Annotated in this window: 42 protein-coding genes and 1 other annotated feature (1 of these 43 running past the window's edge); of the genes, 6 read left to right on the top strand and 36 right to left on the bottom strand. The window is 38.4% G+C overall.

Translation table 11 applies throughout. From position 1 onward, the window contains the following. Window positions 1-176 precede the first annotated feature (176 nt). Window positions 177-1,010 (top strand): HAD family hydrolase, encoded by an 834-nt coding sequence (locus LG377_RS01985; protein ID WP_225743050.1) that lies wholly within the window; start codon window positions 177-179, stop codon window positions 1,008-1,010. Window positions 1,011-1,109: 99 nt separating this feature from the next. Here the strand turns inward: LG377_RS01985 and LG377_RS01980 are convergent, their stop codons facing one another. The 20 genes from LG377_RS01980 to gnd all read right to left on the bottom strand — a co-directional run bounded on the left by LG377_RS01980 (window position 1,110) and on the right by gnd (window position 28,719). Continuing rightward, entirely contained in the window at window positions 1,110-1,835 is a 726-nt protein-coding gene (locus LG377_RS01980; RefSeq protein ID WP_225743049.1) for an amino acid ABC transporter ATP-binding protein, read from the bottom strand. Next, window positions 1,828-3,291: an ABC transporter substrate-binding protein/permease gene (locus tag LG377_RS01975; protein ID WP_225743048.1), complete on the bottom strand. Its 1,464-nt coding sequence runs from the start codon at window positions 3,289-3,291 to the stop codon at window positions 1,828-1,830. Before LG377_RS01975 ends, LG377_RS01980 begins: the two co-directional genes overlap by 8 nt. Window positions 3,292-3,722: 431 nt before the next feature. Continuing rightward, entirely contained in the window at window positions 3,723-5,348 is a 1,626-nt protein-coding gene (locus LG377_RS01970) for an alpha-glucosidase (RefSeq protein ID WP_225743047.1), read from the bottom strand. 24 nt (window positions 5,349-5,372) lie between these two features. Next, window positions 5,373-6,035 carry a beta-phosphoglucomutase gene (gene pgmB, locus LG377_RS01965; RefSeq protein WP_225743046.1) on the bottom strand — a complete coding sequence of 221 codons (663 nt, stop codon included), beginning with the start codon at window positions 6,033-6,035 and terminating at the stop codon, window positions 5,373-5,375. Between the two features lie 55 nt (window positions 6,036-6,090). Continuing rightward, window positions 6,091-8,358, bottom strand: coding sequence for a glycoside hydrolase family 65 protein (locus LG377_RS01960; protein WP_225743045.1), 2,268 nt, complete (start codon window positions 8,356-8,358; stop codon window positions 6,091-6,093). Next, window positions 8,359-9,192 carry a DUF1189 family protein gene (locus tag LG377_RS01955; protein WP_225743044.1) on the bottom strand — a complete coding sequence of 278 codons (834 nt, stop codon included), beginning with the start codon at window positions 9,190-9,192 and terminating at the stop codon, window positions 8,359-8,361. A gap of 35 nt (window positions 9,193-9,227) precedes the next feature. Further along, on the bottom strand, window positions 9,228-10,085 hold the full coding sequence (locus LG377_RS01950; protein WP_225743043.1) for a sugar ABC transporter permease: 858 nt from the start codon (window positions 10,083-10,085) through the stop codon (window positions 9,228-9,230). Between the two features lies 1 nt (window position 10,086). Next, on the bottom strand, window positions 10,087-11,418 hold the full coding sequence (locus tag LG377_RS01945; protein ID WP_305067545.1) for a sugar ABC transporter permease: 1,332 nt from the start codon (window positions 11,416-11,418) through the stop codon (window positions 10,087-10,089). Window positions 11,419-11,499: 81 nt separating this feature from the next. Further along, on the bottom strand, window positions 11,500-12,783 hold the full coding sequence (locus LG377_RS01940; RefSeq protein WP_225743042.1) for an extracellular solute-binding protein: 1,284 nt from the start codon (window positions 12,781-12,783) through the stop codon (window positions 11,500-11,502). 113 nt (window positions 12,784-12,896) lie between these two features. Next, window positions 12,897-14,657, bottom strand: coding sequence for a glycoside hydrolase family 13 protein (locus LG377_RS01935; protein WP_255612727.1), 1,761 nt, complete (start codon window positions 14,655-14,657; stop codon window positions 12,897-12,899). A 25-nt stretch (window positions 14,658-14,682) separates the two neighbouring features. Next, window positions 14,683-16,572, bottom strand: coding sequence for a glycoside hydrolase family 13 protein (locus LG377_RS01930; protein WP_225743040.1), 1,890 nt, complete (start codon window positions 16,570-16,572; stop codon window positions 14,683-14,685). Window positions 16,573-16,576: 4 nt separating this feature from the next. After that, window positions 16,577-18,274, bottom strand: coding sequence for an alpha-glucosidase (locus LG377_RS01925; RefSeq protein ID WP_225743039.1), 1,698 nt, complete (start codon window positions 18,272-18,274; stop codon window positions 16,577-16,579). A 141-nt stretch (window positions 18,275-18,415) separates the two neighbouring features. Next, a complete protein-coding gene (locus LG377_RS01920; protein ID WP_225744610.1) occupies window positions 18,416-19,375 on the bottom strand; it encodes a LacI family DNA-binding transcriptional regulator in 960 nt (319 codons plus the stop codon). 255 nt (window positions 19,376-19,630) lie between these two features. After that, entirely contained in the window at window positions 19,631-20,488 is an 858-nt protein-coding gene (locus LG377_RS01915; RefSeq protein WP_225743038.1) for an endonuclease/exonuclease/phosphatase family protein, read from the bottom strand. A 21-nt stretch (window positions 20,489-20,509) separates the two neighbouring features. Then, a complete protein-coding gene (locus LG377_RS01910) occupies window positions 20,510-22,690 on the bottom strand; it encodes a PTS transporter subunit IIBC (RefSeq protein WP_225743037.1) in 2,181 nt (726 codons plus the stop codon). A gap of 43 nt (window positions 22,691-22,733) precedes the next feature. Beyond that, a complete protein-coding gene (locus LG377_RS01905; protein ID WP_225743036.1) occupies window positions 22,734-23,705 on the bottom strand; it encodes an ROK family glucokinase in 972 nt (323 codons plus the stop codon). Window positions 23,706-23,716: 11 nt separating this feature from the next. After that, on the bottom strand, window positions 23,717-25,417 hold the full coding sequence (locus LG377_RS01900) for an alpha-glucosidase (protein ID WP_225743035.1): 1,701 nt from the start codon (window positions 25,415-25,417) through the stop codon (window positions 23,717-23,719). Between the two features lie 321 nt (window positions 25,418-25,738). Continuing rightward, window positions 25,739-26,041, bottom strand: a complete 303-nt coding sequence (locus tag LG377_RS01895; protein ID WP_225743034.1) for a hypothetical protein — start codon at window positions 26,039-26,041, stop codon at window positions 25,739-25,741. A 108-nt stretch (window positions 26,042-26,149) separates the two neighbouring features. Then, on the bottom strand, window positions 26,150-27,691 hold the full coding sequence (gene gntK, locus LG377_RS01890; protein WP_225743033.1) for a gluconokinase: 1,542 nt from the start codon (window positions 27,689-27,691) through the stop codon (window positions 26,150-26,152). A gap of 110 nt (window positions 27,692-27,801) precedes the next feature. Next, a complete protein-coding gene (gene gnd / locus LG377_RS01885; protein ID WP_255612726.1) occupies window positions 27,802-28,719 on the bottom strand; it encodes a phosphogluconate dehydrogenase (NAD(+)-dependent, decarboxylating) in 918 nt (305 codons plus the stop codon). Between the two features lie 128 nt (window positions 28,720-28,847). On the opposite strand from gnd, the gene LG377_RS01880 reads away from it, so the two are divergent. The 4 genes from LG377_RS01880 (at window position 28,848) to LG377_RS01865 (ending at window position 33,610) form a co-directional block, all read left to right on the top strand. Continuing rightward, window positions 28,848-29,699: a MurR/RpiR family transcriptional regulator gene (locus LG377_RS01880; protein WP_225743031.1), complete on the top strand. Its 852-nt coding sequence runs from the start codon at window positions 28,848-28,850 to the stop codon at window positions 29,697-29,699. Between the two features lie 18 nt (window positions 29,700-29,717). Continuing rightward, the gene (locus LG377_RS01875; RefSeq protein ID WP_225743030.1) at window positions 29,718-30,473 is read left to right on the top strand and encodes a MurR/RpiR family transcriptional regulator; all 756 of its coding nucleotides are present in this window, start codon (window positions 29,718-29,720) and stop codon (window positions 30,471-30,473) included. A 165-nt stretch (window positions 30,474-30,638) separates the two neighbouring features. Beyond that, entirely contained in the window at window positions 30,639-32,252 is a 1,614-nt protein-coding gene (locus tag LG377_RS01870; protein ID WP_225743029.1) for a PTS transporter subunit EIIC, read from the top strand. A 29-nt stretch (window positions 32,253-32,281) separates the two neighbouring features. Continuing rightward, a complete protein-coding gene (locus tag LG377_RS01865; protein ID WP_225743028.1) occupies window positions 32,282-33,610 on the top strand; it encodes a 6-phospho-alpha-glucosidase in 1,329 nt (442 codons plus the stop codon). Between the two features lie 76 nt (window positions 33,611-33,686). Here LG377_RS01865 and LG377_RS01860 read toward each other — a convergent pair whose 3' ends face one another. The 12 genes from LG377_RS01860 to LG377_RS01805 form a co-directional block, all read right to left on the bottom strand. Further along, on the bottom strand, window positions 33,687-35,003 hold the full coding sequence (locus LG377_RS01860; protein ID WP_225743027.1) for an amidohydrolase: 1,317 nt from the start codon (window positions 35,001-35,003) through the stop codon (window positions 33,687-33,689). Next, window positions 35,000-36,706, bottom strand: a complete 1,707-nt coding sequence (locus tag LG377_RS01855) for an adenine deaminase C-terminal domain-containing protein (protein WP_370632529.1) — start codon at window positions 36,704-36,706, stop codon at window positions 35,000-35,002. Before LG377_RS01855 ends, LG377_RS01860 begins: the two co-directional genes overlap by 4 nt. Before the next feature lie 91 nt (window positions 36,707-36,797). Continuing rightward, a complete protein-coding gene (locus tag LG377_RS01850) occupies window positions 36,798-37,847 on the bottom strand; it encodes an ABC transporter substrate-binding protein (RefSeq protein WP_225743026.1) in 1,050 nt (349 codons plus the stop codon). 33 nt (window positions 37,848-37,880) lie between these two features. Beyond that, window positions 37,881-38,921: an ABC transporter ATP-binding protein gene (locus LG377_RS01845; RefSeq protein WP_225743025.1), complete on the bottom strand. Its 1,041-nt coding sequence runs from the start codon at window positions 38,919-38,921 to the stop codon at window positions 37,881-37,883. A 60-nt stretch (window positions 38,922-38,981) separates the two neighbouring features. Next, the gene (locus tag LG377_RS01840; protein ID WP_225743024.1) at window positions 38,982-39,761 is read right to left on the bottom strand and encodes an ABC transporter permease; all 780 of its coding nucleotides are present in this window, start codon (window positions 39,759-39,761) and stop codon (window positions 38,982-38,984) included. Further along, window positions 39,754-40,587: an ABC transporter permease gene (locus LG377_RS01835; protein WP_225743023.1), complete on the bottom strand. Its 834-nt coding sequence runs from the start codon at window positions 40,585-40,587 to the stop codon at window positions 39,754-39,756. Before LG377_RS01835 ends, LG377_RS01840 begins: the two co-directional genes overlap by 8 nt. A gap of 913 nt (window positions 40,588-41,500) precedes the next feature. Then, window positions 41,501-42,244 carry an amino acid ABC transporter ATP-binding protein gene (locus LG377_RS01830; protein WP_225743022.1) on the bottom strand — a complete coding sequence of 248 codons (744 nt, stop codon included), beginning with the start codon at window positions 42,242-42,244 and terminating at the stop codon, window positions 41,501-41,503. Window positions 42,245-42,259: 15 nt separating this feature from the next. Beyond that, window positions 42,260-42,961, bottom strand: a complete 702-nt coding sequence (locus LG377_RS01825; RefSeq protein ID WP_225743021.1) for an amino acid ABC transporter permease — start codon at window positions 42,959-42,961, stop codon at window positions 42,260-42,262. Between the two features lie 90 nt (window positions 42,962-43,051). Beyond that, window positions 43,052-43,924 (bottom strand): transporter substrate-binding domain-containing protein, encoded by an 873-nt coding sequence (locus LG377_RS01820; RefSeq protein ID WP_225743020.1) that lies wholly within the window; start codon window positions 43,922-43,924, stop codon window positions 43,052-43,054. Between the two features lie 268 nt (window positions 43,925-44,192). Then, a complete protein-coding gene (locus LG377_RS01815) occupies window positions 44,193-46,013 on the bottom strand; it encodes an ABC transporter substrate-binding protein (RefSeq protein ID WP_225743019.1) in 1,821 nt (606 codons plus the stop codon). Between the two features lie 68 nt (window positions 46,014-46,081). Continuing rightward, a complete protein-coding gene (locus LG377_RS01810; protein WP_225743018.1) occupies window positions 46,082-47,539 on the bottom strand; it encodes an ABC transporter permease in 1,458 nt (485 codons plus the stop codon). 18 nt (window positions 47,540-47,557) lie between these two features. After that, on the bottom strand, window positions 47,558-49,024 hold the full coding sequence (locus LG377_RS01805) for an ABC transporter permease (RefSeq protein WP_225743017.1): 1,467 nt from the start codon (window positions 49,022-49,024) through the stop codon (window positions 47,558-47,560). 63 nt (window positions 49,025-49,087) lie between these two features. Further along, window positions 49,088-49,376 (bottom strand) — a binding site (T-box leader). Window positions 49,377-49,520: 144 nt separating this feature from the next. Here LG377_RS01805 and LG377_RS01800 point away from each other — a divergent pair. Continuing rightward, complete coding sequence (locus LG377_RS01800; RefSeq protein ID WP_225743016.1) at window positions 49,521-51,245, top strand: ABC transporter ATP-binding protein; 1,725 nt, start codon at window positions 49,521-49,523, stop codon at window positions 51,243-51,245. A gap of 89 nt (window positions 51,246-51,334) precedes the next feature. On the opposite strand, the gene LG377_RS12485 is transcribed toward LG377_RS01800, so the two are convergent. From LG377_RS12485 to LG377_RS01775, 4 genes are all read right to left on the bottom strand, one after another. After that, complete coding sequence (locus tag LG377_RS12485) at window positions 51,335-53,854, bottom strand: glycosyl hydrolase 53 family protein (RefSeq protein WP_305067544.1); 2,520 nt, start codon at window positions 53,852-53,854, stop codon at window positions 51,335-51,337. A 97-nt stretch (window positions 53,855-53,951) separates the two neighbouring features. Further along, complete coding sequence (locus tag LG377_RS01785; protein ID WP_225743015.1) at window positions 53,952-56,009, bottom strand: beta-galactosidase; 2,058 nt, start codon at window positions 56,007-56,009, stop codon at window positions 53,952-53,954. Window positions 56,010-56,062: 53 nt separating this feature from the next. After that, the gene (locus LG377_RS01780) at window positions 56,063-56,917 is read right to left on the bottom strand and encodes a sugar ABC transporter permease (RefSeq protein ID WP_305067558.1); all 855 of its coding nucleotides are present in this window, start codon (window positions 56,915-56,917) and stop codon (window positions 56,063-56,065) included. Beyond that, window positions 56,913-57,671 carry the 3' portion of a sugar ABC transporter permease gene (locus tag LG377_RS01775; RefSeq protein WP_225743013.1) on the bottom strand. Its footprint extends 498 nt past the window's final position, so the window shows 759 of its 1,257 coding nt (coding positions 499-1,257); the start codon falls outside the window, past its right edge; the stop codon is at window positions 56,913-56,915. Before LG377_RS01775 ends, LG377_RS01780 begins: the two co-directional genes overlap by 5 nt.

Raw genomic sequence — 57,671 nt, 5'->3', positions numbered from 1 at the left:
TTGAACACGACTTTTTATAATTTTTATAGATTCAAAAACGTTTATCTTACATAAAAATTTTGATTCAGTTGAACTCTTATCGAGAATAGCTTACGATTATGTAGTAAGTATCTACGGATTCGAAAAACATTTTCTGTTCAATACTTAAATGAAGCATATGACGAAGAGGTGAACGTATGGAAAAGCAATTCATATTTCTAGATGTAGATGGGACACTTTGCACTTCAGATGGGACCGTTTCTACACGCACCAAAGAAGCAATTCAAAAAGCACATGTAAATGGCCACCGCTTTTTTATCTGCACAGGTAGATCGAAAGCAGAGTTAACCGACGAAGTTTTATCTTTACCGATTGATGGTATTATTGGAGCGGGCGGAGGATACTGCGAAGTCGATGGTAAAGTCGTATTTCATAAAGTTCTCGAAAAAGACGGATTACTCGATTTAGTTTCCTATTTAAAAGAACATAAAGTAGAGTATTATCTAGAATCTAACGATGGTCTATTCGCGAGTACAAATTTGAAAAACTTACTCAACGAAATGACGTTAAGAGACAACCCTGACAAAGGTCCGGAAGCACTTAAAGCAATCACATGGTTCACAGATTTATTGATTGAAGACGAGAGTCAGATTGACTATGATCACATTAATAAATTAAGTTTTGTAAATCAGACGATTCCTTTCCAAAAAATCTATGACCGTTACAGTAAAGATTTCCAGGTTATTCCGACAACTGTTTCTGCTTTTGGTAAAGAAAGTGGCGAAGTTGGCGTTAAAAATATTCATAAACAAACTGCTATAGAATATGTACTGCATTACATGAATGAAGATAAAGCCCACACGATGGCCTTTGGTGATGGTCATAATGATGTTGAGATGTTTGCGGCTGTCCGTTACGGTATTGCAATGGAAAATGCTAGTGAACAATTGTTAGCTGTTGCAGATGAAGTGACTACATCAAATAATTCTGACGGTATCGCCATTGCTTTAGAGCGTCATGGATTGATTTAAGCTATGACGCTGGAAACACTAAAAAACACTCCAGAAACTTTATCAGTTAAAGTTTCTGGAGTGTTTTTGGTGCCCTTCGTTCTAGTTAAGAACTAGCTTTTAAAGAATTTTCGCTAAGAAATCTTTTGTTCTTGGATGTTGAGGATTTTGGAATATTTCGTCCGGTGTGCCTTGTTCAACAATATAGCCGTCATCCATGAATAGTACGCGATCGGCTACTTCTCTCGCAAATCCCATTTCATGCGTTACAACCACCATGGTCATCCCAGATGTAGCCAATTGGTTCATAACGTTTAAAACTTCTCCAACCATCTCAGGATCTAGAGCCGAAGTTGGTTCATCAAATAGCATGACGTCTGGATCCATTGCTAAAGCACGTGCAATTGCCACACGCTGCTTCTGCCCACCAGACAAACTAGATGGATACGCATCTAACTTGTCGCCTAGCCCTACTTGTTTGAGTAATTGACCAGCTTTTTCCTCTGCCTTAGATTGATCTATCCCTTTACTTTGTACCGGTGAAATCATTAGATTTTTCTGTACAGTCATATGCGGGAATAAATTGAATTGTTGGAAAACCATACCCATTTTTTGACGCAATTGATTCAGATCCTGCTCTTTTAGTCCAGTCAACGGTGTGCCTTCAAATACTATTTCCCCATCAGTAGGTTCTTCCAATAGATTCAAGCAACGCAAGAATGTTGACTTCCCGGAACCAGAAGGACCGATAACAACAACGACTTCCCCTTGGTTAATTTCTTCATTGATATCTTTTAATACTTCATTTTTTCCAAACGATTTTTTTAAATGTTTCACACTAATCATGATTCATTCTCCCTTCAAAGTGGTTCAAGATTTTCGTTAACGTAAATGTCAGGAAGAAATAAATCAGCATCGTTATGAATAATGGCAAGATTCCTCGGAAAGACGCGGAACGAACGATTCTCGTTTGGAAAATCAGTTCGCTAACACCGATAACCGATACGATTGAAGATTCCTTGATGATTGTAATAAATTCATTCCCAAGCGCTGGCCAGATGTTCTTTAATGCTTGCGGGAATAAGATATACCGCATTGTTTGGTTTTTACTCATTCCTAAACTACGAGCCGCTTCAGATTGACCTGAGTCGACCGAGTTCAACCCACCACGGATAATCTCACAGATATATGCCCCACTGTTTAGTGAAACAGCAATAATCCCTGCTGTTAGTGCTGGAAGATCAAAGAACACACCTGCACCAAAATAGATAAACATAACTTGAATCAATAGCGGTGTTCCTCTGACAAATTCTACATATGAAGATGCGAGAAAGCGAATCACAAAATTTTTCGTCAGTCTCATGAGAGATAAGAAGAAACCAAGCACCATCCCTACTAACACACTAATCACTGAAATGAGGATCGTGACATACATCCCATCAGCGAAATATGACCAATAAGTGCCTAGAAAGTTGTCAGATACGTCTTCTTCCGATGTACCAGCCATATATTCTCCAGCTGTTCCAAGATATTCCTCAATCAGATTTTGATCTAAGATTTCTCCCAAACTTTCATTAACGGCTGCCGCCAGCGAGTCTTCGCCTTTACGCATAGCAATCGCTGAACCTTGGTCTTCTTCATCTAATTCAAAGTCTCCTTCGAATGTATAAAGCGTGCTGTCATTTTCAGCGTGAGCTACTGCATTCGGTCCTTGCATCACGATGGCTTCAATACGATTTGTCTGTAGAGCTAAAATCAAGTCATTAATATTTCCTAGCTGCATTAATTCTACATCTGGAATTTGTTCTGCCAACTGCTCTTGCAATGAAGCAGTCTGAACGCCGACTTTTTGACCTCTTAAAGATTCTACGGAATCATAAATCCCTTCATCTTCCGCTTGAACCATGATGTTCTGGAATGTCTGGTAATAGATATCAGAGAAGTTTACACTTTGCCGACGTTCTGCCGTAGGTGTCATTCCTGCTACGATCATGTCAATATTATTGGCTTCAAGAGCAGGAATCAGACTATCGAATTCCATATCTCTGATGACAAGTTCGACACCCATATCGTCCGCAATTTTTCGAGCGATCGACATATCCATACCAACGAGTTGCTGTTCACCATCAACTTCTGCATAGAATTCAAACGGCGGAAAATCTCCACTTGTACCAATAACAAGTTGCCCCTTCTCTTGTACACGGTCTATTGAACCATCTTCCGCGTAAACCGACTGTGTCGGGACTAGAAGTGTTACTGCCAAAATAAAAAAGGCTATAAATGCTTTAAACGATTTCTTCATCTGTTTGTCTCCCCTGATACTAAGATCAATGTATTTGTATACTTTTCGTATAATCCAACCTCCTATTTATAAGGGGTGTTGAAAAGAATCATATCATTATATAAATAATTATGCAACAAAATAAATATAAAAGTGTATTTGAATATGATTTATCATAATAATATACATTTAAAATGTATATTCAAATTTTTAAATATTCATATGATTCTGAATAACTTATATCTATATACTTTTCTATGTATACCTATACAAAACGTAAAGTAAGGGGTTTTTCCATTCTCCCTAATCACTTATCCATCTATTTATGATGTATAAATAACTATTATTATTCATCTTATTTCAGATATTCATTTAAACATATACTTCATATTTCAGACAAAAAAACCATCTAGATCTGAATTAGATCTAAATGGTTTCTATTTAGATAACTGTTACTGGGTGACATTTTCTATCACAAAACACTCATACGGTTTTAACGTCCATTCAGTTGAGTCAACTTGTTTTCTATTATAATTACTAAATCGTATACTGGCTTTTTCCGAAGTCTCTGGCAATTCAATCGATACGGATTCTTTTGAGAGATTCGCGACAACGATGATTTTATTGCCTTTATGCGTTCTTTCATAAGCAAATACTTGTTGATGATTTGGAAGTAATAAGTTATACGCTCCTAAAACAATAGTCTCATTTTCTTTTCTATATTGAATCAACTCTTTGTATGTGTAAAAAGTTGATTCTTGATCCGCTAGTGCTTGCTCAACATTGATTTGATTGTGGTTTGAATTGACTGCAATCCACGGTGTTCCTTTTGAAAAGCCAGCATTCATTTCGTCATTCCATTGCATAGGTGTTCGAGCATTGTCTCGGCCTTTATGGTTAATGGCGTTTAAAAGCTCTTCTGACTGTTTCCCGTTTTCAAGTTCCTCTTTGTACATATTGATACTTTCAATATCTTTGACTTCTGAGATATCTTTTACCAGACGATTCGTCATTCCAATCTCTTCGCCTTGATAAATGTAAGGCGTCCCTTTCATCAAATGCAGTAGAACTGCAAAACATTTTGCGCTTTCCACACGGTATTCTTGATCATTTCCCCATCTTGAAACGACTCTAGGTGTGTCATGATTATTCCAGAACAGACTGTTCCAAGCCAAATCACTTAACGCTGTCTGCCATTTTGATAATACTGTTTTCAGCTCTACTAAGTCCAACTCTTTAAGTGCCCACTTACTTTCAGGTTCTTGATCTAAAGTTATATGTTCAAACTGGAAAACCATAGATAGTTCATCCCGATCCGCACCAGAAAATAGTTCTGCGTTTTCAGGCGTAGCGCTCCAAGTCTCACCGACTGTCATGACGTCGTACTGACCAAATGTCTCGCGATTCATTTCTTGTAAGAACTCATGTAACCTCGGACCCTTATCTGTAATTTTTTCATCTGGTACTTTCCCAATTAGATCAATGACATCCATTCGGAAACCGCCAATACCTTTCTCGAGCCAGAAATTCATCATTTTGTAGATATCCTGACGCATTTTGGGGTTTTCCCAATTTAAGTCTGGTTGTTTTTTACTGAATAAATGTAGATAATATTGCTGACTATTCTCATCAAAGGTCCACGCTGATCCACTAAAAGTGGATTTTAAATCGTTGGGCTCCTTACCATCAATAGGATCTCTCCAGATGTAATAGTCTCTATATTTAGCATTTACGCCACTCTTAGCATCTTTGAACCATTCGTGTTCATCACTTGTATGATTAACCACTAAATCCATTACGATACGAATAGACCTCTTTTTTGCTTCTTCAATCAATTCGTCCATATCATCCATCGTTCCGAACTCTGGATGAATTGCCTGATAGTCACTGATATCATAGCCATTGTCATCATTTGGAGACTGATAGACCGGGCTCAACCATATTGCATCGATACCTAGCTCCTCTAGGTAGTCTAAACGTTGAATGATGCCTCTGATGTCACCTATGCCATCTCCATTTGAATCTTGAAAGCTTCTAGGGTAAATTTGATAGACTACTGCATTCTGCCACCACTTCACATCTTCACTTCCTTCATGATTGTTTTAATGAGCTTCCGCTTTTTCAACTAAAGTCTTTAAATCAAGTTCATCTGTCTGTTCAACAAAATAATCAGCTGCTTTCATTGACTCTTTTGAGCCAACGCCTACAGAAAACATCCCTGCACGATTGATTGCTTCGATTCCCGCTTCTGCATCTTCAATACCAATACATTCAGCAGGTGTCAGTCCTAGCAAATCAGCACCCTTATGGAAAATTTCTGGAGAAGGTTTTCCTTGTTTCAAGCTAGCAGGATCAACAATCCCAACGAACTGATCTTTCACCTGTAAGTGTTCAAGAATCGTTGGTGCATTTTTGCTAGCCGAAGCTACCGATAACTTAATATCCATCTTCCTTGCATCCAGTAGGAGTTGTTCCATTCCTGGACAAAGATCTGCTGGCGTGATGTTCTCAATAGAACTTTTGTATTCTTCGTTTTTTCTCGTTGCCAGCTCCTGCTTTTCTTCTTCTGTATAGTCTTTTTCCTTTTCTCCATGTTTTAAAATTAATTCTAGTGACTCCATACGGCTGATGCCTTTTAACTGCTCGTTAAACTTTCGGTCAATTTCAATTCCAATTTTTTCTGCTAGCGATTTCCAAGCTAGATAGTGGTATTCAGCTGTGTCCGTGATCACACCGTCCAGATCCAAAACAAGACCTTTAATCATTTCAATCTCCTCAATCTTTGACTTTTCGTTTTAGATTATTTCAACTTATTCTAATTTATTGAATTTCTATCTTTACCGAGTCTTCCAGTGTGACCGGCTTACCAAACACTTCAAAATTCAGTGCTTCTCCCGTTTCTAAGCGGAAAGTCACAACTGTTTTTTCAACTGTTACACTGAGTAATCTTTCTTGATAATTTAATTTAAAGGCATATTCATTCCATTGTTCTGGACAATACGGAGCAAACGATAAGCTTCCTGTTTGAGTTCGCATACCCGCAAATCCTTGAACGATTGATAACCAGCCTCCACTCATTGAAGTGATATGAAGTCCATCTTCTGTATCATTGTTGTAGTTATCAAGATCCAGTCTGGCTGTTCTTTCATACATTTCAAAAGCTTTTTCTTTTTTGCCGAGCTCAGAAGCAAGGATAGAATGAACCAATGGAGATAAAGAAGATTCATGAACCGTTAGCGGCTCATAGAAATTAAAGTTCTGTTCTTTTTCAGCTTGACTATAGTTATGATTCAAGAAATAGAGTCCTTGTAAGACATCTGCTTGTTTGATAAACGGTGATCTTAAAATCTTGTCCCATGACCAATTCTGATTGATTGGACGTTCTGATGGGTCAAGCGTGTCAACGGGTCTCAAATCTTTGTCTAGGAATGAGTCATGTTGGACAAAGATATCGAGTGCTTCATCTTTAGGCAAGTACATCTTTTCAGCAATTTCTTTCCATTGTTTTTGTTCTGTTTCATTAATACTTAACTCTTGAAGCTTCTCACTGCTCACTTTGGTTAACGTTTCTAATGTATAATTCAGACACCATTTCGCCATCGTGTTGGTATACCAGTTGTTGCTGACGTTATTTTCATATTCATTTGGCCCCGTTACACCATGAATCATGTATTGCTCGTTTCTAGCAGAATAGTGAACACGATCAGCCCAGAATCTAGAAATACCTACAAGTACATCCACACCTTGGTTTAAGAGATAGTCTTCATTACCTGTATACGTCGTATAGTTGAAAATCCCGTGTGCAATCGCACCGTTACGGTGAATTTCTTCAAATGTGATCTCCCATTCATTGTGACACTCAATTCCAGTGAAGGTTACCATAGGATACAGAGCACCTTTGAGCCCTTGCTTCGCTGCATTCTCGTAAGCTTGTTCTAATTGATTATGGCGGTAAACAAGTAACTGTCTAAAGGTCTCTTCATTTGTAACGGATAAGTACATCGGCAGGATACAAGCTTCTGTATCCCAATAAGTAGCGCCGCCGTATTTTTCACCTGTGAAACCTTTTGGCCCCACGTTTAGTCTTGGATCTTCTCCGTAATAGGTTGAAAATAACTGGAAGATATTGAACCGAATACCTTGCTGGCTTGCATCATCTCCGTCAATTTGAACATCTGCATTATTCCAGCGCGTGCTCCACTCCGTTAAATGTTCTTCTAGTACTTTTTGGAAACCCTTATCTGAAGCCCGCTCTAAGATTTGTTCAGCTTGTTGAACTTGCTTCTCAGCTTCTACATCACGGCTTGTTACGACCGCTATAAATTTGGTCAATTCTAACTGATGACCGGTTTCAAGCTTGTAGAAAAAACGCTCGCCAACATACATGGACTGTTCTTTTTCAGGATCTTTCGATTCTGCTTCTGACTCGTTACTCATCATTGTCGTAACGGTAAATCGCTCCGTACCGAAGGGATTTTCTTTTGTTTTCGTTTTTAAGAACGGGAGTGGTTGATGTCCTTTTTCAAGTTCGATCCAAAATTGTTCTTCGTAATTACTATCTTCATTCGTCACGTTACCATCTAAATGTGGAATCAACGTGATTTCTGCTGCTCCCGAAAGCATTTCCGCTTCTACTTTAACAACGGCAAGTTCTTTGGTGTGTGCACTAACGAACCGTGTGAAGTGAAATAAGATTTCTAATTGCTCTTTTTTCCAGACAAAAGAACGTCTCAGGACCCCTTCTTTCATATCTAGTTCAACTTTGAACTGCTGAGCGGTATCAACAGCAAGATCTACTTTATGTTCATCCACATAAATGTCGACTGGAATAAAGTTCGTTGCGTTGATCACTTTGCCAAAATAGTCTGGATAGCCGATTTTCCACCAGCCAACCTTTGTTTTGTCTGGGAACCAAACACCCGCAATATAGGTTCCGATATGTGAATCCCCAGAATAGCCTTCTTCATAATTTCCTCTTAAACCCATATACCCGTTACCAATAGAAGTTAGGCTCTCCTGTAGCCTTTTGTTCTCTCCCACTGTATCTGAAGTCAGTTTCCATGGGTCAATTCCAAATAGTCTCTCCATTTAATCTGTCCACTCCTGTACTCTAGATTGATCTTTTTTATCGTTGAACTGTGTTTTAAAGTAAATCAGAACCAGCATAATCAGTAGTCCTGTTGTTTGGATCGTCATCATCCAGATAATATCAAACTGGATCAATCCATATAGTAAAGCTAAAATTGTTGGTAGTCCTAATCCATAAAGAATAATGGCAACAGACTCTTTATATGTCGTTATTGAAGTTAAGTGACTCTTTTTCGTGAAATAAAGAAATAACGCTGAACCTAAGGTTAATACGACTAACATGGTAAAGGTCATAAATGAAATTAAAAAAGTCAGTGCAGCTACGATATAGATACGATTATTCACTCTCCATTGTCGATTTAGTTCTGTTTTCACTTCTTCTACTGAAGCAGATTCCACCGAAAAGTCTTTTGTATAGCGCACTTTTAGTTCAGGTTGTGCATGTTCCCTGATCGTAAACTCCGTTGGACCAAATGCTACAGCGACATCACTGTCGATCAACGGATTATCTGACTGATCAATGAGTACTAGCCCGTCTGTTTTTGTCTGAAGAGTAGACTGCTCAACGATTAATCTGCCTTCTTCTACAGGAACTTTAGAGAGTGCCTCTGCAGCTTCACCGTCAATTAGGTTAAAAGCTTCTGGATAAAACTGCTCAACACCAATTGTGTCTGTCTGCGCAAAGTTCAATGAAACTGGAATCGTGATCAGTGCATTCAAAAAGATCAAGACGATTACAATGGTCGGCCATCCAATCGCATGGCGATTAAAAAAAGCACGTTTAGGTGTGAAAATATTTGTGAAATAATTTAATGGAAAGCTGTCTGTTCTCATATTCATTCCTACTTTTTAAAATCATTTTTTGTACATTAACCTTTTGTTCCACCTGCTGTTAATCCAGATACAAAGTGTTTTTGTAGATAGAAGAACAAAATACAGATTGGTAAAGCAATTAAGATGGCTCCCGCAGCGAATAACGTGACACGTTGGTCTCTAGGATTACTGATAAACGTTTGTAGGCCAATCGCTACTGTATAGAGTTCAGGTGTTCTGAGCAAGAACCTTGCTAACATATATTCTCCAAAAGGACCCATAAACGCCCAAAGCGCTTGAACAGCGATCATCGGTTTAACGAGTGGAAGAATAATTTGCCAGAAAGATCTCAAGTGTCCGGCACCATCTAATTTAGCTGATTCGTCTAACTCCAGTGGAACAGTATCGAAATACCCCTTCATGAGCCAGGTGTTCATAGGTATCCCCCCACCGATATAAATAACCGTTAAGAACCAGTGTGAGTTCAGCCCACCAACAAGGAGTGCCATAACGTAGAAAGCAGTCAAAGCCGCTGTTGTTGGAACCATTTGAATAATTAAGAAGAACTTAATACTTTGTTTTCTTCCAATGAAACGATAACGACTATATGCGTAACCCGCTAATGTAATCGCAGCTACCTGAATAATCATGGTAGTTCCGGCAACTTTTAAGGTATTCAAGTACCAAGTACCATAAAGCGTATTATTAAATAATCTTGAAAAATTTGCCAGAGACCAAGGTCCTGAGAAATTCAAATCGAAAGCCATAATATTCCCTGTTCTGAACGCGGAAGTAACAGTGATCAAAAGAGGGTAAATAATCACGATCGACATCCCGATTAGATACGCATAAGAAAAGAATTTATTCCAGAAACGAGAATTTTTCTGTGTTTTAATTCGTTTTGCTTTTTTCATGTTAATCCTCCATTTCAAAAGCACGTGTCCGACTGAAAATAACCATTGAAATCGTAATAACAATTGCAGAAATGATTAATGTCACGGCTGCTGATATGTTATATTGTGGAGACGTTCCGGTCGTTAACTTGTAGATCCACGAAATCAAAATATCTGTCGATCCTGCTCCGCTTCCTACACTTCCGGGGCCACCCTCGTTAAACAGGTAAATCAAGTTAAAGTTGTTGAAGTTTCCTGTATATTGTGTGATAAAGATGGGTGCAGCCACTGCGAAAATATGTGGCATTGTGATATGTCTGAATTTTTGTAAAGCTGTTGCGCCATCAATAACAGATGCTTCATACCAGTCATTTGGTATAGACTGTAAAATGCCTGATGTCAAAACATAGATATAAGGATAGCCGACCCAGCCTTGAATCATAATGATTGCGATCTTTGTCCAGAATGGATCTGTTTTCCAAGATATTGCAGGAATTTCAAGGAACGGAATGATCTGGTTAAAGAACGGGATAACTTGCGTATTGATTGCTCCAACACTTGGGTTGAAGATATTTGAAAAAGTCAAAATAGTAATAAACGCTGGAACTGCCCAAGGTAACAGCATAATGACACCAAAGAATCGGTTAAACCGAATGTGGGGTTGATTCAAAACCAGTGCTGTAAATACACCAATAACGAGCTGTAAAGTGGTTGCTGCTAGTGTCCAGATAATCGTCCACGAGAAAACTGCAAAGAACGTATCTCGATAAGTCGTTAGTGTGAAGATACTACTGAATGTCTCGAATCCAACCCAGTCGACGATATTCGCCGGTGGTACATTTTGAAAGTTGTAATTTGTAAAGGCAATAAATATGGTTACCAAAACCGGGAACACAATGGCAAAAATCATGACCAAGTAAGCGGGTATGGTTAGTAAGTAAGGGAAACCATTCTCAAATACACTAATTGCTGTATCTTTGACGGTATAGTTCACCGTGTTCGGACTAATGACTCTTTTTTTAGCAACACGATGCGCATCCATCATGACAGCTGCTGTAAAAATTAAATAGATAACGGTAAGGAGAATTTGAATGGTTCCTTCAATTAGAAGAAATAGCGAGTGGTCTTCTCTAGGAATCGTTCCTAAAGTAATAAGACCTTCTATAGCTCCTGCTCCAAATATGAGGAGTTCAATGACAGCTCCCATAAATACTGCCAAGAACACGATTCCTTTAAACAATTGTTTATTATAAATCTGGCCAAGCCCCGGAATAATGGATAGCCATGTCGCAGTGTGTATCTTTTTTTGATCTTGATCAGAAAGTACGATCTTATCTTTCTTTTTATTCTTCAACTGTTACACGCCCTTTCAATGATAAAAATGGCAGAGATCATCCTACTATCTCTGCCGAATCATCTAGTCTTCTATTAAAGATTAATATTTCTGTTCAATGTTGTCTTGGATAATTTGTACTGCATCGTTTGCTGACTCTTCAGCTGTTTTGTTTCCTGACCCTGCATCGAACATCATTGATTCAGCGCCTGTCCAAACTTCAGCCATTTCTGGGATGTTTGGCATGGGTACTGCATTATTATATTGCTCGATTACCGCTACTGCTAATTCATCTTCTCCAGCTTCATTGATTGTATTACGCGCATTCTGGTTAGCAGGAATTTCGTTTGTGTACTCTTCATAAAGCATCATCATATTTTCTTCATTTGTCACGAAGTCTACGAACGCTGCTGCAGTTTCATAATTTTCAGTGTAAGAAGGAACGACCCATCCTTTACCACCTGCAAATGGTGCATATTCATTTCCACTAGGTAATGTTGGAATGGCTGATACGCCAAGGTTTACGCCACTATCTCTATAGTTCGCCGCGCCCCATGGTCCGTTAATAACGGCTGCTGCATTGCCTTGGATAAATTGATCATCGATGAAATCGCCGGCACTTGTTACATCAAGCATACCTTCTGGCCATACATCGTTGAACCATTGCTGTGCATATTCAATTCCTTCGATTGCTTCCGGTGAATTTAACCCGATATCGGCAGTATCTTCGCCATCTTCTCCAAATACATATCCACCAAACCCAGAAATCAATCCGTAAGAATTATAGAAGTCTACCCAATTCGCAAGGAATGCTGTGCTTGTATCAGCTTGTCCTGAGAAGGCATATTGTTCGTCTTCTGTAAGAGCTTCCAATTCGTCGAATGTCGCTGGTGCTGTATCCATCAAATCCTTATTGTAAAAAAGGACGAGTGATTCAATAACGAACGGTGTACCGTATACAGTACCATCAACTGTTACTTGCTGTTGATCCGTCTCATCATATCGACCATCATCGACAAGTGTCATTTCAGATAAATGACCTTGTTGGCCCATTCCACCGATTCGGTCATAAGGAGATAGAAGAACATCTGGAGATAATCCAGCTGGACCATCTAGAGGTACAGCTTCTAGTGTATCGAACATATCTCGTTCAGATACGGTCACTTCAACACCATACTCTTCTTCAAATGCTGGAGCAATTGCTTCAACGAATTCTACGTAATCTTCTCCAACCCCAACTTCGATTGAACCCCCGATTTCGCCAGTTGCTGCACCTTCACCTTCTGTTTCGCCTTGTGAACCTGAACCACTGTCTGATCCATTTCCACATGCTGCAAGTAATAGTGCTGCTGAACCTGCCATTGCTATTTTATAAAATTTTATCATCTAATTTTTCCTCCTCTTACTTTCTGTACCTGTCTACATTTTCAATTATATTTCATTATAGAACCATTGCAACCGTTTTCTCGTTGTTACCGGTATCAGATTTTTATGATCGTTTAAGAGCTGATCTTTTCAAACTTGTAAAGAACATGCGACTCTGGTTTTAACGGTACAAGGCTGTCTACAATAACGGAATGTTGAGCTAGCAGATTTTCCACTTTTTTGTCTTTCAGTTCGCTCAATTCAATCCACTTTTGCTCGCTAGATTTGTTGATTAAAAGATAGAGCGCATGCGTTTCAGTTTCTTTTTTTAAAACCAATACATCGTTTTGGACTTCAAGAAAGGTAAATCGGTTTCTAGCAAGTAGTTCTTGATCTGATCGTCTCAACCTAGATAAAAGCTGGATATGTTCTTTGAAATCCACCGCTTGACTCTTAGTCCACTGCATCGGTTTTCTGTTTTCTGGATCTTCATACCCACTCATACCCATTTCCGTTCCATAGTACAGACAAATAGATCCTGGGAGCAGAAATAGCATAGTGAGACACAGTTCTGTTTTGTTTCGGTCAAAACCAGTGTATTCATATAATCTCGGTGCATCGTGACTATCCAACAACGTTAGCATCCCTTGTTGAATATTCTCTGAGTATTGCAATAGAGCCTGTACAAATTGTTCTTGAAAATCAGCTGTAGAGATTCTTCCTGCTGCAGCCCACTCAAGAATCGGTTTCCCCAATGGATAATTCATCACACCATCTAATTGGTCGCCCAAAAGCCAAGAATCTGCGTTATGCCAAATCTCTCCAACAATATAACAATCTGGATACGCACTTTTTAAACGTGATCTCAACAATCTTAAAAAAGCATGGTCAATTTCATTGACTACATCAAGACGCCAACCATCTATGCCAAAGGTTTCCACCCAATACAGCGCAACATCTATTAAATATTTTTGCACCTCTTTATTCAGTGTATTCAACTTAGGCATATTCGGTGTGAAGTGACGGTAATGCGTGTCTAAACGAATTCCCTCAGCGCTTTCCAGTGGAAATTGTTCAATATAGAACCAGTCCTTATAGGCTGATTGTTCGCCATTTTTTAAAACGTCTTGAAAGTACACAGACTGGTCTCCAATATGATTAAATACACCATCCAGTAAAATTCGTATCCCTAACGTATGCGCGTCGTCAACGAGTGATTTGAATATCTCTTTGCTTCCTAGTCTTGGATCGATTTCAAAATAGTTTTCTGTATCATATCTATGTGCAGTCGGACTTTGAAAAATCGGCGTTAAGTAAATCCCTGAGATTCCAAGATTTTTTAAATACGGCAGTTTTTTTCGTATACCTTCTAGTGTTCCATTGTGAAAATCGTACTGGCCCAGTTGTTCTTTGCTTCCCCAAGAAATATTTTCAGGATTATAAAAACGGTCTGGCATAACTTGATACCAGACTATTTCTTTAACCCACTTTGGTGCTTGAAATACTTCAGATTCATGTAAATAAGGAAACGCGAAATAACTATTGATATCATTTCCTATAAATACATCATCTGGAGAAAACCAGCCGCGTTCAATATATAGAGCCCTTTCTTCATGAGTTTCTAGTATAAATCCATAGCGCATTTGATGATTATACGGACGGTGTTCGATTTGCCAATAATCATAAAGGGTTGTTTGAAAGAGTAATTGCATTTTCGTTTTTTCTTTTTTCCAATAGTAACCTTCTGATCCTTTTACCCAGCCATCTGGATGATCTGTCAGCAAATAAACGCACTCAATATCTCGCGCAGTTCGAATGGTTAGACACATCGTTTGAACATCTTTCATGTAAGCATACGAACTATTCGCTTTATGATAGATCGCTTGTTTATTCAACATTTCTCCTCCTTTACCCTAGTAATTAATTTCTGACCAAGTGTGAAGGTAACACTTTTAATTGTTTCATTCTTTCTTTTGTACGTTGGCGTTTTTGCTCTATACGCTCGCGCTTTTCAGCTTCTGTGTCTAAATGATAATAGACAACAAAGCCATTTTCATGAAGGACTGTTTGATTATCATAATGAACTGTGCCTGTTTCTAAAGATAATTCTGCCTCTACTGGAACCGAGTCTAGAAAAGCATCGTCTCTGTCTTGATTGAAGTAGAATATTAATGACTCATTCCCTAAAGTGCGTTTAAATCCGATCAACTGCTCATCATCTCTAACATCGTGCCAATTCGTTGCGCCATAAGTTAGAATGTTTTGATAATTTTTACGGAAGGAAATCAATTTTTTGGTAAACTCTAGCATATCTTGATCCTGAAGTGAGCCATCCCAAACCATGCATTTTCTACAATCAGGATCCATATCCCCATAAAGCCCAATTTCTGTTCCGTAATAAATACAAGGTGTCCCTGACTGTGCAAACATAAAAGATAGAGCCGATTTGACTAGCTCCTTATCTCCTTTTGCTTTTGTCAGCAACCTAGGGGTATCATGTGAATCCAACAAATTGAACATCACTTCAGAAGTTTGTTGTCTATATAACATCATCTGTGCATTCAATCCAGATACCATACGTGAAGGTGAAATGATTTTCTTCAAAAAATAATTTTCGATATTATCATTGAAGGCATAATTCATCACTGCGTGGAACTCATCTCCATTCAACCAGTTTTGAGAAGAATGCCAGATTTCACCTAAAATATAAATATCTTCTTTGATCGCTGTTGTTTCTTTGAAAAATTTCTTCCAGAAGAAATGATCTACTTCATTCGCCACGTCTAATCTCCAAGCATCAATATCGAACTCTTCTATCCAATATTTTGCAATATCTAATAAATAGTCCTGAACTTCTTGATTCGCTGTATTCAGCTTCGGCATATGTCCTGTAAAAGCGAAGGTTTCATAATTCACTCGTCCAACATTTTCCATTTCATCCGTCGTCAATTCTCCAAGATTTTGTACTGGATAACTATGGATATAGAACCAGTCTGTGTATTTTGAATTCTCTTGATATTTCAGCACATCTTGCCACTGCGGAGAATGCCATCCCATATGGTTGAACACTGCATCTAGCATAATTTTGATACCTTTTTCGTGAGCTTTACTGATTAATTCTCTAAACGTTTCTTTATCTCCAAACGCAGGATCAATTTCGTAATAGTCTATTGTGTCGTATTTATGATTAGAAGAAGCTTTGAAAATTGGGCATAAATAAATCCCATTGATCCCAAGATCTTCTAGATAATCTAATTGGTTAATGATGCCTCTTAAATCTCCACCATAAAAGTCGTCTCTAGACGGATTTTCTTTATCCCCCCATGGCAATGTTCCTACGGGATTAATCGACGCATCTCCGTTTTCAAAACGATCTGGAAAAATCTGGTACCAAACTGTTTCCTTTACCCATTCTGGAGCTTTAAAGGCATCAATTTCATGGATATAAGGAATTCTAAAGTAAAAGCTCGCTTCTTGTAAAAAAGCTTCTTCATATGGATAAACACCTTGATCAGAATAGAATACTTCAATCCCGTCTTGACCGGTCACATGAAATCCATAAGACATTCGATTAGTTTGTTCGTGGGTATCAATTAGCCAATAGTCGTGTAAGTTAGTACTGGCTATTTTTTTCATCTCCTTACCTGTTTCGTACCATTTATCCGCGTCAATCGTGTAAGGATCTCCACTCAATAGTTCGACATGAGCGACATCTCCAGCTTGTGTTCTCAAGCGGATGTGGAAATGATCTTTTTCGTATAGGTAGGCATATTCGCTTTCAGTTCGGTGGTACAATGCTGCTGTGTTCATTTAATTAACTCCCTTTATAGTCTGATTTAATAACAAGTGAAGCATAAGGTGATAAGACAATTTTTCCATTGTTATATTGGTAATTTCCGACACTCAACGTACTGTCTTGCTCCATGAAATCGGTTAGGTCTAGCAAACTCTCTTGTGGCTCGTCACTTAAATTCGAGATGACAATCGCTTGTTCTTTTTCAAGTTGTCGTCGGTACGCCATGATTGGACTCTTAGAAACAAGCATCTCGTAAGATCCGTGCGTGAATAAAGCTGTTTTTTTCAGTTGAATGAGCTGTTTATAAAAGGTTAAAATACTCGCTGTGTCCGTTTCTTGAGCAGCCACATTGTATGCTGCTTCTCGATTAACTCCACTCCAAGGCTCTACAGTAGAAAAGCCCGCATAAATCTGGTCTGACCACTGCATAGCTCCTCTACTCGCATTGATACTGATAGATCCCAAATGGGTTTGCGCTTCTTCTTTAGTGACTCCTCTATCCAAAAGCGTTGCGTAAACTTCATGGATTCGTTCAATCCGTGTATTCTCCCAACGCTTTAATTCTAAATTCTTCATCCCGATTTCTTCACCGTTTAAAAGAACGGGTAAACCTCTTTGTAAGTACATTGTCGTCGCAAGTGTTTTAGCACTTTCTTCCCTGAATTCAGTGGGATCTCCTAATCTGGATACCACTCTTTGCATATCGTGATTGTTTAAGTAAAGGGTCATCTCACTGACTTCTCCAACTTTTCTCTGCCATTCATCCATAACTTGTTTGAAGGCTATGATATCTAACTTCCCTTCTTGATTCTCCAAAGGAAATCGGTCGTCTTTTTTTGTTGTATCCATTGGGAAATATTTAAAAGAGACAATCGAATCACAGGCTTCTCCTTTTGGAAAGGTGTACTTGACCGCTCTTTCTGGATCAGCGGATGCTGCCTCACCTAGCAAATAAGCATCTGGATAATCTTCTCTAATACTTGCAGAAAATTCTCTCAGATAGTCATCTACTTGAGGTAAATTAGCAAAAAATTCTTCTGCACTAACCAGTTGACCAGGATCTGCATAACGAGCATCAGGATATCCAGGCTCTTTCTCCATGTGAATAAATGCATCAAGCCTATACCCGTCAATGCCTTTTTCTAGCCAGAACTTCGCTATTTGGATCATTTCCTTACGAACCAATTCGTTTTGCCAGTTCAAGTCTGGCATTTCTTTATCAAATAGATGAAAATAGTAATCACCTGTCTCAGATTCTTTCTCCCAAACAGATCCACCAAAAAAAGATTTCCAGTTGTTTGGTAGCTTTCCCTTTTGCTCTTCTTCCTTCCATATGTAGTAGTCTCGGTAAGGATTGTCCGGTCCTTTCAATGCTTCCTGAAACCATTTATGTTTGGAAGATGTGTGATTCAATACAAGATCAAATAAAATTTTGAGTCCTCTTTTATGAGCCTCCTCAATTAACAACTCTACTAATTCCATACTGCCGTATTGTGGATCAATGGTGTAATAATCAGAGACATCATAACCATTATCCACATGTGGAGAACTAAAAATTGGATTCAACCATATCGTCGTTACTCCTAACTCTTGAATGTAATCAAGCTTTTGGATAATACCTTTTAAGTCCCCAATACCATCCTGATTCGTATCCAAAAAACTTTTTGGATACACCTGGTAAATGACTTCTCCACTATTTATTTGATTGTTCGTCATTTAAATCCCTCCTTGTGAAGCGGTTTCATTATCATTCTAGCATCTGTCTTAAAAGAAACAAGGTAATCTTCAATGTTACCGATAACAGAAAAAACCAGAGCTCATGTGCTCTGGTCCTGAATCCATCATATTTTGAATCATCTAAACGGACGTTTCCCGTGTGGTGCCTCCTAGTTTTAATTCAGTCTCAAAAATCGCATTTTCTTGAGGAAGTCCACCAGCATTGATTTTATTTAATACTAATTGTACTGCAGCCGCACCCATTTCGTCGAGTGACTGTTTCAAGGTCGTCAAAAATGGATAAGCAATCTGATCCAAAAACACACCGTCGTGTCCGATAATCCCATATTCTTCTGGAATATTACCGCCTTGTTCTTGCAATTCTCTACTGATTCCTAAAGCTAATCGATCTGTTGCACAAATGAATAAGGTATTCGAGTTGAATTTTTGCCAATTTTCTCTAATAAAAGTCGCTGAAAACCGTGATCGATTCTCTAATTTAACGACTTGCTGCTTTAAACCATATATTTCCATAGCGTTCCGGTAGCCTTTTTCTCTAGATAACGCAAACGGTTCGTTGACATCCATACTAATGAATACGATGGTTTCATAATTTAAAAGCACTCCATATTCTACTGCTTTTTCAATACTCTTTTGATTATCGCTATCGACAAAATCATATCCGTGGGTATTTTCGCCAAACAATACCATTGGTTTATCGAGAGTGTTGAGCCATTTGTAGTCCGTTTCTCTCATCCCACATACAATGTATCCATCTGAATCCCCAATTTGAGTATTGCGCTTTGTTACTAGTTGAAGTCCATAAGAATGCTTTTCTAATTCATTCGCAATGCCCACAAGCAGTTGCATATAATAAGGTTCTACATAGTCCATTTCTTCCAGTATCAATAGTTTTATAATTTGTGTACGGTTATTAGCTAATGCTTTTGCCATGACATTCGGTTTATAGTTCAGTTCTTTCATTGCAGCATGAACCATGATTTTCAATTCTTCTGTTACCCTTTCAGGGTGATTGATGACTCGAGAAACGGTCATTTTAGAAACATTGGCTTTTTTTGCCACATCACTTAACGTTGGCAATAGAATCATCTCATTTCTACTAGTTCGGGAAAAGTTTTACCCGTAATGAAATACTCTTTAATCAGTTTTCAACTATAGCGTTCAGCTAATTCTAGCATATTTTATAATTAGCTGCTATATCTTACAACAGACCTCCTATATCAAATGGACAACCAAATAACACATACTATAATATTTTAAATACCTGGTTAGCACACAAAAGCACTGGATGTTTAGCAAGTCCAGTGCTAAGTGTAACGTTTGTTTAGAATCATATCATGTGCTTCTAAGATCTTTGACTATCAAAGCTTCAACACCAAAGTGGTCGCTGACAACTGGTTCCTGATAACCATCAAATACCACTCGGTAGCGATCTACCGAAATATTTTTTCCAGTAAAAATATAATCTATACGCTTCTGATCTGGCTGATCTTGCCATCCATCAATTGCACTTTGCACAGTCATCTCTCCTATCTTAGTGTTAGCTACCTTAAATGTATCCACTAAGAATGGAGCAGTTTCTTCTATAAGCGTATATCCTTCATTAGCAACTTTAGGATCGTTGTTGAAGTCACCCATCACAATCAGATTTTCTTTTTCGTCAAAATCGAGCAAGGCTAGTGTCTTATCCCATTCATATTTAAATAAATGTTCGCCAGTATCACTAAGCCACCATGAATAGTGACCTGATATTACAGTCCACTTTATATTATCTTGTTCAATCTGCGCTTTTAAAACTTTCCGAGTAAGATAACTAGTATAGTTTTTAGCTTTCGATATTAGATGCCCTTTTACTTCAAATGATCTTTTAGATAGAATCGCCACTCCTTCATCATACTTATCGTACCCAATGTGATTAGCTGTCCAACTCCAATAATAAGTCATTCCTCTTTGCCGCAGCTTCTGAACAAGTAAATAAGCGAAATTGTTATCTTTGATAGGAACTGAAAATTGTTCTTCCAATGGTCTAATAAAGAGGTCATCCTGAATTTCTTCTGCATTGATAGGCTGATTAACTTCCTGAAGTGCGATAATATCATAATCTACTTCCAGTAAACTTTCAACTAAACTGTTCAATTTCTCGTAAGGCTGTTTTTCAATCCATGAATGTGTATTTAAAGTTAATACCTTCATTATGATACTCCTTTAAACTCCTTAGTGAATCATTCCAATACGATCTGAATGATTAGTTTCTCCATTTGACTCTAAGACAAAAGTTTGGTCTTCTTTTAAATTAGTAAATACAGTGAGGATTGCTGTTTCTTTCCCTGCGCTTTTCACTTGTTCAAGATCCATTTCAGCTAGAAGATTTCCCGTATTAATTTTTTGCCCTTCTTTAACTTTTATATCAAAGAATTTCCCTTTTAACTCCACGGTATCAATACCCATATGAATCAGTACATCGATTCCTTCTACTGTTTTGATCCCAATCGCATGCTTGGTTGGAAAGATACTTTCTACTGTTCCTGAAACAGGAGCTACAATTAACCCTGAAGCAGGCTCAACTACATATCCGTCTCCCATCATTTTTTGAGAAAAAACCTCATCCGGTGCTTGTGTAATTGCCTTCACTATACCAGAAGTTACGCTATAAATTACTGTATCTATAGCGTATTGTTCGCTAAAAGGTTTTTCAGCTTGCTCCTCAATTATCATTTCTGTTTTATTTTGGTCAATAGAAGAAGTTGGAATAGCTACATTTGACTCTAATACATCGTTGATATCTGATTTCAAAACATCAGCTTTAGGTCCATAAATCGCCTGAACTCCTGTATCTTTGTGCACCAATCCCATAGCTCCAGCTTTTTTCCACTGCGTTTCTGTGCCTACTTTATTTGTGTCTTTAACGGTTACACGTAGACGTGTCATACATGCATCAACATCTTTAATATTTTCTTTACCGCCTAAGAGGTGTATAACATCATATACTTGTTGAGAAGCATCTACTGTTTGACTATCCTCAGATTCTGCTACGTCATTATCATAATTACCATTACGTCCTGGTGTTGAAAAATTGAATTTCTTGATTAAAAAATTAGTAAGGAAATACGTTCCAACAGCAAAAAGAATCGTTACCCATATATAATTAATTAAGTCGAGTCCAAGTCCTGCTTTCAAAGCTAACGGTGTACGCGTCAATAATTCAATACTACCAAATGAATGGACTCTCAAATTTACAATATCTGCCATAGCAAATGCAGCACCTTGAATGATCGCATAAATTCCATATAATGGCATAGCTGCGAACATGAACATAAACTCCAGTGGTTCTGTTACACCCGTTAAGAATACTGCCAGTCCAGCTGATACAAACATCGATTTATACCCTTTACGCTTGTCTTTATCGACATTTTTATACATTGCATAAGTTAAACCCATAAGTATACCCGAGGATCCAATCATCTGCCCTACTTTAAATCGAGCTGGAATGAATGTTTCCATGGCATATTGATAAGTGCTAGTATCGCCAGCAGCTTCTAGATTTACTAAATCACGCGCCCATGCTAGCCATAGAGGATCTTGACCAAAGACAAGTGACCCTTCTTGAGCACCGCTCAATACCTGATATGTTCCGCCAAGAGGCGTATAGTTTATTGGAATGGTCAGCATGTGATGCAGACCAAATGGTAATAATAAACGCTCAAGTGTCCCAAATAGGAATGGTGCTAAAATCGGTGCAGTATCTTGTGATTCCGCAATCCATATCCCAAAACTATTGATTCCTCCCTGAATCACTGGCCATAAAACTGACAGTATCAATGCTGCCACAAGTGACCATAAAATCACAACAAATGGTACAAAGCGCTTTCCGTTAAAGAATGAAAGAGCATCGGGTAATTTTCTATAATTGTAATATTTGTTGAATGCCATTGCGCCTATAAACCCAGCAATAATTCCAACAAATACACCCATATTCAAAGCGGGCGCTTCCAATACTGAGGTAAAATATCCGTCCACTTGAATTTCTGTTCCGAAAAGGGTTTGAGTAACCGCAGACTCATCAGCAAGCATATTACTTGTTACCCCAAAAACTGCTCCCGTGATACGGTTGATCAAAACGAAACTGATCCCTGCAGCAAAAGCTCCTCCGGCTTTATCCTTTGCCCAACTTCCACCGATAGCTAAAGCAAATAAAATGTGTAAGTTTCCAATTATAGCCCAACCGATACTTTCAATAACACTTCCTAATGCAACTAACGCTTCCAGATCCTGATTGATTAGCGGAATCGATCCACCAATACTAATCATTAGTCCAGCAGCTGGCATAACAGCAATGACACCCATTAATGCCTTTCCAAACTTCTGCCAGAACTCAAAATTCATCATTTTTTTCATTATCGTTACTCCTGTCTATACTAATTGGTTGTCAATTTTTCTCTTATGTTTTATCCGCTGATTCAAAGGCCAATGAGGCTGCACCTAGAACACCTGCATCATTTTCTAGCGTCGCGATTTTAATAGCCGTCCGCTTAGCTATCGTTGGAAAAGCATTGCGTTCAAAATTCGGTACCACATAGCTTAGTAGAAGATTCCCCGCTTTTGATACTCCGCCACCTAATATAATTGTTGAAGGATTTAAAACGTTTGCAATATTAGCACAGGCGACGCCTAAATATCTCCCGACTATACTCAGTACATGTTCAGCAAATGGATCCTTCAACTTAGCTGATTCAAAAATTGACTTGGACGTGATAACACGTCCATCCAAAATAGTCTTAGCCAAAACAGAAGAGTCCATATAACCCCTTGCTTCTTTTTTTGCGACAGCTACAATACCTGTTGCACTGGCGACCGTTTCCAAGCATCCGACTTGCCCACATGTGCAAGTGAAACCCTCATTTTCTACTTTTAAATGTCCAATTTCTCCTGCAGTATCAAGAAACCCATGGACCAGTTCACCTTTTACTATTACACCGCCACCAACACCGGTCCCTAAGGTTAAGAAGACAACGTTAGGATCGTTTTGGCCTGCACCTAGCCATTGCTCTCCAAGTGCTGCAACATTTGCATCATTGTCTAAAATAAATGGAATTTGAAATGCCTCTTCCATCTGCTCTTTAACATAAACTGTTTTAATCCAATTCAAATTAAAGGCCCCGATTACTGTTCCTTTCTCACGATTAACTGATCCCGGTGATCCCATTCCAATAGCTACTATTTGTGCTGGTAACAAAGTAGACTCCTCTATGTTCTCTTTAATTGACCTAATGATAAATGGAATGATAAGCCTTCCGTCGCTATCTACCGGAGTCGGGATAGCCCACTGTTTAATAATCTCTCCTTCTCTAGTTAGAAATGCAAACTTAATTGATGTTCCTCCTAAATCAATACCAATCGCTATTTCCCTCATTTTCTTCTCCTTTACGAAAGAATATAATAGTTTGGATCATGCCAAACTTTTTGTTTCGACACTTTATAAACTCTAGCCTCAAATGGACGTAATATCATAACTGCGTTCAGCTCGTCTACTACGCTATAATTACTTAACCTTAATTCTCCTAGTTCCAGTTCTTCACTTAAATCAAGCTTTGTAGACTCATTAAATAAATTAACTATGATCACAAACTCTATTCCCTCATAAACACGCAAATAGGCGTATACTTTTTCGTGGTCTTTCGCAATCAATTCGTAATGCCCAAATATCAATGTAGGGGTGTTCTTCCGCATCTTAATCATTTTCTTATAGTAGTGATATATCGAATCAGGATCGTTCAAAGTTTGTTTTACATTAATATCTGGGTAATTTGGATTCGTACCAATCCAAGGTTTTCCTGAAGTAAATCCGGCTTCTGGTGCATTAGACCACTGCATTGGGGTACGTGAATTATCTCGTCCGTTCTTCCAAATATATGCCATGATTTCTTCGTGAGACGCTCCGTTCTTAGTTTCAATTTCATATAAGTTGATCATGCCAACATCGTTGTACTCTTCAATTGAGTCAAACTGCACATTCGTCATACCAATTTCCTGACCCTGATAAATAAAAGGTGTTCCTTGCATAAAAAAGTAAAAGGTTGCCAAGGCTTTTGCAGATGTTTTTCTTAAATCCGCGTCATTTCCCCAAGTAGATACACTTCTCGCTAGATCATGATTTTCTATAAACAAAGCATTCCATCCACGTCCGTCAAGTCCTTTTTGCCATCTAGTCATGACTTCTTTTAATTCTTTAAGGTTTAGTCCTTCACCACTTGCTCCCCAAAGACCGAGATGTTCAAACTGGAAAATCATATCAAAATAGCCTTTTTCTTCTCCTACCCAGCGGTCCGCGTCTTCAACTGTTACGCCATTGGCTTCGCCAACCGTCATGACATTATAATTTTTAATAGTCTTTTCTGCAAACTCAGACAAAAATAGATCAATACCTGGCTGGTTCATATGTCCGTCAAAAGAGGGTACATAATCCTTATTTAAAGGATTCGGCATATTAGGATAACCCTTTCTTTTTTTGATGTGTGAAATAGCATCCACTCTGAAGCCATCTATTCCTTTGTCTAACCACCAGTTAACCATCGCGTAGAGATGCTCTCTTACTTTAGAGTTCTCCCAGTTTAAATCCGGTTGTTTCTTGGAAAACACATGCATGTAGTACTCATTAGTATGTTCGTCTAATTCCCAGACTGATCCTCCGAAAATCGACTCCCAATTATTGATTTCTGTACCATCGGGCTTGGCCGGATGCCAGATATAAAAATCACGATATGGGTTCTTCTTCGATGAACGCGATTCGATAAACCACTCATGTTCATCTGACGTATGATTGATAACTAAATCCATAATAATTTTCATTCCACGCTTATGTACTTCATCCAGCAATTCATCAAAGTCAGACATTGTCCCAAATTCCGACATAATACTGTGATAGTTACTGATGTCATACCCATTATCATCATTAGGTGATTCATACACTGGGCTTACCCATATCACATCAATTCCCAACTCTTTGATGTAATCCAGTTTTTCCAGTATACCTCTCAAATCTCCTATGCCATCTCCGTTTGAATCATAAAAACTTCGCGGATAAATTTGATACGCTACCGCTTTTTTCCACCATTGTTTCTTCATTAATTTAGCCACTCCATAATCTAATCACTCTTTCTATTTCAATCACAATAGCTCTAATCTTAATCTGTGTTTAGTATTCGTTCAATACTTTTCCTCATGTTACCGGTATCATATTTTTAAAATAAAAGAAAACAATACTTAAGATTCCTTTGTGAAATTTGATAAGTACAAAGAAGAACTCTCGCCATTAGCGAAAGCTCTTACCCCCGATTTAGTTATTCAAACTATAGAATATCTATCTACAGGCAATTTCCAATCTTAATGAGGACTAAAAGAGCCCTTCGATGAAATAATTCTCTCGAAAGGCTCTCTATGTAATGCTTATTCTTCTGTTTGTTTCATCTTGTAGTAGTTGTAGCCTAATTGTGCTAACTGCGTAATGATGAGTAAAGCGACGAGAAGTATGCTGATTGTCTGCGGCCATACATTATTATAACTGATAAACCAGACTATCAGTGCTAGAACAGGCGTAATCCACAATGTTCGAATAAATTTTCTTCTGTATGATAATCCAAAATAGGTAAACCGAAACCCTTTATCTGTCTTTTCACGGTCACGATAAACCACAGATAATACAACCGTCAAAATTAAAGATACAGTTAATGGTAAAATCATCCAAAGCATTCAATTCCCTCCTTTAAACTACTTTAAACATAGCATAAAGAAATCCCTCAATAAAGGTATTTACCCAATCTATACAGTTGTTTTACATGACTCGGACTATAACTAAACTCATTCCGTTTTTGTATATTTATTCTGAAACGCTACAACTGACTGATACTCTTGCTCGTATAATCGACTTAGTCGGATGAATATGGGTAATAACTCTTTATAGACGAGTCCTTTTTCTTTATCCGGGTGATTGATTGATTTTGTCTTCACCATTTTCTTCACTTCAGAAAGATCATCGATTTCTCCAATCGCAAATAATCCTAAAATGGCTGCACCTAAGCAGGCACTTTCTACTGTTTCTGGAACATGCACTTCATGCCCAAAGATATCTGCGACCATTTGTCTCCAAACTTTTGAATGGGCGAATCCCCCGGTAGCACGAACTTCTTTTGGTGTTCCAATCAATTCTTCTAGCGCCAGCAAGACCATATACATATTCATATTGATCCCTTCAAGGACCGCACGCATCATGTGGTCACGCTTATGGTGCATCGCCAGTCCGAAAAAAGATCCTCTAGCATTTGCATTCCAAGAAGGGGCTCTTTCTCCTGATAAGTAAGGGTGAAACAATAAGCCTTCAGACCCTGCAGTTACTTGGTCAATTTGGTCTGTAATCAGGTCATACGGGTTTTGATTCAGCGCTTTTGCCTGTTGTACTTCTTCAGCGCAAAACTCATCTCTTAACCATCTCAATACCATTCCACCATTATTAACGGGACCGCCGATGACCCAGTGGTTTTCTGTCAGCGCATAACAGAAGGTCCTCCCTTTTTCATCTGTAATCGGCTTGTCTGTAACGGTTCTGATTGCCCCACTTGTCCCAATCGTAATCGCAACTTCTCCTGGCATAACGGCATCTACCCCTAAGTTTGCTAGGCAGCCATCATTTGCTCCAATGACAAAAGGCACTTCAAGATCAATCCCCATTTCGTCCGCAAGATCTGAATTGAGCCCCTTAAACTGTGTCGTTGTCGAAACGAGTCGAGATAAATAATCCGAATCGATCCCTGCAATTTCTAAAGCTTCTTTGTCCCAATCGAGCGTATAAATATTGAGTAATCCTGTTGCGGAAGCAATGGAGTGATCAACAACATATTCCTTAAAAAATACATTGAAGACATATTCTTTTATCCCGATAAATTTAGCTGTCCGTTTAAAAATCTCTGGTTGATCTTTTCTGATCCACAAAATATTCGTTAATGGAGACATCGGGTGAATTGGTGTACCGGTTTTTTTATAGAGTTCTAATCCAGTTTGACTTTTGATTTCTTCTGCGTAAGGTTCACTTCTTTGATCCGCCCAAGTGATTGAAGGGGTCAAAGGTAATCCTTTATCATCGATCGCAATCAAGCTATGCATGGCAGCACTAAACGAAATGAGCTTCAATGACTTTTTGGAAATCCTGCTTCTATCCATGACTTCTTTGATGGAACGTTTTACAGCTTCTAGTATTTCTGTTGGATCTTGAACAGCCGCTCCCGGTTCTGGTACGTTTAAAGGGTACTCTACCGTAGACTGACTTCTGACTTTACCTTTTTGATCGAATAGGACAGCTTTTGTACTTGTTGTCCCCAAATCGACACCCATCATATATGTGTCCACACTGACTTTCCTTTCCAAATGCAATTCAATATGACTACTGATTACTTGATTTCATGTATAACTATACCCCTGATTCTAAGTGAACACAAATCAAGATTAATCCGTTTTCATTAATCTTGTTGTTTTTCTACCGCATGTCCACCAAACTGATTCCTTAAAGAAGCGACCACTTTCCCACTAAACGAATCCGTTTCTAAAGAGCGGTTTCGCATCATGAGTGACAATGCAATGACTGGTGCTGCCGTTTCTAGTTCCATCGCTGTTTCCACTGTCCATTTACCTTCTCCTGATGCCTGAACAACACCTTTGATTTGATCTAATTTAGGATCTTCAGAGAAAGCTGATTCCATCAATTCCATTAGCCAAGAGCGAATAACAGAACCATGATTCCATACGCGAGCTACTTTTTCATGGTCAAAATCATAAGGACTTTTTTCTAAAATATCGAATCCCTCACTAATTGATTGCATCATTCCATATTCAATTCCATTGTGAATCATTTTAAGAAAGTGCCCACTACCAGATTCTCCCGTATAGAGGTAACCATTTTCTACGGATAGATTTTTAAATAGCGGTTCTAGTTTTTCGAAAACAAGTCGGTCTCCGCCAATCATCATGCAGGCGCCCTCTAAAGCACCTTCCATTCCTCCGCTTGTACCGACATCGATATAGGAAATACCTTTTTCAGCGAGCTTGGAGTATCTTCTAACCGTATCTTTGTAGTGACTATTTCCACCATCAATTAATATATCTCCTTCACTCAAATGAGGGGTTAATTCAGTGATCAAGTTTTCTGTAATGTCACCTGAAGGAACCATCATCCAGATGATTTTCTGCTCATCCAAATGTCTGATCATCTCTTCTATTGTTTCTGCTCCGTAGGCTCCTTTTTCTTCCGCCTGTTTCACTTGATCTAAATGGATATCATAAGCTACAACTTCGTGGTTTTGTTTGATCGCATTTTGCATTAAATTGAATCCCATTTTTCCTAATCCCATAATTGCTAATTTCATATCTTCACCCTCCAAGGAAATATATTTCACACCGTTAGTATATAAAAGAATATTATTTTATTCAAGTTTAATATAAAAATATTTTCTTTCTTGTTGTTTCTATTTATAATAGAACTACAATCCATAAAGGAGTTAACGAATTCATGACACCTACTCAGAGCTGTAAAATTAGAATCCGGTCACTTTATGCCTCATTCAGTGAAAAGGAAAAACGATTGGCTAATTATATTTTAAATCATCCTGAAAAAATTATTCACGGAACGATTACTCAAATTGCCGCGGACACTCATTTAGCGGATTCGACGGTCTTCCGATTTTGTAAAAGAATCCAGTATAATGGCTTTCAAGATATGAAAATCGCCTTAGCTTCTGAACAAACAGAGACACTTCAAGATATTCACGAGCATTTGTCTGTCGATGATGATTCTCGTACCATTATTAGAAAAGTGTTTGAATCCAACATAAAAACACTTGAAGACACGTTGACCGTTCTAGACGAAGCCCAATTCAAACAAGCAATTGATGTGCTCCTTCATGCAAACAGAATAGAACTGTTCGGTTTCGGGGGATCCAACGTCATTGCACTTGATGGGTACCATAAATTGATTCGTACCGGTCTATCCGTTTCTGCGCAAATTGATGCACACATGCAATTGATGTCTGCCTCACAACTGACTTCTTCAGATGCGGCCATTCTGATTTCTCACACCGGTCACTCAAAAGATATTCTGGAATTGGTAGATATTTTCAAGCAGAATAATGTTCCAACCATTGGGATAACAAGCTTTACGCAATCCCCTTTAAATGATCAAGTCGATTATGCTTTACACACATTGTCCGAAGAAACAGACTATCGCTCTGAAGCGCTCTCCTCAAGAATTGCGCAACTCAGTCTTTTAGATGCGCTTTACGTCAGCATTATGATGCAAATAGAAGAAAAAGGAAAAGCCTCAATCACTAAAGTCCGTAAAGCCATACAGAATCGTAGAATATAACAGTAGAGGAGTCTACCCATGATGGATTTAAATAAATTAACGTCTGAAAAGCATTTAACTTCTCTTGAAGAAGAAATTTTCAAGTACTTTATTGAACATATCGATACTGTCCAAGACATGGGTGTCCGAGCTTTGGCAAAAGCTACTTTCACCTCACCTGCCTCCGTTATTCGTTTATCTAAAAAATTAGGGTATACAGGTTTTACAGATATGTATTATTCTTTGTTACCAATTATAAAAAAAGTAGAGTATAGTTCTGTTGATTCAGAAGAAACGATTTTAAGCACCGATTTGAAATCGATTATCCGAAACTGCTCAACCGAGACGACGCAACAATTTATCGATAACGTACTACTCTTGAAGAATCAATACATTTTTATCTATGCCACTGGATTTTCACAGATCACAGCGGAATATATTTACAAAAAATTACTCGTACTCGGTAGAAAAGCCATATTAGCTAGCGGTTCTGACTCCATTGGGGTCTTTGAGAACAATTTAGAGGATATTGGAGCCATGATCGTTGTGTCTAAATCTGGTGAAACAAAACAAGTTTACCAGAAGCTACAAACTGCAAAAGAAGCCAATATTTACACAGTTTCTTTTACTCGAGAAATCGAGAACCGAATTGGTCTATTGTCAGATTTGAATATACAAGTTTACGATTTCCATAAATTAGATGACCGCAATATGTTACCGAACTTGTTTTTCCCCGGTGTGCTCTTGTCCTTTGAATCCATTGTAGAACAGTATCTGAATCAATCAAATACTTGATCATTTTATGAAACGTGTTTCCCAATCAGGAAACACGTTTCTTTTGTGTGTAAAACGCTAACACTATAACCGCTTACACGTTATACTACTCGTAACAAAGGTCATTCTTATTCATTTTCGTACTGAACTGAAAAAGAATGAACAAAATCGTATTGGAGGAAAACAATGAAAGACAAATTGATGAACGGGATGCAGCGCTTTGCAAAAGCGATGTTTATCCCCGTATTGATCTTACCAATTGCCGGTTTACTGATTGCGATTGGGAATCTCTTCACCAACGCACAGTTGATTGAAACTTTTCCGTTTCTAGATAATCCGATCACAATGGGATTTGGAACTGTCTTATCAGGATCTTTGGTCTCTATCTTGACAAACCTTGGACTAATTTTCTGTGTGGGGATTGCAACAGGTCTAGCAGATAAGAAAAAAGCAGAAGCTGGTTTTACAGCACTACTCGGCTTCTTGGTTTTCATCTATGCGATGAATAACTTTTTACTCTTCAATGAGCTGCTTGTCGATCCTGAAGCATTAAGAGGTTCTGGACAAGCGATGGTATTAGGTGTTCAAGTACTGGATATGGGCGTCTTTTTAGGTATTATTCTCGGTGTTGTGACGGCTATTATTCACAATATGTTCGCTGATAAAGAATTTGACAATGCCTTTCAAATTTATGGTGGATCAAGATTCGTATTTATTGTTCTCATTCCTATTGTAGTCATATCTGCTATTTTAATGAGTTACGTTTGGCCAGTTATTCAATCAGGTATTGACTCTACTGGTACATTTATCAATCAAACCGGAAACTTTGGTTTGTTCTTATACGGTACACTTGAACGATTACTCATTCCAACTGGATTGCACCACTTGATTTACACACCTTTCTTATATACATCACTTGGTGGTGTCGCTGAAATTGGTGGCGAAGTTTTTGAAGGTGCCCGCAATATTTACTTTGCTGAGATGGCTGATCCATCTATCCGTGTTCTATCTGAAAGTGTCATCTGGGATGCTCGTGGGATCTCAAAAATGTTTGGTCTAGTCGGTGCTTGCTTGGCTATGTACCAAACAGCTAAACCTGAAAACAAAGCGAAAGCAAAAGCGATTTTAATTCCAGCAGTCTTTACTTCATTTATTGCTGGTGTAACAGAACCGATTGAATTCTCCTTTATGTTTATCGCGCCTGCCCTATTCGTTATTCACTCTGTTTTGAGTGGTTTGAGTATGGTAACACTGAATTTATTAAATGTTAGAGCCATCGGACCAAACGGCTTTATCGATTTCCTTTTATACAATTTACCACTCGGAATTGAACGTACGAGATGGCCGGTATTTATTTTAGTTGGTGTCATCTACTTTGTTATTTACTACTTGCTCTTCCGATTCTTGATTACGAAATTCAATTTCCGGACGATTGGACGAGAAGAAGCTACTCAAGAAACCAAACTCTATTCCAAAAAAGATTATCACGCAGCTAAGTCTGGTCAGATGGTCAATTCAGTTGTTGGCGATCAAGAGACCGAAAAAGAATCTGGTTCAGCTCCGTTGATTGTTCAAGCACTTGGTGGACCAGATAATATTGATACCATCACAAACTGCTATACCCGACTAAGACTGACTCTGAAAGATCCAGGACTAGTAGATGAACAAACGCTACGTGCCGATACAGGTGCAAGTGGTGTCATTGTAAAAGATCATAATGTACAAGTCGTATACGGCTTACAAGTGAATAGCGTCCGCAGGTCTGTTGAACAGTATCTTGGTCGTGACCCAGAAGAATAAAAATGAAACTCATGGAGGAGAAAATTAAAATGGATAAAAAGTTTTCAGTCGTTATTGCCGGTGGAGGAAGCACGTTTACACCAGGAATCGTTCGAATGTTATTAGAAAATCTGGACCGTTTCCCCTTACGCACATTGAAGTTATACGATAATGATGAAGAAAGACAAGCAACCTTAGGAAAAGCTCTTGCTATTTTGATGAAAGAACAAGCACCAGATATAGATTTTTCTTTCACAACGGATCCAGAAGAAGCGTTCACAGATGTTGATTTCTGTATGGCACACATTCGGGTCGGGAAATACGCAATGCGTGAACAAGATGAAAAAATCCCTTTAAATCACGGCGTTATTGGACAAGAGACTTGTGGTCCTGGTGGCATTGCTTACGGGTTGAGAAGTATCGGTGGAATGATTGAATTAATTGATCTGATGGAAAAATATTCTCCCGACTGCTGGATGCTGAACTACTCAAACCCTGCAGCGATCGTTGCAGAAGCGTGTCGTGTGATGCGCCCTGACTCAAAAGTCTTGAATATTTGTGATATGCCCGTTGGAACACTGAGAAGAATGTCCCAAATCGTCGGTAAAACACCAGACGAACTAGAAGTGCGTTACTTTGGATTAAATCACTTTGGTTGGTGGACAAGTATCAAAGATAAAAGTGGTCATGAATATCTTGATCAAATCCGCGAGTACGTGGCTGAGAATGGCTATCTAACATCTGTAGAAGTAGAAACACAACATACAGACCCAAGTTGGCAACAAACGCATAAAAAAGCAAAAGATCTGCTCGCTGTTAATCCAAGATATTTACCGAATACCTATCTGAAATACTATCTGTATCCAGATGATGAAGTGCGTCACTCTGACTGTTCTTATACACGTGCTAATGAAGTCATGAATGGCCGTGAAAAAGAAGTGTTTGATGCAGCGCGCACGATCACCGAAAAAGGAACAGCTGCTGGTGATGAGTTCCATATCGATAGCCACGCCTCTTTTATCGTTGACCTTGCACGAGCAATTGCATTCAACACACATGAAAGAATGTTGATGATTGTTGAAAATAACGGCGCTATCGCTAACTTCCCAGATGATACAATGGTAGAAGTTCCTTGTCTTGTCGGCGTCGATGGACCTGAGCCACTTGCACAAGGTAAGATTCCAGAGTTTGAAAAAACGTTAATGTATCAACAAGTTACCGTAGAAAAAATGGTTGTTGAAGCTTATATAGAAGGCAGCTATTTAAAACTATGGCAAGCTCTGACTTTATCTAAAACCGTTCCAAGTGCAGGCGTTGCAAAAGCCTTACTCGATGACTTGATTGAAGCAAATAAAGGCTTCTGGCCAGAATTAACTTAATTTATCTGCAGCAAACAAATAGACCCTGTACTTACTAAGCAACGAAGCTTAGTGAGCTACAGGGTCTTTCTATCTTTTAAAGACGATCTTTAGCGCTAGCAGTAAAATCCTCCATATGTTCAAAAAGATTTTGACGTAATGTATTCAGATTGTTTTCGTTCAATTGTTTATCTTTGATTTTTCTTTTTCCATGGATAAAGACGTCCTGAACATTGCTTGCATTCGCTGAGTAAACTAATGCCGCATAGGGATCGAATATCGGAAACATATTAACGGATTGTGTTTCCACTAATACGATATCTGCTTTTTTACCAGTTTCCAGTGACCCAACCTTGTTTTGTAACCCTAATACTTTCGCCCCCCCCATCGTAGCGAGTTCTACGATCTCAGATGCTGGAAAGGCACTCCTATCTTTCAGATTCGTTTTATGAAAATTCGCAAACAGCTTCATTTGAGTAAACAAGTCAAGGGTATTTCCACTGCTTGGACCATCTGTCCCTAAACCAACGGGTATCCCTTGTTCCAGTAAATCTTTTACTCTCGCTACACCTTTTGCTGATTTCGTATTTGCCCCGATGCAATGCGCAACACTTACTTTATGATCCTTCAGTAACTCAATGTCTTTATCACTCAAATGAATACAATGAGCCGCTACGAATCGGTTAGTTAATGCACCAATACTAGAAAGAAACTCAACAGGGGTCTGACCAAAAGTATTCTGGAAGTACTCCTGCTCATAGTCCATTTCTGAAACATGCATCGTAATCGGTACTTGATACATTTCAGACAGTTTAACCGCTTCTTGCAAGGCTTCTGGACTATTCGTATTTGGTGCATGTGGTGCAATGGCTGGTGTGATCAATTCATGGTTTAACCATTTTGGAATGAACGAGCGTGCGTAATCAAGCCCTCCATGTGCAGTCGTTGTATCACAGGTCGGAAAATCAATCACAGTCTCTCCTAAAATAGCCCGCGAGCCCATCTCCTCGGTTGCTTGCGCTATCGCGTCTTCGAAGTAGTACATATCCATAAAAGTTGTAACCCCGGCCAATTGCATTTCTGCAATTGCATACTTCCCACTATGATAGGCTAATTCTGCGGTCATACAATCCTTTTCTAAAGGGAAAAGGAAACGGCGTAGACGGTCTGGATAATCATCTCCTAATGACCGAAAAGGAATCATCCCGACATGTGTATGGGTATTGATCATTCCTGGCATAGCGATGGCCTGATGACCATCAATGACTTCTGTACCCTCCATTTCTTCGGGAAGATGCTCCATACTCCCAACAGAAGAAATGTTACTATCTTCTATTAAAATATAGCCTTTGGGGTACTCTCTTTTTTCTATATCCATCGTTAACACATGCACATTTTTAATGAGTGTTTTCATTTAATCTCCTCAATCAATGGAATTTGGACCTGCGTACGAACATCAAACATGCCCTGGTCCGTTATTTTTAAAACTGGTGAAACCGGTAAAGACAACGTGGAAAAAGACATAATTTCATTTGTATTGATATATCCTAAATCTTTCATCGCTTGGCGCACTTCCTTGAGTTGTTTACCTGTCTTTTCAATCGGGGCATCTGTAATGATCCCTCCAATAGGAAGCGGACAACATCCAGTCAACTTTCCTTCTCTAGTGACGACGTACCCTCCCTGCATCTCCAGTACTTTGTGTTGAGCCTTTAAGATATCCATTGCGGACGTGCCCATCACCATTAAGTTATGATGATCATGGGCCCACGTTGTTGCGATAGCACCTTTTTCAGTTAAGGCATTTTCTACTAAGCCAAAAGCAATCGCTCCGTTTTTACCGTAACGTTCCATAACTAGAATCAACGCTAATCCACTCGATTCCCAATCCAATACTCCATCTCGAATCGGCACCATTCGCTGAACGTGTTCTGTAAAAGTGCCTTTTTCTTGAATGCGAATCACATTACAAAGTGCTTTTTCGCCCTCAACTTTAATGATTAAATCTTTAGCCCCTAGCTTTTTACAATCAATGGATTGATAGAAATGAGCTGGAAAAACTGGTTTCGTTTCTGGATAATCAAAAGTATCCTCTTTTTGATACTTCAGCTGCCCGTCTTTGTATACTTCTGAAATGATGAGTTTGTTTAAGTCATCCAGTAAGATAAAATCAGCCTTTAACCCAGCTGCGATAGCGCCTCTGTCTTGAAACCTCATTCGTCTAGCCGGTGTATACGTACTGATATAAATCGCTTGTTCAACTGACATTCCGCAGTCTATTGCTAGTTGAACATTTGCATTTAAATGTCCTTTTAATAAATCATCCACGATAATATCGTCTGTTACCAACGCAATATATTCATAAAATTCATATTGTTTGATCATATCTATGTTTTCTTTATTAATCGATTTTTTCTGCAACTCAATGAACATGCCGCTACTGATCTTTTCATAAATCGATTCTGGCGTTTGCTGAGTATGATCCGCTGTAATACCCGCAAATTGAAATTTAGCTAAATCTATCCCTGTCACCCGTGGGACGTGTCCTTCAATCGGTATGAAAGGATCCACTTGCTGCGTTTCTTTTAAAATTTGGCGAATGAGGGAATCTGGTTCACTGACTATGCCTTTAAAATTCATTGCTTCTCCTAATGCAATGATTTGTGGAGAAGCTAGTAGCTCCCGAACTTCATTCAAACCGATTGTTCCACCCGTTGTTTCCATTACATTCGTTGTGGACGGTACTGATGAGGGAACGGCATAAAAGATATCCATCTCCGTTTTTTCATCCATAAAGGATTGGATGCCTTCCATACCAAAGACGTTTGCGATCTCATGCGCATCCGCTACAATTGTTGTAACGCCATGTGCCAAGCCCGCTTTCGAAAAGATAGAAGGTGGCATCATAGAACTTTCAATATGCATATGAATGTCTATCAGCCCTGGAATCATGTATTTCCCCTTAGCGTCTATAACTTGCTTGGCTGTTAGACCTTCTAAATCCTTTTGACCGATATAGAAGAACTTTCCCTCTAAAATAGCGACAGTTTTCTGTTCAAATGTTTTCAAAAAAGTATTATAAACTTGTGCATGTTTAACGATCAGATCGATTTCCATTTCATCGGTCACTCCTATATACGTATTCTAACGACTATCCGTAAAACAAAAAAGGATGGAACAAATGTCCCAGCCTTTTTTGAAGTCAAATTTATTGATTGATGGTTCTATTCCATTGATTGATCCAGTCTTCTAGGTGAGCATTTACAAACGTATAATCAATCGGCTGAGTACGTTCTGCAATGTCTCCGTATGTTTTGTCGGCAGCTACTTCTTCGCTTAGCTCAACGTTTGCATTCGTTGGTGCTTCATTCAGAGATTCCGCTGTCACTTGTTGCAATTCTTCACTGATTCTCCAGTTGATAAATTCATACGCTAAATCTTTGTTTTCAGAATTTACATTTACATTGACGGTATTGAAGTTCCCATAAGTTCCTGATTCTGGAACGACATACTGAACATCTGAATTTGCTCCTGAAATGATCGGTACAGCGAAATCACCAATTACAGCAGCCACAACTTCACCAGATTGGAACATGTTCACTAAGTCAGATGATTTACTATACGTTTTAACGATATTAGGAGATAATTCTTCTATTCCTTCAAGTGCCGCTTCACCATCATCTTCTTGTATATCCACACCTTTAAAGTCACTCGCTACATGAAGCATAGCTGGGCCAAAAGTTGTTGCCACATCTGGAACAGATATTTTACCTTCTAAAAATGGATCCCATAAGTCTGACCATTCTTCAATCTTCATTCCTGCAGCTTCTTCGTTATAAATGATTCCGATACTGTTCACTGTATAAGCCGGACCCGAACCATTTTCTGAAAGTTCTTTTGCGCTAGTGATCAAATTATCGATATTGGGTACTTTTGTCGCATCCAACTCTTCAAATAGACCTTCTTCAAATCCTTTTGCAGCATTGGATTGAGAAATATCTAGGATATCAACCGTAGTGTTGCCATTGCTCGCAAATTTTGTATAGCGCTCTGAACTTGTTCCTGTTTCCGTCACGATGTCGACGTTATGCTCTTCTTCAAATGGTGCGAAAATATCTTCTTCCATGACGTCTTCACTCAATCCGAACGTCGAAATCACTAGTTCTTGCTTGTTTTCACCTGTTGCATTATTACCACAAGCAGCCAAAACCGCTGTACTCATCAATGATAATCCTAATAATTGAATTTTCTTATTCATTTAAATATCCCCTTTTATCGTTTAATAGTATGGTCAAACTAAAATCAGTTTTTCTTCTGGTATATAAAGGCATACCTGATCTCCAGGTGCATAAGCAGTTGAATGACTATCTTGTACGAGTATTTTTCCAAGCGGTGTTTCGACTTCATATTGGTAACTTTTTCCTAAAAACGTGCGTACTTTCACTTCGCCGGGGAGTGTGTTTACCGTTTGTTCTGACCGTTCTTCAAGAAGTGTAATATCTTCCGGTCGAATCGTGCCCACTTTTTTCGTAGATTCCCAAGCACGCTTAGTCTTGAAAAGACTCCCATCTGGTGCCGCATAGGTCTGATCATCAACAAGCGTCAGATCAAAAAAGTTTTCAAACCCGATAAAGCGTGCTACAAATTCTGTTTTAGGGTAATTGTAAATCACTTCAGGTGAGTCAAATTGTTCGATAACACCTTGATTCATGACCGCTACTTTATCAGAGATAGAAAAACATTCTTCCTGATCATGGGTGACAAATACAGACGTGATCCCTAGGCGTTGCTGAATTTTTTTGATTTCTAAGCGCATGTTGATTCTTAATTTTGCATCCAGATTACTAAGTGGTTCATCCAGTAAAAGCAATTTTGGTTCAATGACCAATGCTCGGGCTAAGGCAACTCGCTGTCTTTGACCACCTGAAAGTTGTTTAGGATAACGATCCGCGAAGTCCGCAAGCCCAGTTACTTCTAACATTTCCATAACCTTTTTATGGATGGTATCTTTCGATTCTTTCCGTAATTTCAAACCAAACCCAACATTTTCTTTGATCGTTAAATGAGGAAATAGCGCGTAACTTTGAAACACCATTCCAAAATTTCTTTTATGCACGGGTACTTTTGTAAGATTCGTCCCTTCTACTTTAAATGCTCCATCATTTGGTTCAATCAAGCCTGCTATGACACGCAACGTTGTTGTCTTTCCACACCCTGATGGTCCTAATAATGAAACTAACTGTCCTTCTTCAATAGATAAATTCAAGTCTTTCAATATATTATTTTTCCCGTCGTAAGAAACGCGAATATCTTCTAGGTCAACGAATGACATACCTTTCTACTTCCTCCTTCAACTTCTAAAAAAAACAATCATAAATCCAGGCGTTTAACTTTAAGCTACACTCGCTAGCCCTAGTGTTTTCTCAATTAAATACATCAGTACAATCGTTCCCAGCATCAAAAGAACAGACAATGCAGAAACCGTCGGGTCGTAATTGTATTCGATATAATTCATTAATGTCGTTGGTAAGGTTGATACACCTGGTCCAGATAAAAATTGAGAAACAGGAATGTTATTAAATGAATTGATAAATGCGAGCATAAAGGAAGCAAAGATCCCTGATGTAATGTTCGGTAGTACGATGCGTATAAAAGCTTTAACTTTCGTGCAGCCTAGCGTCCAGGCAACTTCTTCAATAGAAAAATCCAATTGCTCCAGACTAGACCCGACAACTCGTATGACGTACGGTAAGCTGATCAGGAAGTGCCCCAGTAGTAATCCTTGATAGATCGGAAGATTCAGTTGAACTACAATAAATTGAAACAAGGCATATCCGACGACAACTCCCGGAATGACAGTAGGCGATAGGAAGAAACTTTTTAACCACGCTGTTTTTGGTGTTCGGTAACGCGCTAACGCGTAAGCCGCAGGAACTCCAACTGCTAGCGCCAATATTGTCGCAAGAAATGAAATTTGTAGACTCAAGAAAAAGCTGTCGATAAACGAACTAATTTCAAACACTTTTTTGAACCATTCAAAAGTGAAGCCTTCTATCGGAAATTGTATACTTGGATTTTCGCCAAAAGCTGTCACCGTAACAATGATTAAGGGCAAACAGAGAAATACAAAAACGAGTAAGACAAAAATCGATAATCCTCTTTGTTTACGCATATTCCTCACCTCGCTTATCCAATCTTGAAGCTAAAAAGTTGAATCCTTTCATAACTAACATCGTGGTCACAATCATGATTAAAGCAATCACACTAGCACTTTGCCAGTCGCCAAGTGCCATGGCATTTTGATAAAGGAAGGTCGACATCATCATATTTCGGTTACCACCAAGTAACTGAGGCGTTGTATAAGCCGTTAGCGTACCAGTGAAAACGAGAATACTTCCGACGATGATTCCCGGAATACTTAAGGGTAGAATCACTTTTATAAATGCCGTCAAACGATTAGCACCCAGCGTTTCCGCAGCTTCCATAATTTCAGTATCGATATTTTCAAAAGTACCTACAAGCGAGATAATCATTACAGGTAAAAACAGATAGAAAGACCCGATAATAATCGCAAATTCTGTATATAGTAACGTAATGGGCTCAGAAATCATTCCAGTTGCAAGCAGTAAACTGTTAATAATACCGTTTCTTCCTAAAATATTGATCCAAGCAAAGCTTCGAACAACAGAATTGGTCAGTAGCGGAAATAATGTTAAAGACATCAGCAAACCGCGCCATTTTCTTGGGCTATTAGCGATAAAATACGCTGTAGGCACCCCAAAAATAATACTGACAAAGGTAACCATTAGAGAGATTTTGATTGTTCGATATAAAATATTCACGTTATACGAATCTTGGAAAAATAATAGATACGCATCAAATGTAATACCACCTTCATAGAAAGTCGGCCATATGATAGTAATCAGGGGAAGAATCAAAAAGAAAAGTAACAGCACCAAGCCAGGTGCTAATATTAAATAGGAGGTTTTTTTAGACATTCTGATAAATCATCCTTTTCATGAGTTAAAACTGTCATTTTTTCAGTAAATCCATATATTTGATCTACTATGTATATCAATTGTTAAGTTATCGTAAGCATACAATGAATTATAGGTAAATAGAAATAACATTTCAACATAAAAACGAATGTAAGATGAAATTCTAATAATTAATGTTCGTGTTTAACTTTAATAACGGTTTCATTAAATCCTCTATTTTTTAGTCAAACTACTATATCTCGAATACTGGCGCAAACTAAGACAAGTCGTACGGTTTTGCGCACTTTTTTTAAACATCTTGAATCATATGAGAATATTATGGCAGTTTTCCTCATAATAATTATTGTGGCTTCTACAAGATTACTTGATTGTTTACCCCATTGACCCAGCTCATTCTTTTCTTTAAAGTGAATTTAGTAAGACGTACTAGTTCCAATGGAAACACTTTGCTAACATAGTATACGACTCACATCTCTTGGCATAGAAAGGTAGATTATGAATGGACAAAAAATCTTTATTTTTAACTGAGCTTGTATTTTTATTCGCTGTTCTTTTGTTTTTATATTTTTACTGGAGTACTGGGATTACTAGTCATGTTATAACCGCATTAATCCTATCCCCTGCACTATTGCATATACATAAAAGACGCGTCAAACAAAAAAATGAATAAGGATACTTACTTAACACATCATAGCTAGGGCTTCGTATAGTATAGAATGGCTCTAGTATTGATATGTTTAAAGAAACTAAATCTGATTTAGATCGTCAACTTAAAAATAGAACCAAAAAAATAACCACTCTCGGTTTCGACGAGTGGTTATTTTTTGCTGCTTTCGTTATTCTCTTCATTCTTTATACACTGACATAATGTGTCTAAAAAGTTTGACTTACGTTACTTCTCTTACTTTGTTTTTTACTCGTCTTCTAAAAGTGCCAAAAACTCTCTTGTACGGGCTTCTTTAGGATTAGTCAGTACTTCTTCAGCTGGACCTTCTTCTAAAATATACCCTTCGTCCATGAATAAGGCACGGTTCGCGATGCGTCTAGCGAAGTGCATTTCATGGGTAACGATGACCATCGTCTGTCCTTCTTTTGCCAGATTTTCTATGACTTTGAGTACTTCTCTAACTAATTGAGGGTCTAGAGCAGAAGTAGGTTCATCAAACAATAATACCTCTGGGTGCATCATCAAAGAGCGCGCAATCGCAGCACGCTGTTGCTGACCACCTGATAAAGCGTCTGGATATTTATCTTTATGTTCCACTAAGCCTACTTTTCGAAGGATCTCATTCGCTTCTTCCATCACTTCTTTTTTATCCCTTTTTTTCACTGTGAGCGGTGCTTCAATAATATTTTCCATCAATGTCATATGAGGAAACAAGTGAAATCCTTGAAAGACCATCCCTGAGTACTGCCTAATTTCTTCTATATCCTTTTTACTTAATTTCGTTTTCCCGAACTCAACTTGCTTTGAACCGATTTTCAATTTCCCTTCGTTCGGTTTTTCCAGTAAATTCAAGCATCTTAACAAAGTTGTCTTGCCAGAACCAGAAGCGCCTACCAGACAAACAACTTCTCCTTTATTTACATTGAAATTGATAGATTCTAAAACGGTTTGATCTCCAAATGTCTTTTTCAAATTTTCTACTGTAATCATTTCAAAGTTGCCCCCTTATCCTTTAGCTAAATAACGATTAAATCGTACTTCTAATTTGCTCTGAATCGTTCCAATCACTACACTGACTAACCAATAAATGATTGCAACGGTTATATACATGGTCATACTATCGTACGTTCTTCCTGCTATCAAGCGTCCGCTATAAAGTAGTTCCTGAACTGTGATAACCGATGCAAGGGAAGTCCCTTTTAACACATCCATAAAGATATTGAAAATAGGGGGTACCGCAATTCTAGTTGCTTGAGGAATCACAATTCTTCTCAAGGTTTGAAAATAGTTCATTTGTAGTGTTTCAGCTGCTTCCCATTGCCCTTTAGGTACAGAAGATATTGAAGATCTCACAACTTCAGCCAAATAAGCTGCAAAATTTAAACTCACCCCAACGATAGCGGCTACAATCGCACTTGAAAATTCTATTCCAATAACTGGTAGGCCATAATACAAAATAAAGACAAACACTAAAAGCGGTGTCCCTCTCATAAATGAAATATAAAACTTAGCTGGCAATCTAAATATGGCTAATTTCGACATTCTCGCAACTCCAACAACGATTCCAATCAAGAGTGCAAAAACCATACTAAATCCGGCAATAATCATCGTGATACGCAATCCTTGAAGTAAAAAAGGAATCGAATCGATTGCTAAATCAAAATCGTAGAGATATTCCCATTTGATTTCTGAGAAAAATTCAAACATGTTGTGCTCCTTTCAATATCCAAACCAATAGAAAAGAAGATACGAGAAGCTCCCATAGAGCTCCTCGTATGTCATTGACTGAATGTGAGCTTACTCGCCTTCTAGACTAACCACTTCTGATTGATCAATTGGTTGTGTAGAATCTGCTCCTAAAAATTCTTCAGACAATTCTGCAAGTCTTCCACTTTCTCTAACGCTTTGTAGACCTTCTGACAGTTTATCTCTTAAAGCTAGATTACCTTTTAATACAGCTAAAGCACTTTCAGTTGGGTGATATTTGACATCTTCGGCAACAACTAAGCTGTCATCACCAAATGACTCAACGTTTTCTTGAAGAACTAAGCGGTCATTCAAGTATGCATCTTGGTTGCCATTAACGATATCTCTTAAGATTGTATCTGTTCCACCGTCATAAGCCGTTCCGTTAGCTCCAATGTTATCAGCAAAAACTGCGTAATTACTTGTTAATGATCCTAATCCAATGTTACGTCCTTCTAAATCATAAGCAGAAGTGAACTCATCCAAGTCATCTGCACGAACGATTGCTGATCCATAAGAATATTTATGTGAGTCAACAAAATCAAAAATTTCCAAACGCTCTTCTGTGATGGCGAAATCGTTCGCTGCTACATTGATTTGCTCGTTACGTAATGCTGGTAGTAATCCATCAAATTGCATCGTCTCGAATCGAATATCTATGCCTAATTCATCTGTAATATCACGAAGCAATTCTACTTCAAAACCTGTTAACTCATTATTATCATCCAAGTAAGTGATGGGTGAATATGTTCCTGAAGTTCCAACGACTAGTTCTCCTGCTTCTTCAACATCTGTCCAAGAAGTATCTTCTTCCGTTGTTGCTTCTTCTGATTCGTTTGTTGCCGTGTCTTCTGTAGAATTGCAAGCTGCTAGCAATAGTCCTACCGTTAGTAATGAAGTGATTCCTAATTTTTTATTGAACATGATTTTTTTCTCCTCATCTTCTTGATTCAGTTAAATTTGTTTATTTTGAACACCGGTACGCTAATATAGCATTAATGCGTCTTAGTGTCACGCTTCTGAGCTTACTTTTTATTAGTCTTAAATCAATTTTAAAAATTTGTTCACTTATTGGACTACTCTTGAATATTTTATAAATAGGTAGAAAGATAGCCTGGTCAATAACAGTTAGTTTAATGTTGATTGGCCAGGCTTTTATCTTTTCAGTTCTATCTAACATGATTTTCTACTATTATTCTGCTTGCTCCAAGTATTTAGACAAGTGATCTTGAACGAGATCTGCATTTGCTTCTAATTCATTTCCTGTGTCTACTAAAGGTGATACTGGAGAGAACGCTTTTTTCTTTTGTCCATCATAAGACTGAATAAAGTCTTCTTGATTGATTGAGTGAACGATTGCTTTACGCAAATCAACACTGCCAGCAGTTTTGCGATCTTCGTTCATTGTATTGATGATCAAATAACTTACGGCGTTACTATCTCCCGTTTGTAATTCAAGATTTTCTTCGCCTTCAACCACTTCATATTGTGTTTCGCTCAATCCATAAAGCAAGTGAACTTCTCCACTTCTTAAAGCAGAAAGCGCGCTGTCCATGTCTCCGATGAAACGCACAGTGATGTTCTCGATATTTGCTGCATTCTCAGTATCTGTCATATAGGCAGGGTTTTTCTGGAATGTTGCTTCGTAATCATTTTTAGCAATCATAATATATGGCCCACTTGCATAAAGGTGGTTATCGTAGGTGTCACCTTCTGTAACGGCGCGTTGATCTCCGTATGCAATATCTGTATCCACATTATAGTTATCGATATCGTATGTGTTGACGCTCTCTACCTGTTGTTCAGATACGATTCCAGCTGATTGGTGTGCTAGATAGTTTAGTACTTGCGGGAAGGGTTCAGTCGTTGTCAATTTGACTACTTGATAATTACCTGTTGCACTATCTGCTTGTGTTTTGTCTGTTACCAAGCTATTGATTGGTGTATCTAATCCTGCTTCCAACGCTTCTTTAACTGTTGTGTTTCCATCTGCTAATTCTGCAGTTTCTAGTTCACTTAGATCATCTACAACAGACACTTCGTTGATATATTCGTGTAAACTATAGGTTCTTTGGTCTGGAACAGACTCTGGATCACTTGCGCGGTCTAGTGAGTAAACAACGTCATCAGCTCCAACGCGTTCCCCGGTATCCACAGCTTGTCCGTCCTCAACACTTGCGAAATTAATATCATCTCTCAAGATAAAGTAGTAATCAGAATTGCCTTCTGCAATCGCGTGGTTGTAACTTAGTGATGCATCAGACGTTACTTGATCATCTTCTGTAAGATTCACTAAACGTACATACATATTTGTATTTAGTTGATTGATAGATGAGTCATTTCCTTTAATAGGATCAAGTGAAGTCAAATCAGACTCCATTTGAGTCAATACGAGTGTTTCTGAGTCATTCATCGCCTCATCATTGAACGAAACTGGATCCCAAGCAAACGCTCTAGATTTATATAAATTCACTGAATCTGGATTGATTAAGTCTTTGTCAAAAGCTTGTGCTTTCAACGAATTATAAAGACCTGCGATATATGCGTTCTCTGTAACAAGCTCATTTTCAAGCTGGTTATACGTCTCTGTATACTCGCCCTCTGTTTGTGCAGCAGCTTGATTGATCAATTCATCGATTTCGGTGTTTGGTTCAATGACGCGACTGTCTCCGTCACTAGTGAAAATCGAACGAACAGCATAGTCTGGATTCCCTGTTACCGTTGTCCAACTTGCAATAGAAACATCGAAGTTCCCAGCATCTCTTTGCGCTCTATAACTTGCGTAATCCGGTTGCTGGTTTACGTTGACTTCAAAGCCATTTCTAGTTAACTGGTCGCGCAAAATATTTAAGTCTTTTTCGTCTGCAGCTGCACCAAGTAAATCGATCTCTACTGTTTCTTGATTGTTGCTTGAACTTCCGTTATTGGCTTGATCTTCGGTTGTAATACTGTCGCAAGCTGCCAAAGCCAGTGTTCCTAATATCATAACTGTACTGAATAATTTCTTTTTCATCTATTTTTCCTCTTTTCTGCTTTTGATCTTATTTTATTTAAATTATGCTTATACCTTTTTAATCGTGCTTAAGATAATCTTGGGTCTGTAGCATCTCTTATACCATCTCCCAAAAAGTTGAAAGATAAAACGAGTGCAATAATGGCTAATCCGGGATAGATAGCCAGATAAGGTTTTGTCTCAAGATAAGAACTGCCCGTCCGAAGAATATTTCCCCATTCCGGTATATAGTTTTCTACACCTAAGCCCAAATAACTCAAACTACTTGTCGCAATAATCGCTGATCCAATCGTTAAGGTTGCACGGACGATCATTGGCGCCATAGAATTTGGAATCACATGCTGACGAATAATATTGAAATTACGATTTCCAATAGCTCTAGAAGCTTCAACGTACTCCAGATTTGTGACTTGAATAACATTTGCACGCATCGTTCTCGCATAACTTGGGATGTACCCTACACTTAAAGCGATGATCAAATTCGTTGTTGAAGCGCCAAAAGCTGCCACAATCGTGATGGCTAAAAGGATTCCCGGAATCGCATATAAGATGTCCAAAAACCGCATGATCAGATTATCTGTATGGCGTCCGTAATATCCAGAAATTGCCCCTAGAACCCCACCAAAGATAAACGGGATAAACGTTGCCAGCACGCCGACTGCTAGAGAAATTCTAGCACCAAAGATAATTCTGGAGAAAACGTCTCGACCAAAGTTATCTGTTCCAAAAGGATACGCAAGATTTGGTGGTTGTAGAATCGCGCTATAGTCATTTGTGACTGCAAACCGGTAGTTGAACGTCCACACACTACAAATGGATATCGCTACTAGAAAAACAATAAATAGCAGTCCCAGCATCGATGCCTGGTTTCTCAAAATCTTCTCGCGGATTCCTTTTCGTTTAGTGATAGCTTTGTTCGCATCTTGAACCATAGAAGCTGACACGAATAAAACGAAAAGATTTCCTGTCAGAACCGTTAACGTAAACAATAGAAGAAACAACTTTTTAGGTCCTGGTGATAAAGCAATCCATTTATCGTATCCAATAACTACGATGACGTGGAAGACCAAGATGACTAACAATACAATCATAGCGGGTATAAAAGAATTGGTTACATAAGCTTTAAACAAATTTAATGCTGAAACGCCTATGACTAATAAATCTGTTAAAACCATATATACGGCATAGATATAACCTGGAGATACTTTCCTTTTGATCACATAAAGGGAAGAAAGTACTAAAAACAAATTGCCGATTGCTAGAGTGAGCGTTAAAAGTCCAGCAATAATCTGACTAGTCCGATTAATCACCAATGATTTTTTACTATCTTTTCTAATTTTTACAGTTAATAACGCTTGTACGATTGTAGCGAAGCCGTTTAATCCAGCAAGCAATAAAATAAAAGGCTGTACTGAAAATGTACTGAAATCCATCGCTGCAAATCCTAAAACCACTGTATATAGAAGAGAAAGACCTAATGAAAATTCTACTTGTTTGTAAACAAGTGTATCTTTGTATGACTTCAAAGTAATATTCTCCTCTCTTTAATAGCGTTTCAGGTTTGTGCGGATTCTAGGATCGATAAATGCGTAGAGCATATCGATCACTACATTGACAACGGATAAAACAATCGCGATATAAATAACGCCACCGAGCACACTTGGAATATCCGGTATAAATTGGCGTTCTACAATATAACGTCCGATTCCGTTGATGTTAAAGACTTGCTCTGTAACTGCCGCACCTCCGAGTACACCACCAAACTGTAAACCAATAATGGTTACAATTGGAATTAACGCATTCGGCACCGCATGTTTTAATATCACGCGACTATTCGATAGCCCTTTTGAACGAGCAGTCAAGATGTAATCTTCATTAATCACTTCTAGCGTGGATGATCGTGTCATCCTCGCGACCGAAGCCATCAGCAATGTCCCTAGAACAACCGCTGGCATAATCAGCGAAGCAAAGTTTTCTGTATTGAACGTTGCTGGTAACCATCCTAGATTAATAGAAAAGACGAGAATAAATACGAGCCCTTGCCAGAAACTTGGAATAGATAATCCAATTAATGCGATAAACATAAATACGTGATCGAACAGTGTATTTGCCTTAACGGCTGAGTAAATTCCTGCAGGTAAAGCAATAACCAGTGCAATAATCAGCGCAAAAACAGATAATTCGAGCGTAACCGGGAATCTTCTCATGATTGTTGAGACAACAGCTTGATTTCCAGAATAGGCATTCCCGAGATCAAAACTGAAAACCCCTTTAATGGTTCGACCAAGTTGAACGAGATAAGGATCATCAAGGCCGTACATACCACGAAAGTTATCTATCTGTGCCTGAGTAGCTGTTTCACCAATAATATTTCTAGCAGGATCGGATGGTGAAAAGTAGAGTAAGGTAAATACGATAACGGTAACCCCTAAAATAACAAACACCATCATCAGCAACCGTTCAAATAGATATTTCAAAAACGGAAAAGCATGTACGATCAATAGAGCATACATTGGGAACCCTAGTACAACAGACAACACAAAATATTTCGGGTCTAATAGAAAGCGCACGGTCTGTCCTAAAAACGTCACTTTCTCTCTACCAGACTCTTGATAAATCTCATGAGCTTTCTGATCTATAGTTTCTTGAAATTGTTTTGAAAAGACTTGCTCAACCTTTCTATCGGTTTCTTTTTCAGAAAGTTTTTTATTGAAAAATGCCTGCTTACTTTGCTCTTGTTGTCTTAATCGATTTTTTAGTTCAACATCATACCCTTGTTGCACTAGTAGTTGCTCCGCTTCACTGCTGACTTTTCCATTTTGTTTTTTTATATATTTCTTATTTAGAAATACTAGTAAAACGACTAGTTGGAAAGGAAAACCTAACAACAATAAACCGATTCGATAAATCCAGTTCATGTAAGCTTTCTCGTACTGTCGGGCAGTTTTTTGAAGAACTCCCTGATCTTGTCTAATAATTGTTTCTGCTCCCACTTCTTTCCCTCCGTTCATCCCGTACACCTTTTATTGACGCTCTAGACATAAAAAAGCCCTTAAAAACAGAATAATTCTGAATTTAAGGGCAAAATAGTCGATTTTACGGTTCCACCTTAAAGAATTGTACAACTCTAAACCTGAAAAAACCTCGGCTTGGTTCTACAACATCTCATTCAGTACTCGGATAATGATCCTCTATACTGTAAAGCTATAACGGGCTTACCCGACACAATCTAATTCTTGAAACAAGAATTCAACAGTATGACTCCAAGACGCACTTCCAGACATTCCTCATTATCCCTTCTCAGCAAATAGGGACTCTCTTTGAAATCGCAATGATCTGTACTCTTCTTTTCTTAGTCTTTTAACTTATTTTTTCAAAGTAATATGATTGAACACAATATACCAAATTGCAAATACAACGTCAAGTCCTAAACGCTCATATTTTTCTAAACTATTGACAAACATGCTATAATCAAACTATTCTAGGCAAACTTTGAGGAGCGGAACTATGGAAAAACTGCTTGACGTAAAGGATTTATCTATTGTATTTGAACAAGGAGATACTTCTAATGAAGTTGCCTCTGGTGTTCATTTCGAAGTTGCAAAAGGCGAAACATTAGGTATTGTAGGAGAATCTGGAAGTGGTAAAAGTGTCACTGCACGCTCGATTATGCGCCTACTACCTCCGAACGCCCAAAATGGAGAAAACAGTAAAGTGGTTTTCATGGGTAAGGATTTAACTCAATTAACTGAAAAAGAAATGCGAAAAATACGTGGTAAAGATATTGGAATGATTTTTCAAGATCCAATGACATCACTCAATCCGACTATGACGATCGGAGACCAGATAACGGAAAGCATCCGATTTCACCAGAAACTGAAAAAAAACTCCGCAAAAGACGAAGCGTTGAACATTATGAAACTTGTGGGCATCAAAGATGTGGATTTCAGATACAAACAATACCCTCACGAATTTTCAGGTGGTATGCGACAACGAATGATGATTGCTATTGCCTTGGCTTGTAATCCAGCTCTATTAATTGCTGATGAACCAACAACAGCTTTGGATGTTACGATACAAGCTCAGATTTTAGAGTTACTAAAAGATATCCAGAAAAAATTTGGCACTTCTATTATCTTAATTACGCATGATTTTGGTGTCGTCGCTAACATGTGTGATCGCGTTATTGTGATGAAAGACGGAAAAGTGGTTGAAAGCGGCACGACTACAGATGTATTCAAGCATCCAAGTCATCCATATACTAAACGATTACTAGATGCTGTTCCCAATCTTCAGAATGAACAGAAAACAGTTTCCAATGTAGATCAGTCTAAAAAACCGCTACTTTCTATCAAAAATTTACAAAAACATTTTGATATGGGTAAAGGCGCTACTTTGAAAGCCGTAGATGACATTACTTTTGATATCTACGAAAATGAAACACTAGGTTTAGTTGGGGAATCTGGTTCCGGGAAATCGACTACAGGTAAAACGATTCTTCGACTTCATGAAGCCACCGGTGGTGAAGTGATTTACGAAGGCTTTGATTTGAACCATCTAAATGCTCGTGAAATGAAAGACATGCGAAAGTATATGCAAGTGATCTTCCAAGATCCCTATGCTTCTCTTGACCCTCGTATGAAGGTCTTAGACATCATTGGTGAGTCTCTTGACGTTCATGGCTTAGCAGAAAACAAAAAAGCCCGTTACGATAGAGTCGTCGAACTACTGGAATTAGTTGGTCTGGAAGCGTCCTTTGCGATGCGGTACCCACATGAATTTTCAGGTGGTCAGCGTCAGCGTATTGGTATTGCGAGAGCTTTAGCTGTTAATCCAAAGTTTATCGTTTGCGACGAACCATTATCGGCATTGGATGCTTCTATTCAATCTCAAATCGTAGAGCTACTAGAGGACCTTCAGAAAAAACTAGGGTTAACTTATCTGTTCATCGCTCATGACCTTTCTATGGTTAAGCGTATCAGCGATCGTGTAGCGGTTATGTATAACGGCCATTTAGTTGAACTGGCAGACTCTGAGGAGCTATTCTCAAACCCTATCCACCCGTATACGAAAAAATTGTTAGCTGCGATTCCAGTTCCTGACCCAGCTTACGAAGCAACTCGTAAAAAATCGGTGGAAGAATTTGACGCAGCTGCCTATGACGCTTCGGCAACGACTTTCCAGGAAGTTTCATCAAGACACTGGGTAGCTATGCCCCATAAAGAAAACTAGTAAAAGAATTGTCCCGTAATCACAATAATAAAAGGTACTACGCCAACAGAAATCGGTGTAGTACCTTTTATTATTGAAGCTTATTCATATTACATAGTTTGTATCCTTTTATCTCGAAAGATGAAGAGGCTCAATCCAAGAATTATACTGATCCCACCTAAGAAGCGGAAAGAATTTTTAATCGATCCCGTTTGCGGAAGCTTTGTCTCTTTAGTCCCGTCTGTTTTCGTACTTTCTTCGGTCGTTTGACCTTTACTTTCTGATTCAAGTGATGTCGTCTTATCACTTTCAGCTTCCGCATTAGATTGAGTAGGTTGAACCGTTACTACTATAGACTCCCCACGATTTCCGATTTCATCTAATGCATACAATTCAATTTGTTCTCCCTCTTTAAGAGGCCGTTCTAGCGCAATTTCAAATGGACTATTGACTGTCGTACGACCAATTTCTTTTTGATCAATCATAGCGACAATTGTCGTATCCATTTGTCCATTCCCTCTAATCTCTCTATCCCCTGCATATATAGGTTCAATTACTGGTTTAGTAGGTAGCTTAACGATTATAGGTTCTTTATCATTTGAAGGCTCTTCCGAGTTTGTATCTGGTTCTGGTAAATTTTCTTCTGGCACTGAGGGTCCTGCTTGATCTTCATCGTTTCTTTCTAAATCACCAATACGATTTACGACAAAATCGTCTATTGATCCCCAGGCTCCTCCGTCGGCCAAAACGTTCATACCTATAGTCAGAGTACCATTTTCCACAGCAACGCCTTCTACTCTAGGATTAAGCCAGTTTGCCCATCCATTAACCCTAGTACTGACCTTAATCTCATCTGTACTTGTCTCTGCAAATAAATATATTTCTGAATTGCGAGCATCTCCACCTTGAATATGAGCGGCTACCTCATAAATTCCTGGTTCTAAATTTTGAATAGTTTGTTGTAGTCTAAAGTTCACTTTTTCTGAAGAAAAAAAGTGTGCTGAGTAATTCCCAGATTTTGCATCTGAAGCATTGTTCTGAAACGTTACATGTTCTTGAACGGCTGCTGGATAGCTAATATGCCACATCGAGCGATCAGCTTCTTCGAAACTTGGATTTACCGTATAATTGACTGCTGTAATCGTAACAGTTGCGGTTGTTTTCGTACCATCTTCTAGCAGTCCATTGATTGAATAGACTCCGGTAGTTCCTACTACAGCTTTTTTCAAATCTTCTTGGTTCCAACTTACAGACTCTAAACCTTCTGTATTGTCGTTATATATCACAGTTACGTTTTCCGGAAGGCTGATGGGCTCTCCTAATAAAAACTCTAAGTTAACTGATTTGATATTTTCCACTTTCACTTCTGCTATTGCACCTGTATGGACATACTTAAAGGTATTGATGGAAGATAAAGGATGTCCGTTGAAGTCAAACAGCGCTTGATTATCGACTGCTGATCCGCCATACCATTCGCCAGCATCTTCTGGATCATATTCTGCCGCAAAGCTAGAAGCCCATCCTGATCCATAAGTCTCCCATAATTCACGGTTTTCTTCTATGCTTTCAGGTGGTCCCACAGGAAGCCATGCTGGTTCCCAATAGAAAACCCCAATTCCTTTTTCACCGACGTCAACAACTGATTGAATAACCTCTCTTAGAGAGCGTGCTTGACCTTGAACAGTAAAAGGATAGTTTGTAACTAAGCCTTCTCCAGGTACAGTATTGGGATGGCCGTCACCATCTTTGTCAGTATAGGCATAAGATGTTTCAGCCACCATGACTTCTTTATCGTAGGTTTCTGCTACATTAGAAAGCACTGCCGTTAAATTGTCTAAAGTCCCATGCCAGAAAGGATAGTAAGAACTTGCAAACACATCATAATCCACTTCGTTAGAACTTAATTCTCGTGCAATATTTTCATAACTTCCGACCCTTTCAGGATTTGTAAAATGAAGTGCGATTTTCATTTCAGGATCAATGGCTCTAATCGCCCTACTTCCAGCATTGAAAAGAATCGACATATTTTGCCAAGTGTTTTCTCCAGCTATCGCGTTGTTGGTCTCATTACCAACTTGAACCATACCGATATCAATACCTTCATTTTTCATTTGAGTGATTGCGTCATAGGTAAAATCATAGATTGCTTGTTCTTTTTCTCCTAAATTGTATCCTTCCCACTCTTTTGGCGTTTGTTGTTTAGCTGGATCTGCCCAGAAATCTGAGTAGTGGAAATCCACTAAAACTTTCATCCCATTTTCCGTAGCTCGTTTACCAATTTCAATAGCTTTTTTTACATCGTTATTTCCGCCACCATAACTCATTCCCATAGAATCAAATGGATCATTCCATACTCGGACTCTAACATAATTAGTTCCTGATTCTTTAAACGTCTTGAATACATCTTGTTCTTGTCCATTTTGATTGTAAAATTTCACACCGCTTTGCTCTAAAGCTATTACACTTGAAATATCTACTCCGTGAATAAAGTCATCTGAGATTCCTTCTACTTTTTCAACAAAAATATCTGATACTATCGGCTGCTCTTCAGCACGAACGCTATTTGTTTGCAAAAACGTTACTGAGACACTTCCAATTAACATAAGTCTTTTCAACCAAGTAAGATTCATTTCTATTCTCCTTTTCAGGTAATCGCTACCATTTTATAACAAAACAAAATAAGGTATTGAAATAATCCAACACCCTATTCTGTTATCCTTATTTCTACTAATTATTTTTATCTACTACACGTACTTCATAAGGTTTCAGTGATACATGACCACTCAACGTTTCTCCCGTAAAGCTATCTTTGACGTCTTCCAAAATTTCAATTGCTTGCTCTTCTTCAGTAAAGTTCATGATAAATACGATAGAGCTTCCATCATCCAATAGTCTCCCTTGAACAGACACGCCAATACCATGCCCGACTTTCAAACCTGGAGACAGATCTAGCTTCTCAATTAGCTGATTATAAAAATCTCTGTTAAAGTCATCATCAGCTCTCGCTCCGATATAATAAGCTTCTCCGTCTTTATAAGTATTCAAAGTCACTGCGGCACTATCCGCGTAGAAATCTCTTTCATATCGAGCCAATACTTCTGCTTCTTTGACGTCAATAATCGTTGCGTAGTCACGAACCTTATACTGTTTGTTATTGAATGTCATTTCATTTGAATCACTTGCGTAGTAAGTATCTGTTTCAAGTGGTTCAATTCCGAACACTTCTTGAAGTTCTTTTTTCCACCCACCTAAATACGTTAGATCGTGTTCGTTGACTAATCCGGTAATGTAGCTTGAAACCAAGGTTCCACCATTCGCTACATATGATTTTAACCTTTGAACAGTCTCTTCGCTCATTAAATAAAGCATGGGCACAACAAGTAGTTTATACTCTTCAAATGTATTTTCTTTTGTGATGACATCAACAGGAATATCTTTTTCCCATAAAGCCTGGTAATGTTTTTGTAAGGTCTGTGGATATAATTTTGTCTGTAAACCAAACCCTTGCGTGTGCTCAAGCGCCCAATCACTATCCCAATCGTAAAGTATACCGACTTCCGCAATTCTTTGTGATCCTACAACCTTTTCAGAAAGATCTTCCATCGCTTTTCCAAGTTTAGCGACTTCTTTGAATACTCTATTTTCTGTGGAACCATCATGGTCAACGACTGCACCATGGAATTTTTCTGAAGACCCACGAGATTTTCTCCACTGGAAATATAGATTACTATCAGATCCATGTGCAAGCATCTGCATAGCAGAAAGATAATGCATACCCGGTCTTTTGGCTTTATTGAACTGATGCCAGTTCACATGGCTTGGGGTCGACTCCATTAGTAACCAAGGTTTCTGTTTCATACTCTTGAATGAGTCATTCATAAAACCAACTTTAGAAGCTAGTTCATAGGTTTTCTCATAATCATTATGCCATGCTGGATAAGCATCCCAGCTGATCACATCGACTTCTTTGGCAAATTTACTGTAATCCAACGCTCTAAATGGTGTGAAAGAAGGATTATCTGACATGAAATTTGTTGTAATCGGCACTTCTGGTGTCAATTCACGTAAAGGTTGGATCTCATCTTTATAGAAACTAATTGTCTGATCTGTTACAAATCTTCTCCAGTCCAAATTCAATCCATGTACAGCATTTTCTCCGATTGGAGAAGGCGACTCAATTTGTTCCCAGTTTGTAAAAGTGTGACTCCAAAAAGGCCCCCACCATGATTGATTTAATTTGTCTAAGTCGTTATTATATTGTACTTTTAACCAGTCTCTGAAAGCAGCCTGACATAGATCACAGTGACATTCCCCGCCATATTCATTTGAAATATGCCACATCAATAAAGCGGAGCGTTTTCCGTATCTCTCAGCTAATTTCCGATTCATTTCTTGTGTTTTTTCTCGGTAGTATGGAGACGTAAAGCAGTGGTTATGTCGAGCACCGTGAAGTTGTTTCCTTCTTAGCGCGTCCACTCTTAGCACCTCAGGATACTTCTGGGACATCCAAGCGGGTCTTGCTCCACTTGGCGTCGCTAGAATCATATTTCCACCCATCGCTTCTATTCTATCAAATATGTCATCGAGCCAATCAAATGTATATCTACCTTCTTCTGGTTCTAAAGACGCCCAGGAGAACATTCCTATTGAGAAGGTATTTGTATGAGCTTGCTTCATTAACTTGAAATCTTGATCGATAATTCCAGGATAATCTAACCATTGGTCAGGATTGTAATCCCCACCGTGGAGTAATCTTGCTTCTTTAGTTACTTGGTGCTTCTTCATTTAAACTGTCCCTCTCTTTTCTGCTTTTAAATTAAAATCATTAATAGAATACTTTATCCTTTTGTTCCTCCAGCTGTCAGACCAGATACAAAGTGCTTTTGTAAAAACAAGAACGCGATAGCTACGGGTATACTGATTAATATAGCTCCCGCGGCAAATGTTGTGTAACTTGCTCCTTGACGTTGGTTGACCAGATTATAAAGTCCCAAAGGTAGCGTATACGTCTGAGGTGATCTCAAAATAGTTGATGAAAGAATGAAATCTCCTAGTGGTCCAGTAAAACTATTCATCGCCACTACAGCAAGCATCGGTCTAGCCAGTGGCATCAAGATTTGCCAGAATATACGCGTACTTCCTGCACCATCGATACGTGCACTTTCATCTAATTCAATTGGAATCGAATCAAAATATCCTTTCATCAAGTAGGTGTTCATTGGAATCTGCCCGCCTATATATAAAAGAATCAATAACCAGTGATTGTTCATCATTCCGAGCATCTGAGCTAGTACATATAGCGCAATTAGCGCGGAAAACTGAGGAATCATTTGTAATAACAGGAATAAAACCAGTCCATTTTTTCTACCTTTGAATCTGAAACGAGAAAAGGCATAGGCCGTTAGGGATACACAAAACAATGTACCGACCATCGTAAATATACTTACTTTCATAGAATTAAAGTACCACTGAATATACTGGATACTATTATCTCCAGAAAATAATCTCTGGTAATGAAATAAGGTCGGATTATCCGGTATCATTTTCGTACTTACAAGACTGTTTCCCGGATTAAAACTAGCTCCGATTGTCCATAACAATGGATAAATAATCATAATCATGACGACAATCAAAAAACTATAGGTGAAGAATAATCGTGTTAACTTACTTTTTTTTGAAGAGATCATTTTAATTTACTCCTTTAAATGACTTTGTTCTTCTAAATTGCCATAGTGCAATCGAAATAACGAAAATAGACAATAGGATCGTTAACGCCGCTGCCAAAGCAAACTGACTCGATGACATAGTCAGAGAATAGATCCACGAGACTAATATATCTGTTCCTCCTGCATTGGAACCTGATACCGCTGGTCCACCGCCATTGAATAGATAAATGATATTGAAATTGTTAAAATTGAATGTATATTGAGTGATTATAATTGGTGAAATCGAAATAAAAATTAATGGTAAAGTGATGGTTTTAAACTTTTGAATTGCTGATGCACCATCAATAATAGCCGCTTCATATAAATCATCAGGAATGGATTGAAGTACGCCTGTCGTGACAATAAATACGTAAGGAAAACCTAACCAGCCTTGAATTCCGATCAATGCAACTCTTGACCAAAATGGATTTGTTAACCAAGGAATAGCTTCAATACCAAAGAACGAAAGCAAGCCGGTGTTGATTACACCAAAACTATCATTAAATAGTCCTGCAAAAATTAGGATAGTTACAAATCCTGGTACTGCCCACGGTAATACTAAAATAGTTCGGATCAGCTTTTTAAACTTAAGGTCTTTTTGATTCACTAGAACTGCTAAGAAAATTCCTATACTAACTTGCAGCGTTGTTGCCAATAATGTCCAGATGATTGTCCAACTAAGTACATCAAAAAATGTGGTTCTCCAAATATCTACTGTAAATATTTGAATAAATGTGTCGAA

This window comes from Marinilactibacillus sp. Marseille-P9653 (genome assembly GCF_916618885.1).
Taxonomy (GTDB): Bacteria; Bacillota; Bacilli; order Lactobacillales; family Carnobacteriaceae_A; genus Marinilactibacillus.
This window is presented reverse-complemented; position numbering and strand designations above follow the sequence as displayed.

Excerpts from the sequence above, each read along its gene's own strand:
- LG377_RS01985 (WP_225743050.1), top strand. The coding sequence starts at position 177 with ATGGAAAAGCAATTCATATTTCTAGATGTAGATGGGACACTTTGCACT.
- LG377_RS01980 (WP_225743049.1), bottom strand. The coding sequence starts at position 1,835 with ATGATTAGTGTGAAACATTTAAAAAAATCGTTTGGAAAAAATGAAGTA.
- LG377_RS01975 (WP_225743048.1), bottom strand. The coding sequence starts at position 3,291 with ATGAAGAAATCGTTTAAAGCATTTATAGCCTTTTTTATTTTGGCAGTA.
- pgmB (WP_225743046.1), bottom strand. The coding sequence starts at position 6,035 with ATGATTAAAGGTCTTGTTTTGGATCTGGACGGTGTGATCACGGACACA.
- LG377_RS01960 (WP_225743045.1), bottom strand. The coding sequence starts at position 8,358 with ATGGAGAGACTATTTGGAATTGACCCATGGAAACTGACTTCAGATACA.
- LG377_RS01955 (WP_225743044.1), bottom strand. The coding sequence starts at position 9,192 with ATGAGAACAGACAGCTTTCCATTAAATTATTTCACAAATATTTTCACA.
- LG377_RS01950 (WP_225743043.1), bottom strand. The coding sequence starts at position 10,085 with ATGAAAAAAGCAAAACGAATTAAAACACAGAAAAATTCTCGTTTCTGG.
- LG377_RS01940 (WP_225743042.1), bottom strand. The coding sequence starts at position 12,783 with ATGATAAAATTTTATAAAATAGCAATGGCAGGTTCAGCAGCACTATTA.
- LG377_RS01930 (WP_225743040.1), bottom strand. The coding sequence starts at position 16,572 with ATGAACACAGCAGCATTGTACCACCGAACTGAAAGCGAATATGCCTAC.
- LG377_RS01925 (WP_225743039.1), bottom strand. The coding sequence starts at position 18,274 with ATGACGAACAATCAAATAAATAGTGGAGAAGTCATTTACCAGGTGTAT.
- LG377_RS01915 (WP_225743038.1), bottom strand. The coding sequence starts at position 20,488 with ATGAAGGTATTAACTTTAAATACACATTCATGGATTGAAAAACAGCCT.
- LG377_RS01910 (WP_225743037.1), bottom strand. The coding sequence starts at position 22,690 with ATGAAAAAAATGATGAATTTTGAGTTCTGGCAGAAGTTTGGAAAGGCA.
- LG377_RS01905 (WP_225743036.1), bottom strand. The coding sequence starts at position 23,705 with ATGAGGGAAATAGCGATTGGTATTGATTTAGGAGGAACATCAATTAAG.
- LG377_RS01900 (WP_225743035.1), bottom strand. The coding sequence starts at position 25,417 with ATGAAGAAACAATGGTGGAAAAAAGCGGTAGCGTATCAAATTTATCCG.
- LG377_RS01895 (WP_225743034.1), bottom strand. The coding sequence starts at position 26,041 with ATGCTTTGGATGATTTTACCATTAACTGTATCTTTAATTTTGACGGTT.
- LG377_RS01880 (WP_225743031.1), top strand. The coding sequence starts at position 28,848 with ATGACACCTACTCAGAGCTGTAAAATTAGAATCCGGTCACTTTATGCC.
- LG377_RS01875 (WP_225743030.1), top strand. The coding sequence starts at position 29,718 with ATGATGGATTTAAATAAATTAACGTCTGAAAAGCATTTAACTTCTCTT.
- LG377_RS01870 (WP_225743029.1), top strand. The coding sequence starts at position 30,639 with ATGAAAGACAAATTGATGAACGGGATGCAGCGCTTTGCAAAAGCGATG.
- LG377_RS01865 (WP_225743028.1), top strand. The coding sequence starts at position 32,282 with ATGGATAAAAAGTTTTCAGTCGTTATTGCCGGTGGAGGAAGCACGTTT.
- LG377_RS01860 (WP_225743027.1), bottom strand. The coding sequence starts at position 35,003 with ATGAAAACACTCATTAAAAATGTGCATGTGTTAACGATGGATATAGAA.
- LG377_RS01855 (WP_370632529.1), bottom strand. The coding sequence starts at position 36,706 with ATGGAAATCGATCTGATCGTTAAACATGCACAAGTTTATAATACTTTT.
- LG377_RS01850 (WP_225743026.1), bottom strand. The coding sequence starts at position 37,847 with ATGAATAAGAAAATTCAATTATTAGGATTATCATTGATGAGTACAGCG.
- LG377_RS01845 (WP_225743025.1), bottom strand. The coding sequence starts at position 38,921 with ATGTCATTCGTTGACCTAGAAGATATTCGCGTTTCTTACGACGGGAAA.
- LG377_RS01840 (WP_225743024.1), bottom strand. The coding sequence starts at position 39,761 with ATGCGTAAACAAAGAGGATTATCGATTTTTGTCTTACTCGTTTTTGTA.
- LG377_RS01835 (WP_225743023.1), bottom strand. The coding sequence starts at position 40,587 with ATGTCTAAAAAAACCTCCTATTTAATATTAGCACCTGGCTTGGTGCTG.
- LG377_RS01830 (WP_225743022.1), bottom strand. The coding sequence starts at position 42,244 with ATGATTACAGTAGAAAATTTGAAAAAGACATTTGGAGATCAAACCGTT.
- LG377_RS01825 (WP_225743021.1), bottom strand. The coding sequence starts at position 42,961 with ATGTTTGAATTTTTCTCAGAAATCAAATGGGAATATCTCTACGATTTT.
- LG377_RS01820 (WP_225743020.1), bottom strand. The coding sequence starts at position 43,924 with ATGTTCAATAAAAAATTAGGAATCACTTCATTACTAACGGTAGGACTA.
- LG377_RS01815 (WP_225743019.1), bottom strand. The coding sequence starts at position 46,013 with ATGAAAAAGAAATTATTCAGTACAGTTATGATATTAGGAACACTGGCT.
- LG377_RS01805 (WP_225743017.1), bottom strand. The coding sequence starts at position 49,024 with ATGAACGGAGGGAAAGAAGTGGGAGCAGAAACAATTATTAGACAAGAT.
- LG377_RS01800 (WP_225743016.1), top strand. The coding sequence starts at position 49,521 with ATGGAAAAACTGCTTGACGTAAAGGATTTATCTATTGTATTTGAACAA.
- LG377_RS12485 (WP_305067544.1), bottom strand. The coding sequence starts at position 53,854 with ATGAATCTTACTTGGTTGAAAAGACTTATGTTAATTGGAAGTGTCTCA.
- LG377_RS01785 (WP_225743015.1), bottom strand. The coding sequence starts at position 56,009 with ATGAAGAAGCACCAAGTAACTAAAGAAGCAAGATTACTCCACGGTGGG.